Source organism: Streptomyces canus (assembly GCF_001514145.1).
Taxonomy (GTDB): domain Bacteria; phylum Actinomycetota; class Actinomycetes; order Streptomycetales; family Streptomycetaceae; genus Streptomyces; species Streptomyces canus.
Map to the genome: position 1 here is coordinate 342,514 of NZ_KQ948659.1, position 56,324 is coordinate 398,837.

The 56,324-nt window shown below is 70.1% G+C and carries 52 protein-coding genes and 1 tRNA gene (2 of these 53 only partly in view); 29 read left to right on the top strand and 24 right to left on the bottom strand.

The window, feature by feature from the left end; translation table 11 throughout:
* Positions 1 to 284, bottom strand: partial view of an acyl-CoA dehydrogenase family protein gene (locus AQJ46_RS15175; protein ID WP_059206080.1) — the 5' end (the start) only. It extends 856 nt beyond the left edge of the window; only the first 284 of its 1,140 coding nucleotides appear in the window; it begins with the start codon at positions 282 to 284; its stop codon lies beyond the left edge, outside the window.
* A gap of 48 nt (positions 285 to 332) precedes the next feature.
* Here AQJ46_RS15175 and AQJ46_RS15180 point away from each other — a divergent pair, with 48 nt between their 5' ends.
* Genes AQJ46_RS15180 through AQJ46_RS15190 form a run of 3 tightly spaced genes read left to right on the top strand, consistent with a single transcriptional unit; the run spans position 333 to position 2,947 of the window.
* Positions 333 to 1,127, top strand: coding sequence for an SDR family oxidoreductase (locus AQJ46_RS15180; RefSeq protein WP_059206081.1), 795 nt, complete (start codon positions 333 to 335; stop codon positions 1,125 to 1,127).
* Positions 1,128 to 1,142: 15 nt separating this feature from the next.
* A complete protein-coding gene (locus AQJ46_RS15185; protein WP_057618451.1) occupies positions 1,143 to 1,766 on the top strand; it encodes a TetR/AcrR family transcriptional regulator in 624 nt (207 codons plus the stop codon).
* Between the two features lie 23 nt (positions 1,767 to 1,789).
* Positions 1,790 to 2,947: an acetyl-CoA C-acetyltransferase gene (locus tag AQJ46_RS15190; protein WP_057618450.1), complete on the top strand. Its 1,158-nt coding sequence runs from the start codon at positions 1,790 to 1,792 to the stop codon at positions 2,945 to 2,947.
* Here the strand turns inward: AQJ46_RS15190 and AQJ46_RS15195 are convergent.
* The 4 genes from AQJ46_RS15195 to AQJ46_RS15210 are packed head-to-tail and all read right to left on the bottom strand — an operon-like array spanning position 2,931 to position 6,248.
* On the bottom strand, positions 2,931 to 3,980 hold the full coding sequence (locus tag AQJ46_RS15195) for an NAD(P)H-dependent flavin oxidoreductase (protein WP_059206082.1): 1,050 nt from the start codon (positions 3,978 to 3,980) through the stop codon (positions 2,931 to 2,933). The two genes, AQJ46_RS15190 and AQJ46_RS15195, sit on opposite strands and share 17 nt — an antisense overlap.
* On the bottom strand, positions 3,980 to 4,696 hold the full coding sequence (locus AQJ46_RS15200) for a CoA-transferase subunit beta (RefSeq protein ID WP_059206083.1): 717 nt from the start codon (positions 4,694 to 4,696) through the stop codon (positions 3,980 to 3,982). The genes AQJ46_RS15195 and AQJ46_RS15200 overlap by 1 nt, the downstream gene beginning before the upstream one ends.
* The gene (locus tag AQJ46_RS15205; protein ID WP_059206084.1) at positions 4,693 to 5,508 is read right to left on the bottom strand and encodes a CoA transferase subunit A; all 816 of its coding nucleotides are present in this window, start codon (positions 5,506 to 5,508) and stop codon (positions 4,693 to 4,695) included. The genes AQJ46_RS15200 and AQJ46_RS15205 overlap by 4 nt, the downstream gene beginning before the upstream one ends.
* Entirely contained in the window at positions 5,505 to 6,248 is a 744-nt protein-coding gene (locus AQJ46_RS15210) for an enoyl-CoA hydratase family protein (protein WP_059206085.1), read from the bottom strand. The genes AQJ46_RS15205 and AQJ46_RS15210 overlap by 4 nt, the downstream gene beginning before the upstream one ends.
* A 54-nt stretch (positions 6,249 to 6,302) precedes the next feature.
* Between AQJ46_RS15210 and AQJ46_RS15215 the strand changes: the two genes are divergently transcribed.
* Positions 6,303 to 7,043: an SDR family oxidoreductase gene (locus AQJ46_RS15215; protein WP_059206086.1), complete on the top strand. Its 741-nt coding sequence runs from the start codon at positions 6,303 to 6,305 to the stop codon at positions 7,041 to 7,043.
* Between the two features lie 22 nt (positions 7,044 to 7,065).
* Positions 7,066 to 7,971 carry an SDR family oxidoreductase gene (locus AQJ46_RS15220; RefSeq protein ID WP_059206087.1) on the top strand — a complete coding sequence of 302 codons (906 nt, stop codon included), beginning with the start codon at positions 7,066 to 7,068 and terminating at the stop codon, positions 7,969 to 7,971.
* A 16-nt stretch (positions 7,972 to 7,987) separates the two neighbouring features.
* Here AQJ46_RS15220 and AQJ46_RS15225 read toward each other — a convergent pair whose 3' ends face one another.
* Together AQJ46_RS15225 and AQJ46_RS15230 are read right to left on the bottom strand one after the other, a co-directional pair.
* Positions 7,988 to 8,869, bottom strand: a complete 882-nt coding sequence (locus AQJ46_RS15225; protein ID WP_057618443.1) for a hypothetical protein — start codon at positions 8,867 to 8,869, stop codon at positions 7,988 to 7,990.
* A gap of 37 nt (positions 8,870 to 8,906) precedes the next feature.
* Positions 8,907 to 10,676, bottom strand: coding sequence for a glycoside hydrolase family 35 protein (locus tag AQJ46_RS15230; RefSeq protein WP_059206088.1), 1,770 nt, complete (start codon positions 10,674 to 10,676; stop codon positions 8,907 to 8,909).
* Between the two features lie 84 nt (positions 10,677 to 10,760).
* On the opposite strand from AQJ46_RS15230, the gene AQJ46_RS15235 reads away from it, so the two are divergent.
* The gene (locus AQJ46_RS15235; RefSeq protein ID WP_059206089.1) at positions 10,761 to 11,633 is read left to right on the top strand and encodes a helix-turn-helix domain-containing protein; all 873 of its coding nucleotides are present in this window, start codon (positions 10,761 to 10,763) and stop codon (positions 11,631 to 11,633) included.
* Between the two features lie 107 nt (positions 11,634 to 11,740).
* On the opposite strand, the gene AQJ46_RS15240 is transcribed toward AQJ46_RS15235, so the two are convergent.
* Together AQJ46_RS15240 and AQJ46_RS15245 are read right to left on the bottom strand one after the other, a co-directional pair.
* Positions 11,741 to 12,538, bottom strand: coding sequence for a CAP domain-containing protein (locus tag AQJ46_RS15240; protein WP_159064028.1), 798 nt, complete (start codon positions 12,536 to 12,538; stop codon positions 11,741 to 11,743).
* A 424-nt stretch (positions 12,539 to 12,962) separates the two neighbouring features.
* Positions 12,963 to 13,550: a TetR/AcrR family transcriptional regulator gene (locus AQJ46_RS15245; RefSeq protein ID WP_059206091.1), complete on the bottom strand. Its 588-nt coding sequence runs from the start codon at positions 13,548 to 13,550 to the stop codon at positions 12,963 to 12,965.
* A 132-nt stretch (positions 13,551 to 13,682) separates the two neighbouring features.
* Between AQJ46_RS15245 and AQJ46_RS15250 the strand changes: the two genes are divergently transcribed.
* The 8 genes from AQJ46_RS15250 to AQJ46_RS15285 all read left to right on the top strand — a co-directional run bounded on the left by AQJ46_RS15250 (position 13,683) and on the right by AQJ46_RS15285 (position 23,062).
* On the top strand, positions 13,683 to 14,114 hold the full coding sequence (locus tag AQJ46_RS15250; protein ID WP_059206092.1) for a nuclear transport factor 2 family protein: 432 nt from the start codon (positions 13,683 to 13,685) through the stop codon (positions 14,112 to 14,114).
* Entirely contained in the window at positions 14,111 to 14,953 is an 843-nt protein-coding gene (locus AQJ46_RS15255) for an NAD(P)H-binding protein (RefSeq protein WP_059206093.1), read from the top strand. Before AQJ46_RS15250 ends, AQJ46_RS15255 begins: the two co-directional genes overlap by 4 nt.
* A 378-nt stretch (positions 14,954 to 15,331) precedes the next feature.
* Complete coding sequence (locus AQJ46_RS15260) at positions 15,332 to 15,682, top strand: chorismate mutase (protein WP_059206094.1); 351 nt, start codon at positions 15,332 to 15,334, stop codon at positions 15,680 to 15,682.
* A gap of 138 nt (positions 15,683 to 15,820) precedes the next feature.
* Positions 15,821 to 16,372: a response regulator gene (locus AQJ46_RS15265; protein ID WP_059206095.1), complete on the top strand. Its 552-nt coding sequence runs from the start codon at positions 15,821 to 15,823 to the stop codon at positions 16,370 to 16,372.
* A 56-nt stretch (positions 16,373 to 16,428) separates the two neighbouring features.
* Positions 16,429 to 18,924, top strand: coding sequence for an aminopeptidase N (pepN, locus tag AQJ46_RS15270; protein ID WP_059206096.1), 2,496 nt, complete (start codon positions 16,429 to 16,431; stop codon positions 18,922 to 18,924).
* A 117-nt stretch (positions 18,925 to 19,041) separates the two neighbouring features.
* A complete protein-coding gene (locus tag AQJ46_RS15275) occupies positions 19,042 to 20,445 on the top strand; it encodes a pyridoxal phosphate-dependent decarboxylase family protein (protein ID WP_059206097.1) in 1,404 nt (467 codons plus the stop codon).
* Entirely contained in the window at positions 20,442 to 21,863 is a 1,422-nt protein-coding gene (locus AQJ46_RS15280) for a lysine N(6)-hydroxylase/L-ornithine N(5)-oxygenase family protein (protein WP_059206098.1), read from the top strand. Before AQJ46_RS15275 ends, AQJ46_RS15280 begins: the two co-directional genes overlap by 4 nt.
* Before the next feature lie 50 nt (positions 21,864 to 21,913).
* Positions 21,914 to 23,062: a GDSL-type esterase/lipase family protein gene (locus AQJ46_RS15285; protein ID WP_059206099.1), complete on the top strand. Its 1,149-nt coding sequence runs from the start codon at positions 21,914 to 21,916 to the stop codon at positions 23,060 to 23,062.
* On the opposite strand, the gene AQJ46_RS15290 is transcribed toward AQJ46_RS15285, so the two are convergent.
* Positions 23,059 to 24,858: a bifunctional metallophosphatase/5'-nucleotidase gene (locus AQJ46_RS15290; RefSeq protein WP_059206100.1), complete on the bottom strand. Its 1,800-nt coding sequence runs from the start codon at positions 24,856 to 24,858 to the stop codon at positions 23,059 to 23,061. The genes AQJ46_RS15285 and AQJ46_RS15290 overlap by 4 nt on opposite strands.
* Before the next feature lie 127 nt (positions 24,859 to 24,985).
* Here AQJ46_RS15290 and AQJ46_RS15295 point away from each other — a divergent pair, with 127 nt between their 5' ends.
* Positions 24,986 to 25,681, top strand: a complete 696-nt coding sequence (locus AQJ46_RS15295) for an SIMPL domain-containing protein (RefSeq protein WP_059206101.1) — start codon at positions 24,986 to 24,988, stop codon at positions 25,679 to 25,681.
* A 145-nt stretch (positions 25,682 to 25,826) separates the two neighbouring features.
* On the top strand, positions 25,827 to 27,263 hold the full coding sequence (pyk, locus tag AQJ46_RS15300; RefSeq protein WP_059206102.1) for a pyruvate kinase: 1,437 nt from the start codon (positions 25,827 to 25,829) through the stop codon (positions 27,261 to 27,263).
* 6 nt (positions 27,264 to 27,269) lie between these two features.
* Here pyk and AQJ46_RS15305 read toward each other — a convergent pair whose 3' ends face one another.
* Both AQJ46_RS15305 and AQJ46_RS15310 read right to left on the bottom strand, forming a co-directional pair.
* Complete coding sequence (locus tag AQJ46_RS15305; protein ID WP_059206103.1) at positions 27,270 to 28,016, bottom strand: helix-turn-helix domain-containing protein; 747 nt, start codon at positions 28,014 to 28,016, stop codon at positions 27,270 to 27,272.
* 105 nt (positions 28,017 to 28,121) lie between these two features.
* Positions 28,122 to 28,196: transfer RNA gene (locus AQJ46_RS15310), tRNA-Leu, on the bottom strand.
* A gap of 101 nt (positions 28,197 to 28,297) precedes the next feature.
* Between AQJ46_RS15310 and AQJ46_RS15315 the strand changes: the two genes are divergently transcribed.
* A complete protein-coding gene (locus AQJ46_RS15315; RefSeq protein ID WP_031041938.1) occupies positions 28,298 to 28,954 on the top strand; it encodes an ANTAR domain-containing response regulator in 657 nt (218 codons plus the stop codon).
* 73 nt (positions 28,955 to 29,027) lie between these two features.
* On the opposite strand, the gene AQJ46_RS15320 is transcribed toward AQJ46_RS15315, so the two are convergent.
* From AQJ46_RS15320 to AQJ46_RS15350, 8 genes are all read right to left on the bottom strand, one after another.
* A complete protein-coding gene (locus AQJ46_RS15320; RefSeq protein ID WP_057618431.1) occupies positions 29,028 to 29,744 on the bottom strand; it encodes an ABC transporter ATP-binding protein in 717 nt (238 codons plus the stop codon).
* Complete coding sequence (locus tag AQJ46_RS15325) at positions 29,741 to 30,598, bottom strand: ABC transporter ATP-binding protein (protein WP_059206104.1); 858 nt, start codon at positions 30,596 to 30,598, stop codon at positions 29,741 to 29,743. Before AQJ46_RS15325 ends, AQJ46_RS15320 begins: the two co-directional genes overlap by 4 nt.
* A 5-nt stretch (positions 30,599 to 30,603) precedes the next feature.
* Positions 30,604 to 32,373 (bottom strand): branched-chain amino acid ABC transporter permease, encoded by a 1,770-nt coding sequence (locus AQJ46_RS15330; RefSeq protein WP_059206352.1) that lies wholly within the window; start codon positions 32,371 to 32,373, stop codon positions 30,604 to 30,606.
* A gap of 5 nt (positions 32,374 to 32,378) precedes the next feature.
* On the bottom strand, positions 32,379 to 33,308 hold the full coding sequence (locus tag AQJ46_RS15335; RefSeq protein WP_057618429.1) for a branched-chain amino acid ABC transporter permease: 930 nt from the start codon (positions 33,306 to 33,308) through the stop codon (positions 32,379 to 32,381).
* A gap of 133 nt (positions 33,309 to 33,441) precedes the next feature.
* Positions 33,442 to 34,668, bottom strand: coding sequence for a branched-chain amino acid ABC transporter substrate-binding protein (locus AQJ46_RS15340; protein WP_059206105.1), 1,227 nt, complete (start codon positions 34,666 to 34,668; stop codon positions 33,442 to 33,444).
* Between the two features lie 107 nt (positions 34,669 to 34,775).
* Positions 34,776 to 35,582 (bottom strand): hypothetical protein, encoded by an 807-nt coding sequence (locus AQJ46_RS52170; RefSeq protein WP_079072284.1) that lies wholly within the window; start codon positions 35,580 to 35,582, stop codon positions 34,776 to 34,778.
* A 48-nt stretch (positions 35,583 to 35,630) separates the two neighbouring features.
* Positions 35,631 to 36,092 (bottom strand): PaaI family thioesterase, encoded by a 462-nt coding sequence (locus tag AQJ46_RS15345; protein ID WP_057618427.1) that lies wholly within the window; start codon positions 36,090 to 36,092, stop codon positions 35,631 to 35,633.
* Between the two features lie 66 nt (positions 36,093 to 36,158).
* The gene (locus tag AQJ46_RS15350) at positions 36,159 to 38,438 is read right to left on the bottom strand and encodes an FdhF/YdeP family oxidoreductase (RefSeq protein ID WP_059206106.1); all 2,280 of its coding nucleotides are present in this window, start codon (positions 38,436 to 38,438) and stop codon (positions 36,159 to 36,161) included.
* Between the two features lie 168 nt (positions 38,439 to 38,606).
* Here AQJ46_RS15350 and polA point away from each other — a divergent pair, with 168 nt between their 5' ends.
* A complete protein-coding gene (gene polA / locus AQJ46_RS15355; protein WP_059206107.1) occupies positions 38,607 to 41,336 on the top strand; it encodes a DNA polymerase I in 2,730 nt (909 codons plus the stop codon).
* Between the two features lie 726 nt (positions 41,337 to 42,062).
* Positions 42,063 to 42,476: a hypothetical protein gene (locus AQJ46_RS15360; protein WP_059206108.1), complete on the top strand. Its 414-nt coding sequence runs from the start codon at positions 42,063 to 42,065 to the stop codon at positions 42,474 to 42,476.
* Here the strand turns inward: AQJ46_RS15360 and AQJ46_RS15365 are convergent.
* Complete coding sequence (locus AQJ46_RS15365; RefSeq protein WP_059206109.1) at positions 42,409 to 43,254, bottom strand: DUF4184 family protein; 846 nt, start codon at positions 43,252 to 43,254, stop codon at positions 42,409 to 42,411. The two genes, AQJ46_RS15360 and AQJ46_RS15365, sit on opposite strands and share 68 nt — an antisense overlap.
* Before the next feature lie 308 nt (positions 43,255 to 43,562).
* On the opposite strand from AQJ46_RS15365, the gene AQJ46_RS15370 reads away from it, so the two are divergent.
* The 3 genes from AQJ46_RS15370 (at position 43,563) to AQJ46_RS15375 (ending at position 46,582) form a co-directional block, all read left to right on the top strand.
* A complete protein-coding gene (locus AQJ46_RS15370) occupies positions 43,563 to 45,299 on the top strand; it encodes a lytic transglycosylase domain-containing protein (RefSeq protein WP_059206110.1) in 1,737 nt (578 codons plus the stop codon).
* Between the two features lie 146 nt (positions 45,300 to 45,445).
* Entirely contained in the window at positions 45,446 to 45,580 is a 135-nt protein-coding gene (locus tag AQJ46_RS54205; protein WP_106409822.1) for an SPW_0924 family protein, read from the top strand.
* A gap of 15 nt (positions 45,581 to 45,595) precedes the next feature.
* Positions 45,596 to 46,582: a DUF3068 domain-containing protein gene (locus tag AQJ46_RS15375; RefSeq protein ID WP_059206111.1), complete on the top strand. Its 987-nt coding sequence runs from the start codon at positions 45,596 to 45,598 to the stop codon at positions 46,580 to 46,582.
* Here the strand turns inward: AQJ46_RS15375 and hrpB are convergent.
* Both hrpB and AQJ46_RS15385 read right to left on the bottom strand, forming a co-directional pair.
* Positions 46,572 to 49,046, bottom strand: coding sequence for an ATP-dependent helicase HrpB (gene hrpB, locus AQJ46_RS15380; RefSeq protein ID WP_059206112.1), 2,475 nt, complete (start codon positions 49,044 to 49,046; stop codon positions 46,572 to 46,574). The genes AQJ46_RS15375 and hrpB overlap by 11 nt on opposite strands.
* A 31-nt stretch (positions 49,047 to 49,077) precedes the next feature.
* Positions 49,078 to 50,061: a class I SAM-dependent methyltransferase gene (locus AQJ46_RS15385; RefSeq protein ID WP_225887334.1), complete on the bottom strand. Its 984-nt coding sequence runs from the start codon at positions 50,059 to 50,061 to the stop codon at positions 49,078 to 49,080.
* Positions 50,062 to 50,284: 223 nt separating this feature from the next.
* Between AQJ46_RS15385 and rpsA the strand changes: the two genes are divergently transcribed.
* The 4 genes from rpsA to AQJ46_RS15405 all read left to right on the top strand — a co-directional run bounded on the left by rpsA (position 50,285) and on the right by AQJ46_RS15405 (position 54,119).
* A complete protein-coding gene (gene rpsA / locus AQJ46_RS15390) occupies positions 50,285 to 51,796 on the top strand; it encodes a 30S ribosomal protein S1 (RefSeq protein WP_059206113.1) in 1,512 nt (503 codons plus the stop codon).
* A 264-nt stretch (positions 51,797 to 52,060) separates the two neighbouring features.
* A complete protein-coding gene (locus AQJ46_RS15395) occupies positions 52,061 to 52,999 on the top strand; it encodes a PAC2 family protein (protein ID WP_057618419.1) in 939 nt (312 codons plus the stop codon).
* A 71-nt stretch (positions 53,000 to 53,070) separates the two neighbouring features.
* Positions 53,071 to 53,688, top strand: a complete 618-nt coding sequence (coaE, locus tag AQJ46_RS15400; RefSeq protein WP_059206114.1) for a dephospho-CoA kinase — start codon at positions 53,071 to 53,073, stop codon at positions 53,686 to 53,688.
* Positions 53,689 to 53,738: 50 nt separating this feature from the next.
* Positions 53,739 to 54,119, top strand: a complete 381-nt coding sequence (locus AQJ46_RS15405) for a tetratricopeptide repeat protein (protein ID WP_059206115.1) — start codon at positions 53,739 to 53,741, stop codon at positions 54,117 to 54,119.
* 13 nt (positions 54,120 to 54,132) lie between these two features.
* Here AQJ46_RS15405 and AQJ46_RS15410 read toward each other — a convergent pair whose 3' ends face one another.
* Positions 54,133 to 54,399, bottom strand: coding sequence for a DUF6343 family protein (locus AQJ46_RS15410; RefSeq protein ID WP_208616937.1), 267 nt, complete (start codon positions 54,397 to 54,399; stop codon positions 54,133 to 54,135).
* Positions 54,400 to 54,475: 76 nt separating this feature from the next.
* Here AQJ46_RS15410 and AQJ46_RS15415 point away from each other — a divergent pair, with 76 nt between their 5' ends.
* The 3 genes from AQJ46_RS15415 to AQJ46_RS15425 form a co-directional block, all read left to right on the top strand.
* Positions 54,476 to 55,375 (top strand): acyltransferase domain-containing protein, encoded by a 900-nt coding sequence (locus AQJ46_RS15415; protein WP_059206117.1) that lies wholly within the window; start codon positions 54,476 to 54,478, stop codon positions 55,373 to 55,375.
* A gap of 127 nt (positions 55,376 to 55,502) precedes the next feature.
* Entirely contained in the window at positions 55,503 to 56,219 is a 717-nt protein-coding gene (locus tag AQJ46_RS15420) for a class I SAM-dependent methyltransferase (RefSeq protein WP_107117273.1), read from the top strand.
* 90 nt (positions 56,220 to 56,309) lie between these two features.
* Positions 56,310 to 56,324, top strand: the beginning of a protein-coding gene (locus AQJ46_RS15425; protein WP_059206119.1) for a DoxX family protein. 453 nt of this gene lie beyond the right edge of the window; 15 of the gene's 468 nt are visible here — the first part of the coding sequence; it begins with the start codon at positions 56,310 to 56,312; the stop codon falls past the right edge of the window.

Genomic DNA, 56,324 nt, shown 5'->3' on the forward strand with positions numbered 1-56,324 from the left:
AGGCTGATGCCGTTCTGGTTGACGCGTCCGGGCGCCCCGGCCGCGTAGTACTCCTCCTCGAAGACCAGCCAGCGGACGATCCCCGCGTCCCTGCCGCCGTACGCCCGCGGCCAGTTGACCACCGACCAGCGGTCCGCGGCGAGTTCCGCCTCCCACGCGCGATGGGCCGCGAAGCCCTCCTCGGTCTCCAGGGAGGGGAGCGGGGAGGCGGGCACATGCGCGTGCAGCCATGAGCGGGCCTCGGCGCGGAAGGCCTCGTCTTCCTGCGTGAACGCCAGATCCATGGACACCCGTCCTTCCCTAACAAGTGTTTGGTAGGTTAGCGTGGCGCCATGACAGGCGTCGAGAGTCCGGTGTACGAACCGGGGCACGGGCTGCTGAAGGGGCGCACCGCCGTCATCACCGCCGCCGCCGGCGCGGGCATCGGCGGGGCGACCGCACGCCGCTTCCTGGAGGAGGGCGCGCGCGTCCTGATCAGCGACGCGCACGCACGACGGCTCAAGGAGTACGGCGCCGAGCTCGCCGGGGAGTTCGGGCCCGAGCGGGTCGCCGCGCTGCCCTGTGACGTGACGGACGAGGCACAGGTCCAGGCGCTGTTCGACGCGGCCCTGCGGGAGCACGGCCGACTCGACGTCGTCGTCAACAACGCCGGCCTCGGCGGCACCTCGGCCCTCGTCGACATGACCGACGAACAGTGGACCCGCGTCCTGGACGTCACCCTGAACGGCACCTTCCGGTGCATGCGGGCGGCCCTGCGGCTGATGCGCGACGCGAGGGACTCCGGCGGCGTGATCGTCAACAACGCCTCCGTCGTCGGCTGGCGCGCCCAGGCCGGACAGGCGCACTACGCCGCCGCGAAGGCCGGCGTGATGGCGCTGACCCGTTGCGCGGCGCTGGAGGCCGCCGAGTACGGCGTACGCGTCAACGCCGTGGCACCGAGCCTCGCCATGCACCCGCACCTGGTGAAGGTCACCTCGGCCGAACTGCTGGAGGAACTGACCGCGCGCGAGGCCTTCGGGCGCTACGCCGAGCCCTGGGAGGTGGCCAACGTGATCGTGTTCCTGGCGTCCGGCTACTCCTCGTACATGACCGGCGAGGTCGTCGCCGTCAGCAGCCAGCACGCATAGGACGACAATGACTCCGTGCCGACCAAGCCGACCAAGAAGAAGCCCCAGGTGAGCGCCGCAGCGCCCGCGCGCCGCCGTGAACTCCTCGACACCGCCGCCGAGGTCTTCGCCGAACAGGGCTACAACGCCACGACCGTACGCAAGATCGCGGACCACGCGGGCATGCTCGCGGGCAGCCTCTACTACCACTTCGACTCCAAGGAATCGATGCTGGAGGAGATCCTGCGGACCTTCCTCGACGAGCTCTGGGGCGGCTACGACGCCGTCCTGGGCGCCGAACTCGACCCGCGCGAGACGCTGGAGGCCCTGGTCACCGAGTCGTTCCGGGAGATCGACCGGCACCGCGCCGCCGTCGCGATCTACCAGAAGGAGAGCAAGCAGCTGGTGGCGCAGGAGCGGTTCGCGTTCCTCGCCGAGTCGCAGCGCAGGTTCGAGAAGGCCTGGCTGTCCACGCTGGAGCGCGGGGTCGCGGCCGAGGTGTTCCGGGCCGACCTCGACGTACGGCTGACCTACCGGTTCGTGCGCGACACCGTGTGGGTCGCCGCGTCCTGGTACCGGCCCGGCGGACAGCACAGCCCGGAGGAGATCGCCCGGCAGTACCTGTCGATGGTGCTGGACGGGATCGCCGTACGCGAATAGCCCTTTCATCCGAGGGAGTTGACATGGCCGAGGCCTACATCGTCGAAGCGGTCCGCACGCCCGTGGGGCGGCGCGGGGGAGGACTGAGCGGGGTCCACCCGGCCGATCTGGGAGCGCGGGTACTGGTCGCGCTGATGGAGCGGGCGGGGGTCGATCCGGCCGCCGTGGAGGATGTCGTCTTCGGCTGCCTGGACGCGGTCGGGCCGCAGGCCGGGGACATCGCACGGACCTCGTGGCTCGCTGCCGGGCTGCCCGAGGAGGTGCCCGGGGTGACCGTGGACCGGCAGTGCGGGTCCTCGCAGCAGGCCGTGCACTTCGCCGCGCAGGGCGTGCTGTCCGGGACGCAGGACCTCGTCGTCGCCGGCGGGGTGCAGAACATGTCGATGATCCCGATCGCCTTCGCGACCCGGCAGGCCGCCGAGCCGCTCGGGCTGACCCAGGGGCCCTTCGCGGGCAGTGAGGGGTGGCGGGCGCGGTACGGGGACCGTGCGGTGAACCAGTTCGTCGGCGCCGAGATGATCGCCGGGAAGTGGGGGATCAGCCGCGAGGACCAGGAGGAGTTCGCGCTCCGGTCCCACCGGCGGGCCCTGCGGGCCATCGACGAGGGGCGGTTCGAGCGCGAGACGGTGGCCTACGGCGAGGTCGCGGTCGACGAGGGCCCGCGCCGGGACACCTCGTTGGAGAAGATGGCCGGCCTGAAGCCGGTGATCGAGGGCGGCACCATCACCGCGGCCTGCTCCTCGCAGGTCTCCGACGGGGCGGCGGCCATGCTGCTGGCCTCGGAGCGGGCGGTGCGCGAACACGGCCTCACGCCACGCGCGCGCGTGCACCACCTCTCCGTACGCGGCGAGGACCCCATCCGGATGCTCACCGCCCCCATACCGGCCACCGCCCACGCCCTGAAGAAGACCGGCCTCACCATCGACGACATCGACCTCGTCGAGATCAACGAGGCCTTCGCCCCGGTGGTCCTGGCCTGGCTGAAGGAGACGGGCGCGGACCCGCAGAAGGTCAACGTCAACGGCGGCGCGATCGCCCTCGGGCATCCGCTGGGAGCGACGGGAGTGAAGCTGATGACGACCCTGCTGCACGAACTGGAGCGCACGGGCGGGCGGTTCGGCCTCCAAACCATGTGCGAGGGCGGGGGACAGGCGAACGTGACGATCATCGAGAGGCTGTGAGGCCGGTCAGGACCTCTTCCGCCTCCTTCATGATCCGTTCCACCAGCTCCGCGCACGAGGGCAGGTCGTCGATCACTCCGGCGACCTGCCCGGAGGCCATGACGCCGAGATCCGAACGGCCGTCCACCATCGCCGACCTGAGCAGCATGGGGGTGTTGGCGGCGAGCAGGACCTGGCTCCAGGTGAGGTCCTTGCCGTGGCGCATCGCGAGGCCGTCGTGGAGCAGCTGCCGCCAGGTCAGGCCGGACAGCCGGCGGAATGCGGCGGCGTGCCGGGTCGCGCGCAGCAGGGTGCGTGCACGGCTCGTGGTCTCCAGGGACTCCACCAGGTCCGTGCGGAGCATGCGGTGGGGGAGGCCGTCGACCGCCCGGGTCACGGTCACGTCCTTGACCGTGGCCGCCAGATAGCGGGCCTTCACCGCGTCCGGCACCGTCGAGTCCGAGGTGAGCAGGAAACGGGTGCCCATCGCGACGCCCGCCGCCCCGTACGCCAGCGCCGCGACCAGCCCCCGCCCGTCGAAGAAGCCCCCCGCCGCCACGACGGGGATGTCCACCGCGTCCACCACCTGCGGCAGCAGGACCGTCGTCGCCACCTCCCCGGTGTGCCCGCCGCCCTCGCCGCCCTGCACGATCACCGCGTCCGCGCCCCAGGCCGCGACCTTCTCGGCGTGCCGCCGCGCCCCGACGGACGGGACGACGACGACACCCGCCTCCTTGAGCGCGCCGATCAGCTCGGCGGAGGGCGCGAGGGCGAAGGACGCCACCCGCACCCCTTCCTCGATGATCACGCGCACCCGGTCACCGGCATCCGCCGCGTCGGCTCGCAGATTGACCCCGAAGGGGGCGTCCGTACGGGACTTCACCTCCCGTACGGCATCCCGGAGCCGGTCGACCGTCATGGTCGCGGAGGCCAGGATGCCGAGCGCGCCCGCGTTCGCCGTGGCGGAGACCAGGCGCGGGCCCGCCACCCACCCCATCCCGGTCTGCACGATCGGACGGCGGACACCCACCAGCCGGGTGAGCGCGGTCTCCATCAGTCGCCGACCTCCCTGGACCGGGCGTTCTGCGGATCGATCACCTCACGGATCAACCGCAGCTCCCGGTCGGTCGGTTGGCGCGTGCACGGCACCTCGTCCGGCACCACCAGATCGAACCCGGTGGCCTCCCGCACCTGCGCCACGGTGACCCCCGGATGCACCGACGCCAGCCGCATCGAGTGGTCCGGCGTCGCGAAGTCGAAGACACCCAGGTCGGAGACGACCCGGGGGATACGGTGATAGGGGGCGCCGTCCGCATGGTCGTACCCCACCCCGCACACCATGTCGACCTTCTCCACGAAGACCCGCCGGGAGTGCCTCGGCACCCAGTAACTGGTCGGGTTGTTGAGGGTGTTGACCGGTGCTCCCCGGACCCCGAGCAACTGGCGCTTGGGCCGCGCCCAGTCGCCGATGCACGAGATGTTCTGGTTGCCGTACCGGTCGATCTGGCTCGCGCCCATCATCACGTGCCGGCGGCCGCCGGTGACCAGGGCGAGGTGCCGGCGGTAGGGCAGCCAGCCCTCGACGGTGCCGTCGACGCCCACGAGCAGGGCCTCGCCGTCGGTCATGAGGAGGTCGGGGGAGAACGTCCGCCGGGCGAGCCGGGCGCCGACGGCCGGGATCAGACCCATGGGGCTGGCCAGCACCTCGCCGTCGCCCCGCCAGGCCTCGGCGCAGGCGATCACGCAGTACTCGGCACGGGTGACGGTCATGAGCCGGCCCCTTCGGAGGGTGCGAGGTAGCGCTCGGCGAACTCCGGCCAGGGGGTGGTCGCGTACTCCCGTTGGGCGGCCTCGTCCCGGGCGTAGTCGGGCGCGCAGGACGTGAAGTGGGCGCCGTTCGGGGCTTCGACGACCCCCGTCACCGTGTGCCGTCCGATCAGCAGCGACTGCGGAGCCGCCTCCTTCGTCAGCTCGGCGGTGTCGACGACCCGTTCGCACGAGAGGTAGGCCGTGTCCGCCGCCTCGCAGAAGAGGTCGTCGAAGTAGGGGTCGGGGCCCAGGTACTGCCCGTTGCCCTGCCGGTCGGCACGGTTGACGTGGACCAGGGCCGCGTCCAGGCGCAGGGCGGGCACCGCGACGAACGTCTCCCCGTCGTCGTACGGCGACGTCACCGTCCTGAGGCCCGGGTTGACCCGCATGACGTCCGAGCCGAGCCCGGCCCGCACCGGCAGGAACGGCAGCCGGTTCGCGGCCGCGTGCAGCCCCCACATGAACATCGCCTCGTCGATCTCCATGAGCTCGAAGGCGCCGGCCTCGCGCGCCGCGCGGTAGTGCGGTTCCAGGGGGATCGAGTCGAGCGTGACGAAAGCGGCGACCAGTTTCCGTATCCGTCCGGCGGCGGCGAGCATGCCGACGTCGGGGCCGCCGTACGCCACGATCGTCAGGTCGGTGACCTCGGAGCGCAGCAACGCGCGGACCAGGGCCATGGGTTTGCGGCGGGAGCCCCAGCCGCCGATGCCGAGGGTCATGCCGCTGCGCAGCCGGGAGACGACCTCGTCGGCCGTCATGGTCTTGTCGCTCACTCGCCCTCCCTGCCGAACCTGTCACGGACCCGGTCGGCGACCCCGCTGGCGCTCGCCTCGTAGGTGAAACCCTGCTCGAAGCGGTAGCTGCGGCGGACGTCGACGGGGTCGATGCCGTTGATGGCGGCCTTGGCCAGGCGCAGCAGCTCGCCGTCCTTGGCGGCGATCTCGCGGGCCGACTCCAGGGCGGTGGTGGCGAGTTCGCCCCTCGGTACGACCTTCCACACCGCACCGTGCCGGTGCAGTTCGGCGGCGGTGACCGTGCGGGAGGTGAAGTACAGGGCGCGCATGAGGTGCTGGGGGACCAGGCGGGCCAGGTGCGTGGCCGCGCCGAGCGCCCCGCGGTCCAGTTCGGGCAGGCCGAAGGTGGCGTCCTCGCTCGCCACGATCACATCCGCGTTGCCCACCAGTCCGACGCCCCCGCCCAGGCAGAATCCCTGCACGGCCGCCACCACGGGCACCTCGCAGTCGTACACCGCCGAAAAAGCCTCGAAACACCCGCGGTTGGCACCGACGAGGGCGGCCGAGCCGCGCGTCTGGATCTCCTTGATGTCCACGCCCGCGTTGAATCCGCGCCCCTCGGCCGCCAGGACGACACACCTGACCGCCGGGTCACGGCCCGCCGCGCGCACGGCGTCGGCCAGGGCGAACCAGCCGTCCGCCGGCAGCGCGTTCACCGGCGGGAAGTCGACCCCGACCAGGACGATCCCCTTTTCCGGGGACGAGGTGGAGACACCCATGGCCGCATCAGCTACCTTTCCACCAAACGTTTGTTAGGTGAAGGGTAGCGGTGAATGGAGCTGAACGGGAGGGTCGTGGTCGTCACCGGCGGGACGCGTGGAGTCGGCGCCGGGATCGCCCGCTCCTTCGTGGAGGCGGGCGCCGAGGTCGTCGTCTGTGCGCGCAGACCGCCCGAAGTCCCGCTGCCGAAGACACGGTTCGCGAGCTTGGACGTCCGGGACGCGGACGCCGTACGGCGGTTCTTCGCCGAACTCCCTCGCCTGGACGTACTCGTCAACAACGCCGGAGGGGCGCCCTATCGGCTGCTCGCCGACGCCGGCCCCGAACGGCATCTCCGCGTCCTGGAGTTGAACCTCCTCGCCCCGCTGGCGGTGTCGCTCGCCGCGCACGAACGCCTCAAACAGACCCGCGGCTCGATCGTCATGATCGGGAGCGTCAGCGGCGGCCGGCCCTCGCCGGGCGCGGCCGCGTACGGGGCGGCCAAGGCGGGCCTGGAGAACCTCGCCCGCTCGATGGCCGTGGAGTGGGCGCCGGACGTGCGCGTCAACACCCTGGTCGTCGGCATGGTCCGCACCGAGCGGTCGCATCTGCACTACGGCGACGAGGACGGCATCGCCGCCGTCTCCCGCACGGTCCCGCTCGGGCGCCTGGCCGAGCCGTCGGACGTCGGGGCGGCGGCCGTGTTCCTCGCCTCGGACGCCGCCGCGTACATCAGCGGGGCCTCGCTGCTGGTGCACGGCGGCGGGGAACGGCCGGCGTTCCTCGACGCCGCGACGGTCAACAAGGAGACGTGAACCATCAACAAGGAGACGTGAGATGACCGGAATCTGCGACGGCCGGGTCGTCGTCGTCACCGGCGCGGGCCGCGGACTCGGCCGCGCCCACGCCCTCGCCTTCGCCGCCCAGGGAGCACGGCTCGTCGTCAACGACCTCGGCGTCGGCCTCGACGGCACCCCGGGCCCCGACAGCCCCGCCTCCCTCGTGGCCGACGAGATCCGCGCGGTGGGCGGCGAGGCGGTCGCCCACGGCGGCGACATCGCCACGGCCGACGGTGCCGCGTCCCTCGTCCGGACCGCCCTGGAGACGTACGGCCGCCTCGACACCCTCGTCAACAACGCCGGCTTCCTGCGCGACCGCATGCTGGTGAACCTCGACGAGGAGGACTGGGACACGGTGACGCGGGTCCACCTGAAAGGCCACTTCCTGCCGCTGAAGCACGCGGCGGCACACTGGCGGTCGGAGGCGAAGGCGGGACGTACGCCGACCGCCCGCATCATCAACACCAGTAGCGGAGCAGGCCTGTTGGGCTCGGTCGGACAGGGCAACTACAGCGCCGCGAAGGCCGGAATCGTCGCCCTCACCCTGGTCGCGGCGGCCGAGCTCGCCCGCTACGGCGTCCAGGTCAACTCGATCGCCCCCGCGGCCCGGACGAGGATGACGGAGCAGACCTTCGCCGACACGATGGCCGCCCCGACCGACGGCTTCGACGTGATGGCCCCGGAGAACGTGTCACCGCTGGTGGTCTGGCTGGGCTCCGAGGCGAGCGCGGGAGTGACGGGCCGGGTCTTCGAGGCGGTGGGCGGCCGCATCACGGTGATGGAGGGCTGGCGGCCCGGCCCGACCGCTGACAAGGGGGCGACGTGGACTCCGGCCGAGGCGGGGGAGGCGACCCTGAAGCTGCTCGGCGAGGCGGAGGCGCCGGGCCCGGTGTACGGGGCCTGACCGGGTCCGCCCACCCCTACGTGTCACACTCCAGAACCGTCCGGCACAGAGCACACCGCGCCCGCACCCGCCCCCTCACCGGCACCCGAATCCGCTGATGACAGGTAGGGCAGGGAAACGACACCCGCAGGCGCCCGGGGCCGTCCGGGGTGAAGGTGTAGGGGACTCCCGGCTGCGGGCCGGGCGCGTGGCGACGGTCTCGCGCGTACCGGCGCCGGCCCGCCCAGCCCGCCGCCGTGAGGGGCGGTTGCTCCGAGTCCTGGCGGGCCTGCGCCATGCCCTTCACATACGCCGTGTACGCCTGCGCACTGGTGAACCACACCGAGGGATCCTCCCCGAACACCAGCGACCGCTTCGCCAGCACGTACCCGAACTCCTCCGGCGTGAGATACCCCAGCTTCTGCGACGACGCCGCGTCCTCCCGGTACGCGTCCAGCAGGAGCCACCCCGCCCCCAGATACGTCGCCGCCGTGTCCGTGAGGATCTCGTTCTCGCGCACCCCCGGGAACGAGAGATCCAGCCGGTGCAGATACACGTGCATGACCTCGTGGGCCAGCGCCGCGCCGATGTCCCGCCGATGCGTGCGGAAACGGTCGTTCAGCTCGACGAAGTACTCAGGGCCCGCGGTGAGTTCGACGTTCGCCGCATGGGTCATCTCCCGGAAACTGACCACGAACCGGGCGTCCGGCAGCCGGTAGTGCCGCACCAGCTCCCGGGCCACCCGCTGCACACCGAGATGGAGATCGTCGGTGTCGCAGAACGCCACGTCCACCGGCGCCACACTCGTCGCGAACGTCTGGACGGTGTCGTAGGACAGCCGCTTGTAGAGCGCGTTGATCGACGCCCGCACCGTCTCCAGATGCGGGTAGCCGTGCTGGACCGGTCCGTCGTTCGTCACGCCCGTACCCCCAAGACGCCCAGAACCCGACTCCACTCTACGAGGTCGTGAGCGGATTCTCGTGGGTCGGACCGGGCGCGCGGAGCCGGAGCACGGTCCCGTTCGCCGGTGCCTCCTCCAGCTCCAGCACCCACACCTCGTTGCCGCCCTCCCGCAGTACAGGACCGGGCACGTACAGCGTCCGCTGCGGGCCTGCCGACCAGTACCGGCCGAGGTTGAAGCCGTTGACCCACACGAAGCCCCGGGTCCAGCCCGGCAGCTCCAGCACCGCGTCCCCAGCCCCTCGCACGGACACCTCACCCCGGTACAGGCCCGGCGCGCCTCCTCCGGGGACCTCCCGGAAGCCGATCCCGGTCACGGAGTCCAGCGCGTCCAGCCGCAGCCCCCGCGCCCGCACCCCGTGCAGGAACTGCCGCTCGTGCAGCAGCCCCCCGGTGATCCCCTTGCCCTCCCCGCTCCGGGGCCCGTAGTTGACCCGCCCCAGCGACTCCACCCACAGCTCCACGCGCGCGTACCCCGCGACCGGCTCCTTGAGCTGGACGTCCTCCTCGGTGAGCACCCCCGCCCGCTCCCCGTCGACGTACACCACGGCCAGATCCCGCAGCCCCCGCGCGGTCAGCGGATACGGTTGCCGCGGCCCCGGCACGGTCACCTCGTACCGTACGAGCCCACGATCGACGTCCAGCTCCTCGAAGGCCGGCGGGACGGGGCCCTCGTGAGGCGGTCCGCCGCGCTCCTCCAGTACGGCGGACAGGGCGGCCCATTCGGACAGGTTCACGTCACCACCCGCCTCCAGCACCCCGGGCGCGGGCGGCAGGTCGGCCACCGGACCGTACTGTGCCAGCACCTCACGGAAGCGCCAGAACTTCTCCGTCGGCCTGCCGTACTCGTCGATCGGCGCGTCGTAGTCGTACGACGTCACGTCCGGCTCCAGCGGACCGTCGTGCAGCGCGCCCCCGCCCCGGTTGGCGCCCGCCCAGCCGGCGAAGTTCGTGCCCCCGTGCGCCATGTAGAGGTTCACCGAGGCGCCGCACTCCAGAATCTCCCGCAGCGCCGCGGCCGCGTCCCCGGCGTCCCGTACGACGTGCTCGCCGCCCCAGTGCTCGAACCAGCCGCACCAGAACTCCATGCACATCAGCGGGCCGTCCGGGCGGTACCGGCGCAGCGTCTCGAAGGCCGTCCGCGCGTCGGAGCCGAAGTTGACCGTGGCCAGGACACCGGGAATCGAGCCGCCGGTGAGCATGTGGTCCTCGGGGCCGTCCGAGGTGAACAGCGGCACCGTGACGCCCTGCGCGCGCAGCAGCTCGGTCAGCCGCAGCAGATACACGGCGTCCGAGCCGTAGCTGCCGTACTCGTTCTCCGCCTGGACCATGATCACCGGGCCGCCGCGGTCGATCTGCCGCTCCACGACCTGGGGCAGCAGCCGCCGGAACCAGCGCTCCACCTGCCCCAGGTACCCCTCGTCGCTCGTGCGCGCGTGACCCTTCAGCCAGTGCGGCAGACCGCCGTTCTCCCACTCCGCGCAGATGTAGGGACCCGGGCGGACGATCGCCCACAGCCCCGCCTCCCCGGCCGCGTCCAGGAAACGGCCCAGCGCCTCCACGTCCCGGACGTCACCCGGGTGCGGCTCGTGCAGGTTCCACGGCACGTACGTCTCCACGCAGTTGAGACCCATCGCCCGCAGCATCGCCAGCCGGTGCCCCCACTGGGCTTCGTGCACACGGAAGTAGTGCAGCGCGCCGGACAGCAGCCGCACCGGCCGTCCGTCCAGCAGGAAATCGGTTTCACCCACCGTGAACTCGCTCATAGGCTCCACCCTCACCACTGGCGGCGGCCAGGTCCATGGACAAAGATCGTCGCTGCTTGGACCGAAGCGCAGGCAAGGAGCGCGATGTACCACACGTGGATGCGGTTCCTCACGCCCAGCCCCGTCCATCAGCGCCTGGGCCTGGTCTGCCTCGGGGTCGGACTCCAGTACGGCCCGCTGCCCACCGTCGGTCCCCGCACCCTCGACAGCCACGTCGCCGTCGTCATCAGCACCGGCACCGGGTGGTACGAGACGCCCGACGGCCGGCGCAGGACCGTCACCGCGCCCGCGCTGCTGTGGCTCACACCCGGAGTCCCGCACCACTACGCGCCCGACCCGGGGGCCGGCTGGGACGAGGGCTTCGTCGGCTTCACCGGGCCCGCCACCGCCACGTACACCGAACTGGGTTACATCGAGCCCGACCGCCCTGTCGTGGCCCTGTCCGACGCCACCGGACCGCGTGCGGTGATCGCCCGCATCGCACGGGCCGCCCGCCGCGACAATCCCCTCCTGGAGGTGGAGACCGGCGCCGCCGTCCACGAACTCCTCGTCGCCCTGCGCCGCGCCCGCGCCGACCTCGCCCCCGACGGCGACCCGGTCCTCAAGGCCCTCGCCCGCGACGCCTTCAAACCGATGTCGGTCGCCGACCACGCCGCCCGGCACGGCATGACCCTCGCCGAACTGCGCACCGCCGTCCGCCGGGGCGCCGGCTGCAGCCCCAAGGACTACCTCCTCGGCATCCGCCTGGGCCGCGCCAAGGAACTCCTCGCCGCCACCGAACTCCCCGTCGCCTCGATCGCCCGCCGCGTCGGCTACGACGACCCCGCCTACTTCTCCCGCCTGTTCACCCGCCGCGTCGGCATGGCCCCGGTCCGCTTCCGCGCCCAGGAGAGCCGAACCGTCCCGGGCGGCTGGAGCAACCAGGTGCCGGATCCGGACGATCCGCCGCGGATCTGACGGCGTTGGGTCGGTCGTGAGGGATGGGGAGATGTCCGACGCTGCGTGGACGGTGATCGAGGGCTCGCTGCCGGCCTGATCCGCCGGACAGGCCCTGGCGTTCGCGGCTACGAGGTCGCGCCGAAGTCCTGGGTCCAGTAGTAGCCCGGCTGGGCCAGGCCGATGCCGATCTCCTTGAAGGCGCAGTTGAGGATGTTCGCCTTGTGGCCGGGGCTGTTCATCCAGCCGTCCATGACGCTCTCGGGTGAGCTGTAGCCGTAGGCGACGTTCTCGCCCGCCGTCCTGAACGCGTAGCCCACGCGGGCGAGCCGGTCGCCCATGGAGGAGCCGTCGGAACCGGTGTGGGACATGTTCTGGTGGTCGGCCATGTCTTGGCTGTGGTCCTGGGCGGCCTTGGTGAGCTTGGCGTTCTCGGTCAGCGGCGAGCAACCGGCCTTCGCGCGCTCGGCGTTGACGAGAGTGAGCACCTGGTGCGTGGGCCCCGGGTCCGCGCTGTCGGCGGCGGTGGTGGGTGGGCTGCTGAAGCCCGTGGCCTTGGGGAAGCTCGACGGCGTCGCGGACGAGTCGGCGACCGGTGTGGCGGTCGGGGTGCCGGACGCCTTGGGAGACGTGCTCGGGGAGGGGCTGGCGGAGGCGCTCGGGGTGCCGGTCGGGGTGGCCTTGGCGGAGGTCGGCGACGCCAGTGCGGTCGCGGATGCGAAAGCCGACGACGACGGCTTCGGGGTGGCTACCGGATCCGACTTCTCACCCCAGCCCCACCAGCTGAACGAGACGATGTCCCAGACGCCCGGCCCATTGCCGCTCGCCTGGGCTGCCACAGGGACGGCCACGGCGCCCACCGTCACCACGGCGGCTACGACACCGGCTGTCTTGCGGCGCTTCGGTTTCTGGCGATGTCGGGCCATGGGTGACCTCATTCAGATAGTCCGGTGTTCGATGGCAAACGTCAGTGCAAAGGGGTTCCCCTCCTGCGGCCCGTCGACGAGCCCGGTCATTATGTGGACCGCCGAGCGCGCCGGGCAACGAACGCCCCTGTGGCGGCAGGGCTCACGCTCCGTGACACCCCGATCCGCGAATCCGGATCTCTTCACATCTCCTTGCGCACCCGCACACACGTGTGACCAGGCGGAGTGCGGCTTTTCGCAACCGCGATCACGGCGCCGAGCGATCGGCCGAATTTCCCGGTCCAGGTGACAGCATCCCGATTCGGCCCGGAGAGCCGCGCTTACCACTTATCGACAACGGGCCAATCGCCGCCATCGCCAACAATTCGGGCGTGACGCACATCACTGCAACCTGACAGCGCCCGGCGGCGACCAGAAGGCAGCTCTACACAACAGGACCGTTCAGGACTCTCGCGGTGAAGGTGGCCAGGTGGGCGCGGAGCGTTTCCCGGGGTACGCCCTCGTGCCCGGCGAGGTGTTCGACGAGGTCGGCGCGGGTGGCGGCGAGGAGGGCGTGGGCGGTGAAGGCGGGATCCGGGAGGCCGGGGATCTGGCGCAGCGTGGATTCCAGCAGGGCGTGCCAGTGCCCGTAGTGCTCCGCCCGGTACGGGCTGTCGCTCCCCGTGTCCTCCAGGGCCAGGACGAGATGGCGGTTGTCGAGCTTGAAGCACAGGAGGGTGTCGAGCAGGGCGAACACCCGCTCCGGCGCGGGAGTGCCGGGCCCGAGCGGCGGCGGGCCCGATTCCACCGCGTCCCGCACCGGTTCGAGCCGTGCCTCGTACAGCGCGCGGATCAGCCCCGTGCGGTCGCCGAAGGCCCGGAAGAGCGACGCCTTGCCGACCCCGGCCGCGGTCGCGACGTCGGCCATCGTGACGGCTTCCCCGCTCCCGTCGTCGGCGAAGAGCGTGTCGGCGGCCGCGAGGAGGGCCGCCCGGTTCCGGACGGCGTCCTTGCGTGGTGTGCGCTCGGTCATGGGGCGCGGCTCCCTCTGCCCGGAAAGCGGACCTCGGGTCCGTATCTTACGAAGCGGACCCCGGGTCCGTATCGTTCCGGGCAGCTGAAACGGACCTCGGGTCCGTATCGTACGACGGGACGGAGATCCCCCATGCCCGCGAACGCCACCTCACCGGCGGACCTGTACCGCCACAGCCTGCGTCTGCTGCTGGACAAGGACATCGCCGCCTGGGTCGACCTGTGGGCCGAGGGCGGCACCATGGAGTTCCCCTTCGCCCCGCCGGGCCGACCCCGGCGACTGGAGGGCAGGCAGGCCGTCGCCGCGTACATGCGCCCCTACCCCGACCACATCGACCTGCACGACTTCCCCGAGGTACGGATCCACGAGACCACCGACCCGGAGACGATCGTGGTGGAGATGCGCGGTGTGGGCCGCGTGGTCGCGACGGACGGCCCCTTCGAGATGGCCTACATCGCCGTGGTGACCGTACGGGACGGGCTCATCGTCTCCTACCGGGACTACTGGGACCCGCTGGCCGCCCTCGCGCTCGACGGCCCGGGCTTCGGGGAGAGCGACCGATGACCGGCACCACCCTGGTCACAGGCGCCACCGGCACCACCGGCAGCCGTGTCACCGCACAGCTCACCACCGTCGGTCACCGGGTCAGGGCCGCGAGCCGCCGCGGCACCCCCGTCCCGCAGGCGGAGCCGGTCCGCTTCGACTGGTACGACCCCGCCACCCACGCAGACGCCCTCGCCGGAGTCGACCGCGTCTACCTCGTACCGCCCGTGGGCGACCCGGACCCGGCGGCGGTCATGCTCCCCTTCCTCCGGCGGGCCCGCGCGACCGGCGTCGGCCGCGCGGTGCTGCTCAGTTCGTCGGCCGTCCCCGAGGGCGGCCCGGCCGTGGGGGTGGTCCACCAGGCGCTGCCGGACCTCTTCGACGCATGGGCGGTCCTACGGCCGTCCTGGTTCATGCAGAACTTCACGGGCACGCACATGCATGCGCTCGGCATCCGCGACACCGGCACCATCCATACGGCGGCAGGGAAGGGCCGGGTCGGCTTCGTCGACGCCGAGGACATCGCCGCCGTCGCCGTGCGCGCCCTGACCGACGTACGCTCCCCCGACTCCGACCTGGTCCTCACCGGGCCGCAGGCACTCAGCCACGACGACATCGCCACGATGGTCGGCGAGGCCACGGGCCACCCGGTCGTCCACCGCCACCTGACCCACGAGCAGCAGTGCGACCGCCTCGCGCCGCTGGTGGGCCGGGAGTTCGCCGAGCTGCTGGCCGACATGGACCGCGCCATCGCCGAGGGCGCCGAGGACCGCACGACCGACGTGGTCCGGCACGTCACCGGGCGACCACCGCACGACTTCCGCACGGTGGTCGCGCGGGAGTTGACGGACCTGGGCTGAAGTCCGGTCAGAACACGCCCTTGTGCCCCTGCCACCCGGTCGCGATCTTCGAACGGGCCCCGAACGACCCCTTGTTACCGGTGTTGCGTCACACAGCGCCCGAGGTGGGACTGCGCGTGCTCCAGGTGCCGGGCGCGTGGGTTCGGTGGGGGCCGTACAGGCTCAGCCGGTGACGGAGCGGGCTCTGCCGAGCGCGGCCGTGATCGCCTGGCTCCCCATCCCTCACGACCGACCCAGCGATCAGATGATCGGAAAGGCACTGCCCAGGGCCGATCCCGCGGTCCCCGTTCCAGCCAATCAGCCCGCGAGCCGACCCTGCCCCCGATCCGGCCGATCCGACGAGGAACCTGCCGCCCCGCCCCCGTAGGGTTGTCGCTCATGACCACCAGCAACACCGGATCCGGTGACGTCGACCCCGCCGTCCGCGAGGAGCTCGCCCGGCTGCGGGACAGCATCGACAACATCGACGCGGCCGTCGTCCACATGCTCGCCGAGCGCTTCAAGGCCACCCAGCAGGTCGGCCACCTCAAGGCCCGCCACCAGCTGCCGCCCGCCGACCCGGCCCGCGAGGCCCGCCAGATCGAGCGGCTGCGCACCCTCGCCGAGAACGCCAAACTCGACCCGGCCTTCGCTGAGAAGTTCCTGAATTTCATCATCGCCGAGGTGATCAGACACCACGAGCGCATCGCCGAGGACACCGTGAACGGCTCCACCCCGCTGGCCAATTGACCTCGACCGACGCCCCGGGGAGGTGACACGGCGCCCCGCACGCGGCATGCTGCGCTGTGCACTCCTTGTCAGCCCGCGAGCACTCCGCGTCAGGAAGCGGGCGTAGGCTGGCTGTCCGCGAGGGAGGGACGTCGAGCCATGCCTTCGGATGCCAAGATCCTCATCGTCGACGACCACGAGGACACCCTCTACGCCCTGGAGAGTGCCCTCGCCCCGCTGGGCTACCGGCTCGGCCGCGCCACCAGCGGGGACGAGGCACTCAAGCAGGTCCTCCGGGGCCAGGTCGGCCTCCTGCTCCTCGACGTGCGGATGCCCGGCGTCAGCGGCCTCGACGTGGTCCGCTACATGCGACGCCTGGAGCAGACCCAGCACATCCCCGTCATCCTGCTCACCGGCTTCGGCGCCGACCACGAACTGACCTCCACCGCCTTCGGCCTCGGCGTCGCCGACCTCGTGATGAAACCCATCGACCCCTGGGCCCTGCGCACCAAGGTCCGCTACCTCTTCGACGCCCACCGGCGCCACCTCGCCCTCGAACACGAGGTGCGGGAGCTACGCGCTCTCGTCAAGGGCCACGGCGAGAACGAGGAGAGCGCCGCCCGCAGACCCCTGCCCCACCCGGACGCCCGCGTACCGGTACAGCGCGGACAAGGGGCGCACACCGGGGAGCTCGAACAGGACCGGACATAAGGCGTGTACCGATCCGCCTCTGTGAGTTGCCCGTGCCATCAGGCAGCATGTCCTGCATGTCCGTACTGACGCGCGACGAAGCGCAGACCCGTGCCAAGCTCCTCGACGTTCACCGTTACACCATCGCGCTCGACCTCACCACCGGCGACGAGACCTTCGAGTCCCGGACCGTCGTCCGGTTCACGGCGCGCGCCGCAGCGGACACCTTTGTCGAGCTCAAGCCGGCCGAACTGCGGGAGGCCACCCTCGACGGCCGCCCCCTCGACCCGGAAACCCTCGAGGACGACCGGCTGCCCCTCAAGGGCCTGACCGCCGGCGAGCACGAACTGCGCATCGACGCCGTCATGCGGTACTCCCGCACCGGCGAGGGCATGCACCGCTTCACCGACCCCACCGACGGCGAGACCTACGTCTACACCCAGCTGTTCATGGACGACGTCCAGCGCGTCTTCGCCGCCTTCGACCAACCCGACCTCAAGGCCGTCTTCGACCTGTCCGTGAAGGCCCCCGAGGACTGGACCGTCCTCGCCAACGGCATCACCACCGACCTCGGCGAGGGCCTCTGGCAGGCCGCCCCCACGCCCCTGATCTCCACCTACCTCGTCGCCGTCGCCGCCGGCCCCTGGCACTCCGTGCGCACCGAACACCGCGGCCTGCCCTTCGGCATCCACTGCCGCCGTTCCCTCGCGCCCCACCTCGACCCCGACGCCGACGAACTCTTCGAGATCACCCGGCAGTGCTACGACCGCTACCACGAGAAGTTCGAGGAGCCCTACCCCTTCGACTCCTACGACCAGGCGTTCGTCCCCGAGTTCAACGCCGGCGCGATGGAGAACCCCGGCCTCGTCACCTTCCGCGACGAATTCGTCTACCGCTCCGCCGTCACCGACACCGAACGCCAGACCCGCGCCATGGTCATCGCCCACGAAATGGCCCACATGTGGTTCGGCGACCTCGTCACCCTGCGCTGGTGGGACGACATCTGGCTGAACGAGTCCTTCGCCGAGTACATGGGCTACCAGACCCTCACCGAAGCCACCCGCTTCACCGACACCTGGGTCGACTTCGGCGTCATGCGCAAGGGCTGGGGCTACGACGCCGACCAGCGCCCCTCCACCCACCCCGTGGCCCCCGAGGCAGTCGACGACACCGCCTCGGCCCTCCTCAACTTCGACGGCATCTCCTACGCCAAGGGCGCCTCCGCACTCCGGCAACTGGTGACCTGGCTCGGCGAGAAGGACTTCCTCGCCGGCATCAACACCCACTTCGCCCGCCACAAGTTCGCCAACGCCACCCTCGCCGACTTCATCGACTCCCTCGCCTCCGCCACCGAACGCGACGTCCACGCCTGGGCCGACGCCTGGCTGCGCACCACCGGCGTCGACACCCTCAGGCCGACCGTCACCCGCGCCGAGGAAGGCACGTACACCCTCCAGGTCGAGCACAAGGGCAGCCGCCCGCACCGCATCGCCGTCGGCCTCTACGACCAGGACGTCGCCGACGAGGGCCGCCACCTCGTCCTGCGCGAACGCCTCGACCTCGACGTCCCCCAGACCGACTCCCAGGGACCGCTGCCCATCGGCAAGCGCCCCACCCTCCTGCTGCTCAACGACGGCGACCTCACCTACGCCAAGGTCCGCTTCGACAACGAGTCCTTCAAAGCGGTCACTGAGAGCCTCTCCGGCCTGCCCTCGCCGCTGACCCGCGCGGTCGTCTGGAACGCCCTCAGGGACGCCGTCCGCGACGGCGAACTCCCGCCCACCGCCTACCTGGACGCGGCCCGCGCCCACCTCCCGCACGAGACCGACCTGGCCCTCGTCCAGGGTGTCCTCGCCTTCGCCTCCACCTACGTCGCCGACCGCTACGCCACCCCCGAACAGCGCCCCGCCGCCCTCGCCACCCTCTCCTCCCTGTGCCGCGACCTCATCCGCCGCACCGAGGACGGCGACAACCCCGGCCTGCGCCTGATCGCCGTCCGCCACTGCATCAACGTCACCTCCCAGCCCGACACCATCGCCGCCTGGCTCGCCGACGGCACCGTCCCCGGCGGCCCCGAACTCGACCCCGAACTGCGCTGGCGCGTCCTCGCCCGCCTCGCCGTCCTCGGCGCCACCGACGAGACCGCGATCGCCGCCGAACTGGAACGCGACCCCTCGGCCACCGGTCAGGAAGGCGCCGCCCGCTGCCGCGCCGCCCTCCCCACAGAAGAGGCCAAAGCACAGGCATGGGAGGCGATGTTCACCCGCGACGACCTCTCCAACTACCTGTTCACCGCCACCGCCCAGGGCTTCTGGCAGCCCGAACAGACCGAACTCGTACGGCAGTACGTGCCCCGTTACTACGAGGACGCCGTCGCCCTCGCCGCCCGCCGGGGCCCCGCGATCGCCGACGCCGCCGGCCGCTGGGCGTTCCCCGACCACGCCATCGACGAGGACAACCAGACCCTCGGCCAGGCCTGCCTGCGCGACGCCGACCCCATCCCCGCCCTGCGCCGCAAGCTGATCGACCAACTCGACGACCTGGGACGGGCGTTGCGCGTGCGGCAGATGTAGAGCGGGTTTTCCCCGTACGGGAGTACCCCCTTTCGGGTCAGGATCGTTGAACTCTCCGGGCGCGCGCACGCGGGCCGCGTCCAAGCTGGAAGCCCCCAGCGCCCCCGGAGGTCGACGATGAACACGCCGCCCCTGGCCTCGGGCCCCGAAGGCCCGTCCTCGCTGCGCCCGCTGCTCCGCACGGTCCTGGAGGCGCTGGGGGAGGGAGCGCGTGCGCGCGGGGGCCCACTCCCGGCGGGCGGGCCGGGGGCGGTCGCGTCACGGGTGCGCGATGCGGTGGGAGACGTACTGCCCGACGAGGGCGATCCGGATGCTCTACGGCACCTGGTACGAGCCCTGGCGGAAGGCTCCGCGGACCCGGCGGACCCCTTCTGCGCGGCCCACCTCCACTGCCCACCCCTGGCGGTGGCCGCAGCGGCAGACCTGGCCGTGAGCGTTTTGAATCCGTCGATGGACTCGTGGGACCAGGCCCCGGCAGCGTCAGAGCTCGAGGCCCAGCTGACACGAGCACTGGCAAACGAGGTCTACCGGGAGGTACCCAGGGGCGCGGGGAACTGCGCGACAAGCCCCCACCGGCCGGCAGCCGACAACGATGCCCTGGTAACAACCGGCGGCACCGAATCCAACCAACTCGCTCTGCTACTGGCCCGCGAGATCCAAGGCCCAGGCGTCCGACTCGTATGCGGATCCAACGCCCACCACTCGCTCCCACGCGCGGCCTGGCTGCTAGGAATGCCCCACCCCGTCACCATCCCCACCCTCGACCCCGCAACTCTGGAGACCGCCCTCACCACTCTCCAGGGCCCCCTCCTCGTCGCTGCCACCGCAGGCACCACAGACACCGGACAAATCGACCCGCTGCCCGAGATCGCACACCTGTGCGCAAGACACCGCGCCCGCCTGCACATCGACGCGGCATACGGCGGCGGTCTCCTCTTCAGCACCCGGCACCGAGACAAGCTCACCGGCATCGACACCGCCGACACCGTCACCCTCGACCTGCACAAACTCGGCTGGCAGCCGGTGGCCGCAGGACTCCTCGCCGTCCGCAACGGCAACGACCTCACCGCCCTCCACCAGCGCGCCGACTACCTCAACGCCGACGACGACACCGAGGCCGGCCTCCCCGACCTCCTCGGCCGCTCCCTGCGCACCACCCGCCGCCCCGACATCCTCAAGATCGCCGTCACCCTGAAAACCCTGGGACGCACAGGACTCGGCGCCCTGGTCGACCAAGTCTGCGAGCAAGCACGGGAGTTCGCGCAGCTCGTCCACGACCACCCCGGCTTCGAACTCCACGAACCCCCCACCATCAGCACGGTCCTGTTCCGACCCGCGAGCGCCACCGACGACGCCGTAGCCGCCGTACGCCGAAAACTCCTCACCGACGGCCGTGCCGTCCTCGGCCGAGCCCGCGCAGCGAACCGGCTCTGGCTCAAGGTCACCCTCCTCAACCCCACCACCCGGCCGGCCGACCTCGCCGGACTCCTGCAACTCGTGGAAGGAACCACCCCCCGATGAACCCCCACCCCCCACACCACGAGCCCGACGCACCCCGCGACCTCGTCGGCATCGGCATCGGACCCTTCAACCTCTCCCTCGCCGCCCTCGCCCAGCCCCTCACCGCACTCGACGCCGTCTTCTACGAACAGCGCCCCGCCTTCGGCTGGCACCCCGGACTGCTCATCGACGGCGCCACCATCCAAGTCCCCTTCCTCGCCGATCTGGTGACCCTCGCCGACCCCACCAGCCACTGGAGCTTCCTCAACTACCTCAAGACCCGCGAGCGCCTCTTCCCCTTCTACTTCGCCGAGCGCTTCCACATCCAGCGCGCCGAATACGACGCCTACTGCCGCTGGGTCGCCGAGAACCTCCCCGGCCTCCACTTCCACCACCAGGTCGACGCCGTCCGCTTCAACCCCGAACGCGACGTCTTCGAAGTCGACTTCACCCAGCTCGACACCGACGGCGAAGCCGAAGCACTGGGCCGGACGTACACGAAGAACATCGTCCTCGGCATCGGCACCGAACCCCACGTACCCGAACCCCTCAAACCCCTCGTCGAGACCCCCGGCGTGCCCGTCGTCCACGCCACCGACTACCTCGCCCACCGCCAGACCCTCCTCGCCGCCGACCACATCACCGTCGTCGGCTCGGGACAGTCCGGCGCCGAGGTCTTCCTCGACCTGCTCCGCAACCGCCCCACCGGTCACGAGGGCCTCCACTGGCTCGGCCGCACCGAGGCCTTCGCACCGATGGAGTACTCCAAACTCGGCCTCGAACACTTCACCCCCGACTACACCCGCTACTTCCACGCCCTCTCGGAAAGCGTCCGCGACCGGCTCGGCACCACCCAGTGGCAGCTCCACCGCGGCATCGACGCCGACACCATCGCCGCCATCCACGACGAGCTCTACCGCCGCACCCTGCACGGCGGCTGGCCCGACACCGTCCTCACCCCCGGCGTCCACGTCCGCACCGCGGGCAGAATCGCCACGACGAAGATCGAACTCCACCTGGAGCACATCCAGCAGGGCACCCGCTCCCGCCTCACCACCGACGCCGTCGTCCTCGCCACCGGCCACCGCGAACGCCCCCTCGACCGCATCCTCGCCGGACTCGACCCCTACCTGCGCCGCGACAGCCGCGAACGCCCCCGCGTCGACGAACACTTCCGCCTCGACCTCGACCCCTCGGTCACCGGCGCCGACTGCCACGTCTACGTCCAGAACGCCGAACGCCACACCCACGGTGTCGGCACCCCCGACCTAGGACTCGCCGCCTGGCGCAGCGCCACCATCCTCAACACCGTCACCGGCAAGGACGCCTACCCCCTCCCCACCCGCACGGCCTTCACCACCTTCGGCCTCGAACACCGGCCCCAGATCCCACCCGCCCGGCAGGCCCCCACCCTCACCCCCCTGCTCGAGGGACGGTAAAAAACCGGCGGCGGCGGAAGAACCCGGACGCCGGCCCGGTTGGCTCCGACATGACGACCACCTGGACCGCCGCCCACCGTGCCGCCGCCATCAACCCCCGCGAAAACCTCGCCCTCTTCGAGTCCCGCGGCTTCACCGACCAGACCGTCCGCCAGTCCCTGCGCCTGGCCGGCGGCGGCGAGGCCGTCCGCATCCACCTGACCAACCGCTACGGCACCACACCCCTGGACATCGGCGGCGCCCACCTCGCCCTGCGCACCAAAGGCAGCGGCATCGACCCCGGCAGCGACACCCCGCTCCGCTTCTCCGGCGCCCCCACCGTCACCATCCCCGCCGGCGAGGAGACGATCAGCGACCCCGTCGAACTCCCCGTGAGCGCGGGCGAGGAACTCACCCTCAGCCTCTACCTGCCGGGCGACACCGGACCGACCACCTTCACCGCCATGCCCTACGACACCGGACACGCCGTCCCCGGCAACCAACTGTCCGCCGCCGTACTGGAAGACCCCGAGGAGTTCGCCACCGGCCACCTCCTCGCCGGCGCAGACGTCCTCGCCCCGGCCGGCACCCGCATCGCCGTCGCCTTCGGAGACTCCTGGATCGAAGGCGCCGCCACCACCCCCGGCACCGACAACAGCTTCCCCGGACAGCTCAACCGCCGCCTGAAACACGGCTGGACCGTCAACGCCGGCATCTCCGGCAACCGGCTCCTCACCGACGAGATCGGCGAACACCTCCTCGCCCGCATCGACCACGACGTCCTCGCCGCCCCCGGCGTCAGCCACGTCATCATCCACATCGGGCTCAACGACCTCGGCCTGCCCGGCCACTTCGCCCACCCGGAACCCGCCGAAGGCCCCACCGCGGCCGAGTTCAAGGCCGGCCTCACCACCCTCGCCGACCGCCTCCACACCGCCGGACTCACCGCCATCGGCTCCACGATCGGCCCCTACAAGGGCACCGTCCACGACGGCTACGACACCCCGCGCGGCCAGGCCGTACGCGCCGAGGTCAACGCCTGGCTGCTCCGCGGCGACCACCCCTTCGACGGCATCCTGGACGTGGCCGCCGCCGTCGCGGACCCGGACCAACCCGACCGGATCCGCGACGAGTTCAACGCCGGCGACGGCCTCCACGTCAACGACGCCGGCGCCAAAGCCATCGCCGACGCCGTGGACCTCACCCTGCTGGACCTCTAGAACACAGGCGTTCCGTCGCGCGTGAGCCTCCAGTCCACCGACGCGAAGTCCTTCGGGTCCAGCACGCCCTTCGCGGTCACCCACTCCGCGATCCGCGTGCGAATCTCCGTCGACTCCGACCACACCTCGGTGGCGGAGGCCACGTGCGGGAACGCGCCGCCACCGTTCGCCCGGTAGTTGTTCACCGCGAACACGAACTTCTGGGCATCGTCCAGCGCGGCACCGTTGTAGGTCAGGTTCTTGATCCGCGAACCCGCCGCCTGCGCGATGTCGATGTCGTACGACAGCCCCGACACGTAGTCGTAGTTGTAGTCCGGACGGTTGTTCGCGTTCGTCAGCTTCTCCACGTCGACCACCGCACCCGCCGCCGTCTGCACGAAGTACTCCGCCGAGTACTCCAGGTACGCCCTGAGCTGCGCACCCGTCAGCAGCTTCGCCACCAGCGTGTTGTCGTACACGTACAGGCTGGACAGATCCCGGATCGTCACCTTGCCCGCCGGGATCTCCGAGGTCCGCGAGAACGGCGACGCCTGCGCGATCACGGGCAGCGAGGCGTATTCCGTGCCCGTCAGCGCCGCCCTGACCACGTCCTCCTGGACCTTCGTGATCAGGTCGATGATCGGAGCGTCCTTGTACCGCGCCTCCACTGTCGTCAGCGTCTGCGTCGCCGTACCGACGACCTGGTTGACGTACTTCACGACCACGTCATGGTCGGCCTTCAACAGCTTGGTGATCTTCGGGTCGTCCGCGACCGAGTTCGAGTTGAGCACCTTCGACGACACCGACTCGACCGCCCAACGGCCCTTCGCGAAAACCAGCTCGATGTCGAACAGCGACAACCGCTCCGCATACGCCAACGGCTCCGACAACACGACCGTCTTCCCGGTCTTCGTGTTGGTGACCTTCAGCTCCGGAATCTCCACATGCGCATGCCCGACCAGAATCGCGTCGATCCCCGGCACCTGCTGCGCCACCAACGCCGCCGAGTTCTCCACGTACGGCAACTGGTCACCATACGACGACGTCCCCGACGAACCCGAATGCGCCGACACCACCACCACGTCCGCACCCATCGACCGCAGCTTCGGCACCCACTTCGCCGCCTGCTCCTCAAGCCCCGGGAACGTCAACTTGCCCTGCACATAGGCCTTGTCCCAGATCGCGATGCCCGGATTGGTCAGACCCAGCACCGCGACCTTCACCGGCGGCGCGCCCTTCACATGAAACTTCTTGATGAAGTACGGCGGAAAAGCGGGCCTCTGCGTCTTCGCGTCCAGCGCGTTCGCACCCAGCAGCGGGAAGTCGCACTGCTCCTCGAACTTCCGCAGCGTCTCGATGCCGTAGTTGAACTCGTGATTGCCCAGCGCCACGGCGTCGTACCCGATGGCGTTCATGGCCGCGGCCATCGGGTGGACAGGACCACCCTTGGCCGTGATCGGGTCGACCTTCGCGTAGTAGTACGTCAGCGGCGTCCCCTGGATCGTGTCGCCCGCGTCGAGCAACAGCGTGTTGCAGCGGCCCTTCTCCGCACGCACCTGGTTCACCAGCGTCGAGATCCGGGACAGCCCCTGCGCGTTGCCCGCCGAGTCCTTGTACTCCGCGTCCTTGAAGTAGTCCCAGTTGAAGACATGACCGTGCAGATCGGTCGTGCCCATCACCGTCAGGGAGTACCGCACCTCGTGACCCTTCTTCGCCTCCGCGGCCTGGGCCGCCGGAGCGCCCACGGCACCCGCCAGCGCGACACCCGCACCGGTCACGGCGGACTTCTCCAGGAACTTCCTGCGGTTCAAGGGCATGTCTTGATCTCCTCGGGGAACGGTCAACAACGCGCGTAGATTCTGACCCGGTCATGCCCAACGGCAACAGGCCTCGCAGGTTTCGATCTGATGACCCCACCCGTGAAAACTGACAGAGTGGGGCGTTATGGCCACCGACTCCGTCCCCTACGGCACCCCCGACGCCCCCCGCATCGCCGTCCGCGGCGAGGCCCACCTCGAAGTCGACCCCGAGATAGCCCGCATCGGCGTCACCGTCGCTGCCCGCGGCAAGGACCGCCGCACCGCCCTCGACGACCTCACCCGCCGCAACACGAGCGTCCTGGACCTGCTGAAGTCCTACGGCGACGCAGTCGAACGCCTCGAAACCGGCTCCTTCTCGGTCACCCCGGAACTCAAGGAACACGGCCGCGGCGAACGCGTCCACGCCTACCACGGCCGCGTCCACATCACGGCGGAGCTGACCGACTTCACCGCACTGGGTGAACTCACCACCAGGTTGGCCGACCTGGAGTTGACGAGCGTCGACGGCCCTTGGTGGGCCCTGCGCCGGGACTCACCCGCCCACCGGGAAGCCCGGCAGCAGGCGGTACGAGAAGCGGTCCAACGGGCGCGGGAGTACGCGGAAGCGCTGGGCACATCGCTGGCGGCCCTCGTCGAACTCGCCGACATCGGCGCCGAGGACCCCGAGCCGCGGTTCGTCGGCAAAGCGAGCCGCGCACGCTCCATGGCCTACGAGGCCGCGGCGGACACCTCAGCCGCCCCCCTCGACCTCGAACCCCAACGCCAACACGTCCATGCCCAGGTCAACGCACGCTTCACCATGGCACCACCGAGGCTGTGAGCGGCCGCTGCGATGTGCAAACGAAATGCTCATCAGAGCGGGATGGTGCACACTTCAACGCTTGTCAACAGCCCTTCACTCAAAGGTTGTTGAGTGGACATGCCTCCCCAATTCCCTACCCGCCGGTAAGGTCTAGGGTCGAAACATGCGCCGAGCAAAGATCGTCTGCACCCTGGGCCCCGCCACCCACTCGTACGACCAGATCAAAGCCCTGGTCGACGCCGGAATGGACGTAGCCCGCTTCAACCTCAGCCACGGCAGCTACGCCGAACACGAGGAGCGCTACCACCACGTCCGTAAGGCCGCCGACGAGACCGGCCGCAGCGTTGGCCTCCTCGCCGACCTTCAAGGCCCGAAGATCCGCCTCGGCCACTTCATCGAAGGACCGGTACTTCTTGAACGCGGCGACACCTTCACCATCACGGTGGAGGAGGGCGCGGAAGGGGACCAGCGGTCCTGCGGGACGACGTACGGCGGACTCGCCGAGGATGTTGCCGTGGGTGAGCGCATCCTCGTCGACGACGGCAAGGTCTGCCTCGAGGTCACGTCGGTGGAGGGCCCCCGGGTCCACACGAGGGTGGTCGAGGGCGGCATGGTGTCGGACCACAAAGGCCTGAACCTCCCGGGCGTCGCAGTCTCGGTCCCGGCGCTTTCGAAGAAGGACGAGGAGGACCTCCGCTGGGCCCTGCGCATGGGCTTCGACGTGATCGCGCTGTCCTTTGTGAGGAGTGGCCGCGACATCGTGGGCGTCCACCGGATCATGGACGAGTCGGGGCGCCGGCTGCCGGTGATCGCCAAGGTGGAGAAGCCGCAGGCCGTCGAGGCGATCGACGACATCGTCGCGGCCTTCGACGGCATCATGGTGGCCCGGGGTGACCTGGGCGTGGAGATGCCGCTGGAGCAGGTGCCGATCGTGCAGAAGCGGGCGATCAAACTGGCCAAGCGGAACGCCAAGCCGGTGATCGTGGCAACGCAGATGCTGGACTCGATGATCGAGAATTCGCGCCCGACGAGGGCGGAGGCCTCTGACGTGGCGAACGCGGTGATCGACGGCACGGATGCGGTGATGCTGTCGGGGGAGACGAGCGTCGGCAAGTACGCGGTCGAGACGGTCCGGACGATGGCGAAGATCGTGGAGGCGGCGGAGGAGGACATCCTTGCGAAGGGGCTGCCGCCGCTGACAGAAAGCAACAAGCCGCGGACGCAGGGCGGGGCGGTCGCCCGGGCTGCGGCGGAGATGGGCGACTTCCTGGGCGCGAAGTTCCTGGTCGCGTTCACGCAGAGTGGCGACACGGTGAAGCGGTTGTCCCGGTACCGCTCCCCGATCCCGCTGCTGGCCTTCACCCCGGAGCCGGCGACTCGGTCTCAGCTGAGTCTGACGTGGGGCGTGGAGACGTTCCTCGGCCCGCATGTCGACTCCACGGACGCGATGGTGGACCAGGTGGACGAACTGCTGCTGCGGTACGGCCGCTGCGAGAAGGGCGACGTGGTCGTGATCACGGCCGGCTCCCCGCCCGGGGTGTCCGGCTCGACGAACCTGGTCCGGGTGCACCACGTCGGCGAGGACGACAGTCCCAAGTAGTCGTGGTCAGTGTTTGGGGCCTACGTGGGTGTCCATGAGGGCGACTGAGGCTTTGCGGGCGATCGAGACGTTGCGAGTGTTCGCCAACTTCCAGTCGACACCCACCTGGTCAAGGGAGTCGGTGAAGAGCCGGATGATGTCCCCCGACAAGTTGGTGAAGAAGTACCGCGGGTACTCATAGCGCTTGTGCTCACCGGCGACGAGGCGAGTCGTCCAATTGGTGATGCGGCACCCGTCGGAATGGATGAGGCCACGGATGAACTCCCAGGGGTGCGTGTCGACGATCTCCTGCTGCCAGGGTTCGAGGGCGATGACGCGCTCGTGCTTCTTTCCGGGGCCATGCTGGGGGAAGAGATTTGGCCAGTGGCGCGAGTAGCTGGTCACCATCCTGTAACCCTCTCTTTGGACGGCGTAGACCCCAATCCCCGGGCGAACTTGGGTGATGGCTTCACGGCACTCCTGGATGAGGCCGGGCCAGGCGTCGGCGCAAGCGATGCGGAGGTAGTAGCCGGCGCTGCGCCGGTGTGCACTGATGCAGCCGTCGCCCAGGTAGAGGCCCAGCAGGTACGCATAGGCCTGGTCATCGGCAGGCGGTCCTGGGTCCGGTGGTGCCATGCGAGGCAAGGGCTCAACGCGTTCTTGCCAGGACCGGATTGCAGCGCGGGAGATGCCCGTTTGGCGACTGACCGAATTCAGGCTGCGCCCCTGCGCAACCAGCGCGAGAGCTCGCTTGCGTGTGCTGACGTCGTACATGCGGCCACTCTGTGCGAGTGATCGCGAAGGCGCGCAGCAAAAAGCGGATGTTCACGAGAACGTGGACATCCGCTTCTAATGGTGACCTTCGAATCAAAGGAAAAGTGCCCCGGGTCGGACTCGAACCGACACTGTATGGGTTTTGAATCCATTGCCTGCTGCCAATTGGGCTACCGGGGCCCAGTGAATCGAAGGTTTACCCCGACCCGCTGCCCGTCCACCATACCGCAGCTAGGTACGCTCTTGTCAGCAGTACCCCCGCCCCTGAACGAGGAGCCCCCGTGACCGCCCCCGAGTCGCCCCAGCCCGTAGACGCGCCCGACGACGACAAGTCGCACGTGCCTCCGCTGACGACCCGTGTCGTCATTGCCGAGGACGAGGCCCTGATCCGGCTCGACCTCAAAGAGATGCTGGAGGAAGAGGGCTACAGCGTCGTAGGAGAGGCCGGTGACGGTGAGCAGGCCGTCGAGCTCGCCCGTGAGCACAAGCCGGACCTCGTCATCCTCGATGTGAAGATGCCCAAGCTGGACGGGATCTCCGCGGCCGAGAAGATCGCCGAGGAGCGGATCGCCCCGGTGCTGATGCTCACCGCGTTCTCGCAGCGGGACCTGGTGGAGCGGGCGAGGGACGCCGGTGCCATGGCGTATCTCGTGAAGCCCTTCAGTAAGAGTGATGTCGTGCCGGCGATCGAGATGGCTGTCTCGCGGTTCACGGAGCTCAGGGAGCTGGAGAACGAGGTCGCGGACCTGACCCTGCGCCTGGAGACCCGCAAGCTGGTCGATCGGGCGAAGTCGATTCTTCAGACGTCGTACGGGCTGACGGAGCCCGCCGCGTTCCGGTGGATCCAGAAGACCTCGATGGACCGGCGCATGTCGATGCAGCAGGTCGCGGAGGCCGTGATTCAGGACGCGGACGAGAAGAAGGCCAACAAGGGCTGAGTTCGACGGCCGGACAAGACAAGGGCCCGCGTCCCCAGCAGGGGGCGCGGGCCCTTGTCGTACGGGCAGAGAGTCAGTCTTCGCCGAGGTATGCCTTGCGGACCGATTCGTCGTGGAGGAGGTCTTGTCCGGTGCCGGACAAGACGATGTTGCCGACTTCCATGACGTGTCCCTGGTCGGCGAGCGAGAGTGCCGCCTGGGCGTTCTGCTCGACGAGGAGGATCGTCGTGCCCTGGGACTTCAGCTCGACGATGGTCGACATGATCTTCTGCATCATGATCGGGGAGAGGCCCATGGAGGGCTCGTCGAGCATCAGCAGCTTGGGCTGGGACATGAGCGCGCGGCCCATGGCCAGCATCTGCTGTTCGCCGCCGGAGAGGGTGCCTGCCGCCTGGTTGCGGCGTTCGCCGAGGATCGGGAAGAGCTCGTAGGTGCGCTGTACGTCCTTCTCGATGCCCTCCTTGTCCTTGCGGAGGAACGCTCCGAGTTGGAGGTTCTCGAAGATCGTCAGGCGGGGGAAGATGTGCCGGCCTTCGGGGGAGTGGGCGAGTCCGAAGGAGACGATCTTGTGGGCGGGGATGCCGCTGAGGGGCTTGCCGTCGAAGAGGATCTTGCCGGCTGTGGGCTTCAGCAGTCCCGAGAGCGTGCGCAGTGTGGTGGTCTTGCCGGCGCCGTTGGTGCCGATGAGGGTGACGACCTGGCCGGCTTCGACGCTGAAGGAGATGCCTTTGACGGCTTCGATCTTGCCGTAGGAGACCCGGAGGTCCTCGACTTCGAGGAGTGCGGTCACTGGGCTTCTCCCTTGGTGCCGGTGGTGCTCTGCGCTTCGGCCGCGTCGACCTCGGCGGCTTCCGCCGCGCCGGGGTCGCCGTCGAAGGGTTCGCCGAGGTAGGCGGCGATGACGCGTTCGTCGGCCTGGACGACGTCGGAGGTGCCTTCGACGAGTTTTTCGCCCTGGACGAGGACGGCGACGCGGTCGGAGAGGTTGAAGACGAAGCGCATGTCGTGCTCGATGAGGAGGACGGCGATGCCCTTGTCGCGGATGGCGAAGACCAACTCTTCGGTGGCGCGCGTCTCTTGGGGGTTCATGCCGGCGGTGGGCTCGTCGAGGAGGAGCAGGCCGGGCTCGGAGGCGAGGGCGCGTGCGATCTCAAGCTTGCGCTGTTCGCCGTAGGGGAGGTTGCGGGCGAGGTGGTCGCGCTTGGCTTCCAGGCCGATGAACTCAAGGAGTTCTATGGCCCGTTCCTCGCTGGCCTTCTCCGCCTTCTTGAAGCCGGGGCCGCGCAGCAGTGCCGACCAGAGGCCTTCCTTGGTTCGCGTGTGGCGGCCGACGAGGACGTTCTCGAGGACCGTCATGTTGGCGAACAGGCGGATGTTCTGGAAGGTGCGGGCGATGCCGGCCTGGGTCACCAGGTGGGGCTTGGGCGGCAGGACGGTGCCCTTGTAGGAGACCGTGCCTTCCGTGGGGACGTACAGGCCGGTGAGGCAGTTGAAGAAGGTGGTCTTGCCGGCGCCGTTGGGGCCGATGAGGCCGACGATCTCGCCGGAGTTGACGGTGAAGTCGACCGAGCGGACGGCGGTGAGGCCGCCGAAGCGCATGGTGACGTTGCGGGCTTCGAGTACAGGTGTCGGCTGTGTTGTCATCGTGCTTATGCCCCCGCCTTGGTGACGGCGGCCGGTTGGCCGGACAGTGTCGTTTGTTCTGGTATGTCGAGTTGGCCGGTCTCGTGGAATTCGAGTTGGTTGCGGCGGTTGGCGATGATGCCTTCGGGGCGGAAGCGCATCAGCAGGATGAGGGCGATGCCGAAGGCGAGGAGCGACTTGTCCTGGAGGAAGACGAGCTTCTCCGGGAGCAGGTAGAGCAGGGCGGCGCCGAGGATGGGTCCGGCGACGGTGCCCATGCCGCCGAGGACGACCGCGGCGAGCAGGAAGGCGGAGTTCGGGGGCGTGGAGCCGGCGAACTGGTACGGCGTCGGGACGACGCTGTAGGTGACGTGGGCGCTGACGGTGCCGGCGAGGCCGGCGAGGGTGGCGCCGAGGGCGAAGGCGATGAGTTTGACGCGGAAGCCGTTGATGCCCATGGCGGTGGCGGCGGTTTCGTCTTCGCGGATGGCGATCCAGGAGCGGCCGATGCGGGAGTCGGCGGCGCGGGTGTAGACCAGGACCACGATGGCCATGATCAGCACCATGAGGAGGTAGTAGTTGGCGAAGCGGCCGAGGGTGAAGCCGCCGACGTCGTGGGCTTCACCGAGGTTGAACCCGAGGAGTTTGAGGTCCGGGATGGCCGGGATGCCGTTGGGTCCGTTGGTGAGGTCCGGGCCGGAGTCGCCGTCCATGTTGTTGACGGCGATGCGGAAGATCTCTCCGAAGCCGAGGGTGACGATGGCGAGGTAGTCGCCGCGCAGTCGCAGGGTGGGGGCGCCGATGAGGACGCCGAACACGAGTGATGCGGCGGCGCCGGTGAGGGCGGCGGCCCAGAAGGGGAAGTGGACGCCGGAGAAGCGGGAGAACTCGGAGCCGGAGACGAGGGCGGCGGTGTAGGCGCCGACGCCGAGGAAGGCGACGTATCCGAGGTCGAGGAGGCCCGCGAGGCCGACGACGATGTTGAGGCCCAGGGCGACCGTCCCGAAGATCAGGATGTTGACGCCGATGTTGGCGTAGTGGTCGTTGGTCTGGGTGAAGGGGAACGCGATCGCGGCGGCGAAGCCCATGGCGAGCGTGAAGCTGCGGTTGCGGGCGACGATCCGGGAGAAGCGGTCGTTGAGGCCTGCGGTGTGCAGGGCCCAGACGGCGAAGACGACGACGATGAGGTAGCCGACGAAGAGTTCGCCGTACTCGGTGTCGATGCCGTAGGTGAAGACGGCGAGTCCGACGATCGTGACGATGGTGATGATCGCGCGCTCGAGCCAGGGGCTGAGGGGCTGGGCGGGGGGGATGCCGTCGGGCTTGGCGAGGTACGCCTTGACGTTCTCCTTGGCGCTCGCGGTGCGAGGCTCGGGGAGGGCGAAGGCGCCGATGACCGGCAGGAGGGAGGCGATGGCCGCGACCCAGCCGCCCGGTTCGAGGTTGGCGAGTCCGCCGAGTTCGGCGGCGATCGAGACGATCGTGTACCAGGTGACGCCGAAGCCGCCGAGGGCGGTGAGCACCAGGGGTGCGTTGTTGCGGGCGGGTATGAGGCCGCGCAGGGGTCGGATGTCGTACGCCGCGAGGGCGAACAGGGTGGTGAGGATGCCGGCGATGAAGGTCAGCCACTGGAGGCCGCCGGGGTAGCCGCTGATGGTGAGGTCGCCGGGGAACTCGCTGGTCCAGGTCCAGGCGAGGAAGGCGGAGGCGGCGGTGGCGATGCCTCCGGCGAGGAGGAGCGCGCGGGCCGCGGCGAGGGGCAGCGGGATCAGGCCGCGAGTGGTGGTGTCGGTCATCGTGATCACGCCCTGTCCGCTACGCGTTCGCCGAGCAGGCCTTGTGGCCTGACGAGGAGGACGATGATGAGCAGGCAGAAGGCCCAGACGTCCTTCCAGGAGCCGCCGCCGAAGAGGTGCATGCCGGGGATGTCGTCGATGTAGGCGGAGGCGAGGGTTTCGGCGACGCCGAGGACCAGGCCGCCGAGCATGGCTCCGTAGATGTTGCCGATGCCGCCGAGGACGGCTGCGGTGAAGGCCTTGAGGCCCATCAGGAAGCCCATGCGGTAGTCGATGCTGCCGTACTTGAGGCCGTAGGCGACGGCGGCGACGGCGGCGAAGAACCCGCCGATGGCGAAGGCGATCACGATGATGCGGTTGGTGTCGATGCCCATGAGCTGTGCGGTGTCCGGGTCCTGGGCGGTGGCCTGCATGGCGCGGCCGGTGCGGGACTTGCGGACAAAGAACGCGAGGGCGGACATGCAGACGATGGCGGCGACCACGAGGAAGATGTCGGCGTCCTTGATGGTGACGGAGCCTATGTCGTGGGTGCCGTCGAGGCCGGGGAAGGCGACGGCGCGGTCGGCGCGGGGGTAGAAGTTGCGGACGACTTCCTGGAGGGCCAGGGAGAGACCGATCGCGGTGATGAGCGGTGCGAGCCGTGGGGCTCCGCGCAGGGGCCGGTAGGCGAACCGTTCCGCTCCGACGGCGATGAGGATGGCGACTATTCCGCCGCCTATCAGCATCAGGGGGACGGCGAGGGCCATAGAGGTGCCGTCGGGCAAGAGGTAGAAGTAGACCGTGAAGGCGCCGAAGGCGCCGGTCATGAAGATCTCGCCGTGCGCGAAGTTGATGAGCTGGACGATGCCGTACACCATCGTGTAGCCGATGGCGATCAGCCCGTACATCGAGCCCAGAAGCAGCCCGTTGGCCAGCTGCTGCGGCAGGGTGTTCACCGCGTGGCCTCCATTGTCGCTGGTGGTCGTGTGCACATATCGCGTGCTGGGGTGGGGTGTGGCAAGGGCCGCGCGGTCGGGGTCCCCTCCCGCGCGGCCCGTCGTGGTGTTGCTGTGCGCTGCTGGGCCTGGACTAGCCGAGGTCGGCGGTGCCGGTCTTCACAGCCTTCCACGCACCCTTGGTGACCTGGTAGACGGTCAGCTGCTTGTTGGTGGTGTCGCCGTACTGGTCGAAGGCGACCTTGCCGGAGATGCCCTCGAAGTCGGACTTCTGGACGCCGTCGACGACGGAGGAACGCAGGGCGTTGATGTCGCTGGGCACCTTGCCGTCGTTGGCGTCGACGGCGGCCTTCACGGCCTTGATGATGGCGGTGGTGGCGTCGTAGGAGTACGCGCCGTAGGCGCCGTAGTCACCCTTGTAGCCCTTGGACTTGTACGTCTCGATGAACGTCTTGGCGGCGGGCAGGGTGTCGGCGGGGACGCCGACGGCGGTGGCGAGGTCGCCCTCGGAGGCGGTGCCCGCGGTCTCGATGTAGGTGGAGGCGAACATGCCGTCACCGCCGAAGAGCGGGATCTTGACTCCGCCGCCCTTGAGCTGCTTGGTGATCAGGGAGGACTCGTCGTACTGGCCGCCGTAGTAGAGCAGGTCGGCGCCGGAGTTCTTGACCTTGGTGACGAGGGAACCGAAGTCCTTGTCGCCGGTGTTGACGTGGTCGGTGCCGACGACGGTGCCGCCGAGCTTCTTGAACTGCTCGTTGAAGATCTTCGCGAGGCCGGCGCCGTAGGTCTGCTTGTCGTCGACGACGAAGACCTTCTTCTTCTTGAGGCCGTTGTACGCGTAGTCGGCGGCGAAGCTGCCCTGGAGCTCGTCGGTGGTGGCGGTGCGGAAGTACGTCTTGTACGGCCGCTTCTTGTCCGTCTGCCAGTTCTTGCCCTGGGTCAGCTCGGGGTTGGTGTTCGAGGGGGAGATCTGGACCATGTTGGCCGAGGCGAACACCTGCTGCATGGTCTGGGCGACGCCGGAGTTCAGCGGGCCGACGGCGCCGACGGCCGTCTTGTCGCCGGTGATGGTGGTGGCGTTCGACTGACCGGTGGCGGGCTGCGCCTTGTCGTCGTAGGCCTTCAGTTTGAAGGTGACGCCGGGGACGAGCTTGTTCTTGTTGGCGTCGTCGACGGCGATCTGGGCGCCGTACTGGATGCCGAGACCCGTGGTGGAGTTCTCACCGGAGAGGGGGGCGTCCACGCCGATGGTCAGGGTGGTGCCACCTCCGCCTTCGCTGTCGCCGCCCTTGTCGTCTCGGGAGCCGCAGGCGGTGAGCGTCAGAGCTCCAGTCGCGAAGACGGAGGTCAGTATCACCATGGAACGTCGCACAATCAGTCCTTTCCGCAGGCACACGCGCCCTCGTGGGTGCGGCCTTGTGCCGCGCTGGTACCGAACTCCCGATGGAGCGGTGACTGGCCGTGACTCTAAGCCCGGTTTGCAGGCAGGGGCATCGCTGTGCGCTGGCTTGTGACTTTCTTGTTATGACGGGGTGGATGGTGCGCTTCCGTGGAGGGGACTCTCAGCCGGTTTGGCAGAATTTCCCCTCGGTCCGCATTTTGAGAACCTGCACTTCCGCTTGGCCGTCCGGCTGGTGACGCCGTTGTCGTGGCGCAGGCGCCGCGGAGAAGCGCGAAAAGGTCGTGCGCGTAGGCCCGGCCGAAGATGAAGCTGTGGTGTTGTATTGCGCGCGTGTTACGGAGCGTTACGTCAAGAAATGGTAGGTCGGCATTCAGCGGCAGACCCGAACAGTCGGAAACCGATATCTCCACGGTGACCCGGCGGGTCGTGCCGGCGTGCACGGTGAAGGCGTCGGGCAGGGCGTGGGCGGTGAGGCCGGTGAAGGCGGCGCCGGTGACCTGGAGGGTGACGGGGGGTCCGCTGTGGACGTCGACGGCGAAGCGGAAGCGGCCGCTGGTGGGGTGGGCGCCGGAGGTCTCGGGGAGTCCGGCGGGTCCGAGGTAGCGCCAGGCGGTGACGTTGGCGGGCCAGGGGACGGGGGTGTCCGGGACTTCGGTGCGGTGCTCGTCGGCCAGGACGCGGGGGAGGAGGAGGCCGGCCGCGAGCAGGGTGAACGCGGCTGTCCCCAAGACTGTTCGGCGAGCCCTGGGTGACAGCTTCTCCCACCGCGATGCCCAACGGTCCGTCAGGCGTGCCTCGTCGGCGCCGATGATGTCGTGATTCTGCCCCGTCTCCGGTGAGTTGACGGGCTCGACGGGGCCGATACCGGTCATGGGAGAACGGTAGGGGTGCCGGGGGCTCGTGCCCAGTCGGTGTGCGCCCTAGCGGCCGGGGGCGTCCCGCAGCAGGCAGGTGAGGCGGGCGGTGCAGACGCGTCGCCCTTCCTCGTCGCTGATCACGATCTCGTACGTCGCGGTGGAGCGCCCCCGGTGCACCGGTGTGGCCACGCCGGTGACCAGCCCGGAGCGGGCGCCCCGGTGGTGTGTGCAGTTCAGGTCCACTCCGACCGCGAGCTTCGAGCTCCCGGCGTGCAGCATGGAGCCGACGGACCCCAGGGTTTCGGCGAGTACGGCCGAGGCACCTCCGTGCAGCAGTCCGTAGGGCTGGGTGTTGCCCTCGACGGGCATGGTGCCGACGACCCGTTCCGCCGAGGCCTCGACGATCTGCACGCCCATGCGGGTGCCCAGGTGGCCGGCCGAGAACATGGCGACGAGGTCGACGCCGAGCGCCGCGTACTCGTCGATGACCTCTTGGGGAAACGTGGCGTGCTGCTGCTCACCCATGGGGCGGGCTCCGTTCGTCCTGGTCGCTACGACTGCCTGCTACGACTGCCTGCGCTGAGCAAACGCTCAGTCGGTCGCCGATTGTTCCAGACGTACGACGACGGACTTGCTGGCCGGGGTGTTGCTGGTGTCGGCGGTGGCGTCCAGCGGCACCAGGACGTTGGTCTCGGGGTAGTAGGCGGCCGCGCAGCCCCGGGCGGTCGGGTAGTGCACGACCCGGAACCCGGGTGCGCGCCGCTCCACACCGTCCTTCCACTCGCTGACGAGGTCGACGTACGAGCCGTCGGCGAGCCGGAGCCTGTCGGCGTCCTCGGGGTTGACCAGGACGACCCGGCGGCCGTTCCTGATGCCCCGGTAGCGGTCGTCGAGGCCGTAGATCGTGGTGTTGTACTGGTCGTGCGAGCGCAGCGTCTGCAGCAGCAGCCGTCCCTCGGGCAGTTCGGGGTACTCGACGGGCGCGGCGGTGAAGTTGGCCTTGCCGGTGGCGGTGGGGAAGCGGCGCTCGTCGCGCGGGGCGTGCGGGAGGGTGAAGCCGCCGGGCCGGGACACGCGCGCGTTGAAGTCCTCGAAGCCGGGGATCACGCGGGCGATGCGGTCGCGGATGGTGGCGTAGTCCTTCTCGAACTCCTCCCACGGCACCCGGCTGTTCTCGCCGAGCACCCGGCGTGCCAGCCGGCACACGATGGCGGGTTCGGACAGCAGTTGTCCGCTCGCGGGCTCCAGGCGGCCGCGGGAAGCGTGCACCATGCCCATGGAGTCCTCGACGGTCACGAACTGCTCGCCGCTGCCCTGGAGGTCGCGCTCGGTGCGGCCGAGCGTGGGCAGGATCAGGGCGCGCGCGCCCGTGACCGCGTGCGAGCGGTTGAGCTTGGTCGACACGTGCACGGTCAGCCGGGCGCGCCGCATGGCGGCCTCGGTGACGTCGGTGTCGGGGGAGGCGGAGACGAAGTTGCCGCCCATGGCGAAGAAGACCTTGGCCTCGCCGTCGCGCAGGGCGCGGATGGCACGGACGACGTCGAAGCCGTGCTCACGCGGCGGGGCGAAGCCGAACTCCTTCTCCAGGGCGTCCAGGAAGGCGGGCGCGGGGCGCTCGAAGATGCCCATCGTGCGGTCGCCCTGGACGTTGGAGTGGCCGCGGACCGGGCAGACGCCGGCGCCCGGCCGGCCGATGTTGCCGCGCAGCAGGAGGAAGTTGACGACCTCGCGGATGGTCGGCACGGAGTGCTTGTGCTGGGTGAGGCCCATGGCCCAGCAGACGATGGTCCGCTCGGAGGCGAGGATCATGGAGAGGGCTTCCTCGATCTCCTTGCGGGACAGGCCGGTCGCGGTGAGCGTCTCGTCCCAGTCGGCGGCGCGGGCCGCCTCGGCGAACTCCTCGTAGCCGTGGGTGTGTTCGCGGACGAAGGCCTCGTCGACGGCCCCTTGCGTGTCCAGGATCAGTTTGTTGAGGAGGCGGAAGAGGGCCTGGTCGCCGCCGATGCGGATCTGCAGGAACAGGTCGGTGAGCGCGGCGCCCTTGAGCATGCCCTGGGGGGTCTGCGGGTTCTTGAAGCGCTCCAGGCCGGCCTCGGGCAGCGGGTTGACGCTGATGATCTTCGCGCCGTTCGCCTTGGCCTTCTCCAGGGCGGACAGCATGCGGGGGTGGTTGGTCCCCGGGTTCTGGCCGGCGACGATGATCAGGTCGGCCTGGTAGAGATCGTCGAGCAGGACGCTGCCCTTGCCGATGCCGATGGTCTCGCTGAGCGCCGAACCGGACGACTCGTGGCACATGTTGGAGCAGTCCGGCAGGTTGTTCGTGCCGAGCTCGCGGGCGAAGAGCTGGTAGAGGAACGCGGCCTCGTTGCTGGTGCGGCCCGAGGTGTAGAAGACGGACTCGTCGGGGGAGTCGAGGGCGGCGATCTCCTCGGCGATGATGTCGAAGGCGCGCTCCCACGTCACCGGTTCGTAGTGGGTGCCGCCGTCGGGGACGTACATGGGGTGGGTGAGCCGCCCCTGCTGGCCCAGCCAGTAGCCGCTCCTGGTCGCGAGGTCGGCGACGGGGTGCGCGGCGAAGAACTCCGGGGTGATCCGGCGCAGGGTGGCTTCCTCGGCGACCGCCTTCGCGCCGTTCTCGCAGAACTCCGCCGCGTGCCGGTGGTCGGGCTCGGGCCAGGCGCAGCCCGGGCAGTCGAAGCCGTCCTTCTGGTTGACGCGCAGCAGAGTCAGCGCGGTGCGCTTCACGCCCATCTGCTGCTGGGCGATCCGCAGGGTGTGGCCGATGGCCGGGAGGCCGGCCGCCGCGTGCTTCGGTTCGGTGACCTGCGGAGCGTCCTGAACCGGATCACCCTTGGGCGGCTTCGTGGCCATCGGACTCTCTCCTTCGCACACACATGTGAGGTACGTCTCCGATCCTCGCACGCGCCGGTGACAACGGCGTTTGCCGGGCCTGGGGGAAGCGGCGGCGGAGCTTGCCCCTTGTGTGCCGTCGGCGGCGGGCGGGTCTGACTGTCAGTGGGGCGTGGCAGGATCGGGGGCGTGGCAGAGACAGCAGCGAAGAAGACCGACAACAGCCCCGGCGGCAGCCGCCCGCGTCTGATGCTCATGGATGGGCACTCGCTGGCCTATCGCGCGTTCTTCGCGCTGCCCGCGGAGAACTTCACCACCGCGACCGGCCAGCCGACGAACGCGATCTACGGCTTCGCGTCGATGCTGGCCAACACCCTGCGCGACGAGGCCCCCACCCACTTCGCGGTGGCCTTCGACGTGTCCCGCAAGACCTGGCGCTCCGAGGAGTTCACGGAGTACAAGGCCAACCGCTCCAAGACCCCCGACGAGTTCAAGGGCCAGGTCGAGCTGATCGGCGAGGTCCTCGACGCGATGCACGTCTCGCGCTTCGCGATCGACGGCTTCGAGGCCGACGACGTCATCGCCACGCTCGCCACACAGGCCGAGGCCGAGGGCTTCGACGTGCTGATCGTCACCGGCGACCGCGACTCCTTCCAGCTGGTCAGCGACCACACCACCGTGCTCTACCCGACGAAGGGCGTCTCGGAGCTGACCCGGTTCACCCCGGAGAAGGTCTTCGAGAAGTACGGCTTGACGCCCGCCCAGTACCCCGACTTCGCGGCCCTGCGCGGCGACCCGTCCGACAACCTCCCCGGCATCCCCGGCGTCGGCGAGAAGACCGCCGCGAAGTGGATCAACCAGTTCGGTTCGTTCGCGGAGCTGGTCGAGCGGGTCGAGGAGGTCAAGGGCAAGGCCGGACAGAACCTCCGCGACCATCTGGAGGCCGTCAAGCTCAACCGCCGCCTCACCGAGATGGTGCGCACGGTGGAGCTCCCGAAGGCGGTCACCGACCTGGAGCGCGCTCCGTACGACCGCAAGACCCTCGCGATGATCCTGGACACCCTGGAGATCAGGAACCCCTCCCTGCGGGAGCGGCTCCTGGCCGTCGACCCGGGTGCCGAGGAGGCCGAGGGCACCCCGGTCGTCGCGCCCGGCGTGGAAGTGGACGGCACGGTGCTCGGCACCGGCGAGCTGGCCGGCTGGCTCGCCGAGCACGGCGCACAGCAGCCCCTCGGTCTGGCCACCGTCGACACCTGGGCCCTCGGTACCGGCTCGGTCGCCGAGGTCGCGCTCGCCGCGTCCGGCGGTGCGGCCGCCTGGTTCGACCCGTCCCAGCTGGACGAGGCCGACGAGAGGGCCTGGGTCGCCTGGCTCGCCGACGCCGACCGGCCCAAGGTCCTGCACAACGCCAAGGGCGCCATGCGGGTCTTCGCCGAGCACGACTGGAGCGTCGCCGGTGTCGGCATGGACACCGCGCTCGCCGCGTACCTGGTCAAGCCGGGGCGCCGGTCCTTCGACCTGGACGCGCTGTCGCTGGAGTACCTGGGCCGGGAGCTGGCCCCCGCGGCGACGGCCGACGGACAGCTCGCCTTCGGCGCGGACGACGGTGCCGAGGCCGAGGCGCTGATGGTCCAGGCCCGGGCCGTGCTCGATCTGGGCTCGGCCTTCGAAAACCGCCTGGCGGAGGTCGGGGCCGCGGATCTGCTGCGGGACATGGAGCTGCCCACCTCCGCGTTGCTGGCTCGCATGGAGCGGCACGGCATCGCGGCCGACCGGGCCCACCTCGAGGCCATGGAACAGATGTTCGCGGGCGCGGTCCAGCAGGCCGTGAAGGAGGCGCACGCGGCGGCCGGGCACGAGTTCAACCTCGGCTCGCCCAAGCAGCTGCAGGAAGTCCTCTTCGGTGAGTTGGGCCTGCCGAAGACGAAGAAGACGAAGACCGGATACACGACGGACGCCGACGCGCTGGCCTGGCTCGCGGCCCAGACGGACAACGAACTGCCGGTGATCATGCTCCGGCATCGTGAGCAGGCCAAACTCCGGGTGACCGTCGAGGGGCTGATCAAGACGATCGCCGCGGACGGACGTATCCATACGACGTTCAACCAGACGGTCGCGGCCACGGGCCGACTGTCGTCGACGGATCCGAACCTCCAGAACATTCCGGTCCGCACCGACGAGGGGCGGGCCATCCGGCGGGGCTTTGTGGTGGGGGACGGCTTCGAGTCCCTCATGACCGCGGACTACAGCCAGATCGAGCTGCGGGTGATGGCCCACCTCTCCGAGGACGAGGGGCTCATCGAGGCGTTCACCTCGGGTGAGGACCTGCACACCACCGCCGCCTCGCAGGTGTTCGCCGTGGAGCCCGGTGGGGTCGACGCGGAGATGCGGCGGAAGATCAAGGCGATGTCGTACGGGCTGGCGTACGGGTTGTCCGCGTTCGGGCTCTCGCAGCAGCTGAACATCGAGGCGGGGGAGGCGCGGGCGCTCATGGACGCGTACTTCGAGCGGTTCGGTGGGGTCCGGGACTATCTGCGGCGAGCGGTCGACGAGGCCCGGGCGACGGGGTACACGGCGACGCTCTTCGGGCGCCGGCGGTATCTGCCCGACCTCAACAGCGACAACCGGCAGCGGCGTGAGGCGGCCGAGCGGATGGCTCTCAACGCGCCGATCCAGGGGACCGCGGCGGACATCGTCAAGATCGCGATGCTCAAGGTGGACGGTGCGCTGCGGGACGCCGGCCTCGCCTCCCGCATGCTGCTCCAGGTCCACGACGAAATCGTGCTGGAGATCGCGCCCGGGGAGCGGGAGGCCGCGGAGGAGATCGTCCGCCGGGAGATGTCCGACGCCGTGCATCTGAATGTGCCGCTGGGGGTCTCGGTGGGGGATGGGACGGACTGGGAGTCCGCTGCGCATTAGCCTCCGGCGGTTGGGCGGGGATGCAGGTGCCTGCGGCGGGCCTGTGCGGGTGCGGGTTCGGTGGGGGCGGGCGTTGTGCGCAGTTCCCCGCGCCCCTGATGCCTGCGGCGGCCCGTTGCGGCCCCGGTGGGGCGGGTGTAGCGCGTGGGGTTCGGTAGGTGGGTCGGGGCCGGGGTGGGGGGTGTCCGTCCTCGGTCCGGCGGTAGCTGCTTCCTGATCAGTGCTCGGTATCGGACGCCGGCCGCTGCGGGCGGACACCCCCCACCCCGTCCCCTGCGCGCCGTACGCGGCTACCGGCCCGCCGGGGCGCGCGAGGTGGCGAACGGTCCGTCGTGGCGTGGGATGCGGTGATCGGTCCGTCGTGGTGCGCGAGACGGGGATGGGTCCGTCGTGGCGCGGTGCGGCGAGCGGGTGGTCGTGGCGCGCGAGACGGGGATGGGTCCGTCGTGGCGCGGTGCGGCGAGCGGTCCGTCGTGGTGCGCGGGGTGGAGATCGGTCCGTCGTGGTGGGTGACGTGGTGATCGGTCCGTCGTGGCGCGGGTGACTGCAACTCCCCAGGGGCGCGGGGAACTGCGCGACCAGCCCCCACCGGCCTGCACACGCGCAAGGACCCGGCGTGGCACCCCCCGTAGGCGCCCGGTCCAGCCCAGCCCAGCTGCCCGCGGGTGTCACTCGCGTGGACGCCACAACAGCGCCCCCGACCGCACCCCCGGCCAGGATGCGCTCATGGGTATACGCATGCTCCACCGCCGGACGGCCCCCGCACGGGCGTACGCCGACCCGGTCCCGTTCTTCGCGCAGCGTCCCGTTCCGGCCCACGCGGCCGCCGCAAGTACCGCCCGCATTCCCTTCGACCTGGCGGCACTCCTGCGCCATGCCGCCACAGAGCTACGGCACCGCGTCACCCGCCGCGACCGGGACGCCGTAGACGCCGTAGAACTAGAGGAGCCGTCCGGCCCTCGGCTGTGGGCCGAGCTGGCGCTCAGTTATCTGGCCCTTGCCCTCACCCTGCTGCCCCGGTCCCGTCCGATGCCCACCATGACGGTGTTCATGGCGACGACGGCGGACACCGTCAGCGAGCGAGCGGGAGGCCGGCCTCTTCCTCGGCACCGGACACCGGGGCCGGGCGCCACAGCCTGACCCCCGCGGCGTACAGCAGTATCCCGAGCACCAGACCGGCGCCCGCGCCGAAGCAGAGGGTCGGGATCAGTTCCCAGGGCTTCGCGCTGGAGCCCCAGTACGCCCACCACCGCGAGGCCCGCTGCAACGCGCCCGCCGTCATGCACCCGCCGATCACGGCCACGGCCCACCACCTGTCCCGCACCGACAGGACAGGGACGCCCCGCGGCTCGGTCGCCACGGGTGCCCGGCGCAGCGCGTACCGGCAGAACACGGCGATCACCACCGCGGCCAGCGCCGAACCGCCGTACTGCAGGTACCAGTACAGAGGCGACCCGGCCACCTCGCGGCCCAGGACGGGGAACAGTCGCATCCCCCATCGGTCGAGATGTGTGAACGCGTCCCACACGACATGGGTCAGGGCTCCGAGGACGGCGGAGGCGTACCAGCGCACGGCCAGTGCCGCCGTCACGCGGGCGCGTGGCGCTCCGCAGCGCAGCAGCGTCGCCATCCCGCCCTGTCGCCCTCGTGGCAGCAGGGCCACCAGTGGTTCTCGCAACAGCAGCCACAGACCCACCAGTGCCCAGGCGACGAGCACATCGATCGTGAAGACGCCCGGGAAGGAGTGCGTGACGGTGCCGAACTCCATCGCCCCGGACACGACACTTGCCGCGTAATAGGTCATGTCAGGAGAGAAGGATCCGGCCACGAGTACGGCCGGAACCAGTCGGCCACGCCCGGTTCCGTCGGTGCGTACCGCGGGCAGTACCGCCGCCGCATGGCTCAGGGTGAACGGCAACGGTGCTCCTTGCGGCGGTCCTTGGCCGGGCGGCGGCCCGGGTGATCGGTTCCGTCCAGTATGAGCGACGCGAGCCCGCACCGATCGAACATGGCCAACCGGTGAATATCGGGCACGAACCGGTGTCCGCGAAAAGGAAGTTGTCGTAGGGTCACACGGGTCACCGCGCTGGGGAGCTCGGTCGAACGTGCGAATCAGGAATTGCCGCGCGTCACAGGGGCAACCTCCAGGGTGGCTCGACTGTCACAACTGGACGAGGGCGACAGACGGACAAGGGCGCTCGGGCGTCCACAGGAGGGGTTCACTTTATGGCGGCGCAATTCGGCAGGAGGCTGTGCAAGGGAGCGGTGACCACCGCCGTGGCCGCGGCCGCGGTCGCGGCACTGTCCGCTTCCCAGGCTCCGGGGGTGACGGCCGACGACAACGGCAGATCCACCGCCGCCGACGCCCAGCCCTCTCCCGACGCGACCGCCGGTGACAGCGGCGCCACCGGCAAGTCGCCGTACTACACGGACCTTCCGCCGCTGAACACCCCGAGCCCCGCGCCGACCGACGGCACCTCCACCGTCACTCCGGTCGAGTCCGAGGCGGGCATACCCGCGACCGTCCTCGCCGCCTACAAGAAGGCCGCGGCCGAACTCCAGGAGTCCAAGCCGGGCTGCAACCTGCCCTGGCAGCTCCTCGCCGCCATCGGTCAGGTCGAGTCGGGCCAGGCCAGCGGCGGCCGCGTCGACGCCGACGGCACCACGACCTCCAAGATCCTCGGCCCGCAGCTCGACGGCAACGGCTTCGAGCTCATCCGAGACACCGACAACGGTGCCTACGACGGCGACACCGCCTACGACTCGGCCGTCGGGCCCATGCAGTTCATCCCGTCCACCTGGGCGTGGGCCGGCCGCGACGGCAACGGCGACGGGGTGAAGGACCCGAACAACATCTACGACGCCGCTCTCGCCACCGGTCACTACCTGTGCCGCTACGGCTGGGACCTGTCGGACAGCGGTGACCTGGACAGCGCGATCCTCAGCTACAACCCCTCGCGGCACTACGTGAACACGGTCCTCTCGTGGCTGGAGTACTACCGCAAGGGCACCCACGAGATCCCCGACGGCACCGGCACGATCCCGGACAACCGCAGCGACGGCAGCAGCGGCAGCGGGGGTTCGTACTCCTCGCCGTCGTCGCCCTCGCCGTCGCACCCGTCGCACCCGTCGAAGCCGAGCACGCCCGGCTCGCCGAGCCCGACCCCGCCGTCGACCACCCCGCCCCCGTCGGGGACTCCCACCCCTCCGGCCCCGACGACTCCGGTCACCCCCACCCAGTCCGTGGACCACCTGGAGGACTCGGGCACCGCGAAGCTCACCGCCATGGCCGGCGACGCGTTCACCGAACAGATCAGCACCAAGGCCGAGAACGCCGCCGGCAAGGGCGTCGCCAAGGTCCGGATCCGCTTCACGATCGTCGGAGACACCGACGCCGTCTTCACCGGCGGCGAGAAGGTCGCCACCGCTCTGACCAACACCTCCGGCGTGGCCACCGCGCCCGCGCTCCAGGCGGGCGAGACCACCGGCGCCTTCACGGTCCGCGCCACCCTCATCGGCCGCACGGTCACCGGCCCGGACTACACGGCCACCGTCACCCAGCGCGTCGCCGACACCCTCGTGCGCACCAGTGACACCGCGCTGACCTGCACACCGGGCGGCGAGTTCGTCGACGCGGTCCAGGTCAAGGCCACCTACAAGGACGCCGTCGCCGACAAGGTCGGCGCCACCGCCACCCTGATCAAGTCGGCCGACGACGCGACCGAGAACGACAAGGGCCCCTACTTCAAGGACGCCGACGGCAAGACCGTCCGCACCCTGACGGGCCTCACCACGGACGCCGACGGCCTCCTGAAGCTGCCTCAGCTCTACTCCGACGACTCCACCGGCACCTTCGTGCTCCGCATCACCACAGCGGGCGGCGCGACGCTCGACGTGACGCTGACCGTGGCGGCCGCTGAGACCTCCGCGAGCCCGTCGCCCAGCCCCAGCGCGAGTTCGTAGCCACCGCAGCCACCTCGAAGGGCGTCCTTTCCGCCACGGCGGACCGGGCGCCCTTCGTCCGTGCGCGAGCTGTTCTCATCTCGCCCGCCCGTTGCTACGGTGCCGGACCTGACGATGTATCAGTTCCTGTGCGCCGGGAGGTGGATATGCGCGCCCTGATCGCCGCCGCGACCGGTCTGGCCCTCGCGTTCGCGCTGGTCCTCACCATCACCGCGCTCGGCACGCCGACCGGCGGGACGTCCCCGAAACCGCTGCTGACCACAGTGCCCGCACACCCGTGACCCCGGGAGGCCGAGATGCGCCGCAAGACCAGCCTGGTCCTGCTCGCCCTCGCCGTGTTCTTCGCGGCGCTGTCCCCGCTGCTGCGCTGGTACGCCTTCCCGCGCCTGGCCAAGATCCCCGCGAACCAGTACCAGGACATGGTCCTGGAGGCCAAGGACGCGACCCTCATCGACTACAACGACGGAATGAAGTCGAAGAAGGTCCCCAAGGTCACCATCGTGCAGACCCTCAAGGGCAACGTGGAGGCCTCGGAGAAGATCGAGAAGACGGCCGGGAAGGATGTCGTCGTCTGGGACGGCCTGTCCTACGTCGTCGGGCCCGACGGCAAGATGGTCTCCAAGATCCCCGAGCGCTACATCTTCGACGCCCACACCCAGGAACCCGTCCATGCCACCGGCGAGATGGTCGACGGCGACCCGGTCAAGCGTGAGGGCATCGAGTTCAAGTTCCCGTTCCTGACGGAGAAACGGGACTACGAGTACTTCGACGCCCAGGCCCGCACCTCGGCCCCCATCCACTACAAGGGCACCCAGACCTTCCGCGGCGTCGACGTCTACTACTTCGAGCAGACCATCCCCTGGACCAAGGTGCCCTTCCCGAAGACCATGCCGGTCCAGGGCATCACTCCCGCGTCCCTCGCCAAGACCGGCACCACCCGCTGGTACACCACGGTCCGCAAGTTCTGGGTGGAACCCCTCACCGGCGCACCCGTCTACGGCGAGGAACTCCACACGGAGGAACTGCGCGGCGGCACGCTGCTCGGCGGCCGCGACAAGGTGACCGTCTTCGCCGGCGACGTGAAGATGCGCGAGGACTACATCAGGCACACGGTCGACCTGGTCAAGTCGAACCGCACTCTCGTCCTGCTCATGACCTCGTACCTGCCGTGGGGCTTCCTGATCCTGGGCCTCCTGCTGCTGGCGCTGTCACTGTGGCTGGAAGCCCGCGGCCGCCGCCCGGCCGCCACGAAGGTCGAGGAACCCGAACCGGTCACGGCCTGAGCCGTGCCTTGGTGTGCCGCGTCGGCTCGGCGCCCGCAGGGTCCTCGGGCCACGGATGCTTCGGATACCGCCCGCGCAACTCCGCCCGGACGCCCTTGTAGCCGTCCTTCCAGAAGGACGCGAGATCGGCGGTGACGGCCGCGGGGCGCCCCGCGGGGGAGAGGAGATGGACGAGGAGGGGCACCCCGGCGATGCGGGGCGACTCCTGGAGCCCGAACATCTCCTGCAACTTCACCGCGAGGACGGGCTGTTCGGGGCTGCCGTAGTCGATCCGGATCCTGGACCCACTCGGTACGGCGATCCGCTCGGGCGCCAGCTCCTCCAGCCGCGTGGCCTCACCGGAGGCCCAGGGGAGGAGCCTTTGCAGTGCCTGTCCGGCGTCGATGCGCGCCAGGTCGGCCCGTCGCCGGGCACGGCTCAGCTCGGGCTCCAGCCACTCGTCCACGCGCGCGTGGAGCGCGTCATCGGACACCTCGGGCCACGGAGCGCCGAGGTGGTGGTGCAGGAACGCGAGCCGTTGCCGCAGTACCCCGGCGTCGGGCGTCCACCGCAGCAGCCGTAGACCTTCCTGGCGGAGCCCTTCGAGAAGTGCCTCGCGTACGAGGACGGCGTCGGCGTTTTTCAACGGCCGTGCCGTGAGCTCGATCGCCCCGAGCCGTTCCACCCGCCGTGCCACGACGTCCCCGTCGGCCCAGTGCACCTCCTGGCGCTCGGAGTACAGGGACGCGGCCGCCGAACGGGCCGTGTCCTCGTCGATCACGGCGGCGAGCTGTACGCGCGCGTGCCCCTTGCCGACGGGCCGGTCCGCCACGGCGACGGCGATCCAGGGCGAGCCTCGCAGCGGGGAGCCGTCGGAGAGTTCGGCGCGGGTGCCGGAGGCCATCAGATAGGAGCCCGAGTCGGCTCTGGCGACCCGTTCGGGGAAGGCGAGCGCGGCGACGAGACCGTCGTTCCCGGCAGCCGGCTCGGTGAACTCCGCCGAGGCGGACCGCAGCCGCCGCACCTCCGTCCGCCACCGTCCCGCATAGGCGTCACCGCCCCGCCGCGCGGTCCGGACGGCGGCCGCCAGGTCGTCGCCGTACTCCCGCGGCGGCTCCTCCGACAGCAGCGCCACCGTCTCGGCGCCGGCACCCGAGGTGTCCAACAGTGCCCGCCCCAGCCGGGGATGCAGGCCCAGACGGGCCAGGCGCACACCCCGCGCGGTCGCCCGGCCGTCGGCGTCCACGGCCCCCACGGCCGTCAGCACGCCCCTCGCGGCCGCCATCGCCCCGCCCGGCGGTGGGTCCAGAAGAGCAAGCCCGGACGCGTCCGGGTCGCCCCAGCAGGCCACCTGCAACGCGAACGCCGTCAGGTCGGCCACCTTGATCTCCGGCGACGGGTAGCGCGGCAGACGGGCGTCCTCGGCCTCCGCCCAGCACCGGTACACCGCACCCGGCGCCTCACGTCCGGCGCGGCCCGCCCGCTGGCGTCCGGCCGCCTGCGAGGCCCGTACCGTGGCGAGCGCGCTCAGCCCGCGCGCGTGGTCGACGCGCGGTTCCCGGGCGAGCCCCGAGTCGACGACCACCCGCACTCCGGGCACGGTCAGGGACGACTCGGCCACGGAGGTCGCCAGAACCACCCGCCGCCGGTCCCCACCCGTCAGCACCGCGTCCTGCACGGCCGCCGGAGCCCGGCCGTGCACCTGGAGCACCTCCACGTCACCGAGACCGCCCAACTGGCCGGCCACGCGCGCGATCTCGCCCACGCCCGGCAGGAAGCACAGCACGTCCCCCGGCCGCTCGGACAGCGCCCGCCGTACGACCGACGCCACGTGCGCGAGGAGTGCGGGATCGACGCGCATGCCGTGCGGCGGCCGTACCGGACGGGCCGGTGGCGCCCACACGACCTCCACCGGATGCGGGACACCCTCCGCCTCGACCACGGGCGCGTCCCCCAGCAACCGCGCCCACCCCTGCGCGTCGGTCGTCGCGGACGCGGCCACCAGCCGCAGCTCCGGCCGCAGGGCCTGCCGCACGTCCCACAGGAAGGCCGCTGTCGTGTCCGCGTCCAGGTGCCGCTCGTGGCACTCGTCGATCACCACCACGTCGATGCCTGCCAGCTCCTGGTCGCGCTGGAGCCGCTGGAGCAGTACGCCTGTCGTGACGACCTCCACGCGCGCGTGCCGTCCGACCACGCGCTCGCCACGCACGCTGTAGCCGACGCTCCCGCCGACCTTCTCGCCCAGCAGCCACGCCATCCGCCGGGCCGCCGCGCGGGCGGCGATCCGGCGGGGCTCGGCGACGACGACCTTCCGCGCGGGTGTGTCCGGGTCCAGCAGGCCGGCGAGGGCCAGCGGCACGAGGGTCGTCTTGCCCGTGCCGGGCGGAGCGACGAGGACGGCCGTTCCGTGGCCTTCCAGGGCGTCGCGCAGCGCGGGCAGGGCGCCGCGTACGGGAAGGGGGTCCAGGGCGTCGTAACGGATCACGCCCCCAGTGTCGTACGACCGCCGCAACGCCTCAGTCGCGCTCGCACACGAAGATCGCGGACCCGGGGATCAGATTCCCGCGCAGGGGAGACCAGCCGCCCCACTCCGAGGTGTTCCAGACCGGCCACTCCGGCTCGACCAGGTCGACCAGGCGGAAGCCGCCGGCGACCACGTCACGCACCCGGTCGCCGATCGTGCGGTGATGCTCGACGTACACCGCGCGGCCCTGATCGTCCTGTTCCACGTAAGGCGTGCGGTCGAAGTAGGAGGCCGAGACGGAGAGACCCTCGGGGCCGGGCTCGTCCGGGAAGGCCCAGCGGATGGGGTGGGTGACCGAGAAGACGAAGCGGCCGCCCGGGCGCAGGACGCGCCGCACCTCCTTGAGGACCAGTACCGGATCGGCGACGAACGGCAGAGCGCCGTACGCCGAGCACGCCAGGTCGAAGGAGGCGTCCGCGAAGGGCAGCGCGCCCGCGTCGGCGCACACCAGGGGGAAGGACGTACCGATGCGCAGGGCGTGCTGGAGCTGGCGGTGGGAGATGTCGAGGGCGACCGGGCGGGCGCCCTGCGCGGCCAGCCAGCGCGCGCACTGGGCGGCGCCGGCGCCGATCTCCAGGACGTCCTTGCCCTTGAGGTCCTCGGGCGGGCCCAGCAGCTCGGCCTCCACCTCGTCGAGACCCTCGGGGCCCCACACGAAGCGGTCGTCGCCGAGGAACGTGCCGTGCTCGACCTGGTACTCGTCCGCGTTGCGGTCCCACCAGCCCCGGTTGGCCCGGGAGCTCTCGGTGACGTCCGCGTCACGCCGGGTGGCCTGCGACTCCGCGTCCGGACCCGTCTCCTGCTGGTGTGATGCGGGCTCTTGGATGATCGGCTCCCTCGTATTAGTCTGCGGGCTCTTCCGTCGGACCGTCGTGACGACGTCACGAATGGGACGTCGGCGGGTCCGCGTGGCCTCGTGAGACTGGTTTTCTGCCGGGTATGCGGCGATCCGCCCCGGGTGTGCGCCTTCGCGCATTGACCCTGTCCGGCTGCCCCCGTATGCTACAAGTTGCGCTGCGGGCCTGCGCTCCTCAGACGTAGCAGGCTGCGCTCGCATCTGTTGTATGTCCCCTCGGTTGTCGAGGCGCCACCATTGATTGTGTGGCGCTTCCTTGGCTGTCCGGCTTCTTCAGAGCGAAACAGGCTCCCGGCGTAAGCAGTACCTACGACTCACTGTCCGTACCGGAGCCCTTTCCCACATGACGAGCAGCACCGAGACCACCTCTACCACTCCGCAGGTAGCGGTCAACGACATCGGTAACGAGGAAGCCTTCCTCGCCGCGATCGACGAGACGATCAAGTACTTCAACGACGGCGACATCGTCGACGGCGTCATCGTGAAGGTCGACCGGGACGAGGTCCTGCTCGACATCGGTTACAAGACCGAAGGCGTTATCCCGAGCCGCGAGCTCTCCATCAAGCACGACGTCGACCCCAACGAGGTCGTCGCCGTGGGCGATGAGATCGAGGCCCTTGTTCTCCAGAAGGAGGACAAGGAAGGCCGCCTGATCCTCTCGAAGAAGCGCGCCCAGTACGAGCGTGCCTGGGGCACCATCGAGAAGATCAAGGAAGAAGACGGCATCGTCACCGGTACCGTCATCGAGGTCGTCAAGGGTGGTCTCATCCTCGACATCGGCCTCCGTGGCTTCCTGCCGGCCTCCCTCGTCGAGATGCGCCGCGTTCGCGACCTCCAGCCTTACGTGGGCAAGGAGCTCGAGGCCAAGATCATCGAGCTGGACAAGAACCGCAACAACGTGGTCCTGTCCCGCCGTGCCTGGCTCGAGCAGACCCAGTCCGAGGTCCGCCAGACCTTCCTCACGACCCTCCAGAAGGGTCAGGTCCGCTCCGGTGTGGTCTCCTCGATCGTCAACTTCGGTGCCTTCGTGGACCTGGGTGGCGTCGACGGACTGGTCCACGTCTCCGAGCTCTCCTGGAAGCACATCGACCACCCGTCCGAGGTTGTCGAGGTCGGCCAGGAAGTCACCGTCGAGGTTCTCGACGTCGACATGGACCGCGAGCGTGTCTCCCTGTCGCTGAAGGCGACCCAGGAAGACCCGTGGCAGCAGTTCGCCCGGACCCACCAGATCGGCCAGGTCGTGCCCGGCAAGGTCACGAAGCTGGTTCCGTTCGGTGCGTTCGTCCGCGTGGACGAGGGCATCGAGGGTCTGGTCCACATCTCCGAGCTGGCCGAGCGCCACGTGGAGATCCCGGAGCAGGTCGTCCAGGTCAACGACGAGATCTTCGTCAAGGTCATCGACATCGACCTCGAGCGTCGTCGCATCAGCCTCTCGCTGAAGCAGGCCAACGAGGCCTTCGGTGGTGACCCGGCCTCGGTCGAGTTCGACCCGACGCTCTACGGCATGGCCGCGTCCTACGACGACCAGGGCAACTACATCTACCCCGAGGGCTTCGACCCCGAGACCAACGACTGGCTCGAGGGCTTCGAATCCCAGCGTGAGGTGTGGGAGACCCAGTACGCCGAGGCGCAGACCCGCTTCGAGCAGCACCAGCAGCAGGTCATCAAGTCCCGTGAGGCCGACGAGGCTGCTGCCGCCGAGGGCGGGGACGCCGCGGGTGCGGCTCCGGCCGCCGGTGGTGGCGGTGGCGGTGGCGGTTCGTACTCCTCCGAGGGTGCGGACACCTCCGGCGCGCTGGCTTCGGACGAGGCGCTTGCCGCGCTGCGCGAGAAGCTGGCCGGTGGGCAGAGCTGAACGCCCGCTGAGCAGTAGCTCTTGACTGAGGGGCCGTACCTTTCGGGGTGCGGCCCCTCAGTGTTTGTCCGACGGCCGGTGGGGGCTTGTCGCGCCCACGCGGCGGAGCCGCATATCGACACTGCCCCGCGCCCCTGACGGGGCGCGTTGTTCCTTCCCCTGTCATGAAAAGGGCGTAAGAGATGGCCTGATCAAGCGCCAGGGTGGGAATGCCGCTGTTCCAGGGCGCGTTGAAGCGTATGAACACGAGGAGGAGCGGTCACAGTGCTTGATCCGCAGGGTTTGTACGCATGGGAGCCCAAGGGCCTCGCCGTCGTAGACATGGCGCTCGCCCAGGAGTCGGCCGGCTTGGTCATGCTCTACCACTTCGACGGATACATCGACGCGGGCGAGACCGGCGACCAGATCGTCGACCGGTTGCTCGACTCGCTGCCCCACCAGGTCGTGGCCCGTTTCGACCACGACCGGCTCGTCGACTACCGCGCCCGCCGTCCGCTGCTCACCTTCAAGCGCGACCGCTGGACGGAGTACGAGGAGCCCACGATCGACGTGCGGCTCGTCCAGGACGCCACCGGAGCGCCCTTCCTGCTGCTGTCGGGCCCGGAGCCGGACGTGGAGTGGGAACGCTTCGCCGCGGCCGTCCAGCAGATCGTGGAGCGGCTCGGCGTCCGGCTGTCCGTGAACTTCCACGGCATCCCGATGGGCGTCCCGCACACCCGCCCCGTCGGCCTCACCCCGCACGGCAACCGCCACGACCTCGTCCCCGGCCACCGCAGCCCCTTCGACGAGGCGCAGGTGCCCGGTAGCGCCGAGGCCCTGGTCGAGTACCGGCTCATGGAGGCCGGCCACGACGTCCTGGGCGTCGCGGCGCACGTTCCGCACTACATCGCGCGCTCGACCTACCCGGACGCGGCCCTGACCGTCCTGGAGGCCATCACGGCCGCCACCGGCATGGTCCTGCCCGGCATCGCCCACGCCCTGCGCACCGACGCCCACCGCACCCAGACCGAGATCGAGCGCCAGATCCAGGAGGGCGACGAGGACCTCGTGGCCCTCGTCCAGGGCCTCGAGCACCAGTACGACGCGGCGGCGGGCGCGGAGACCAGGGGCAACATGCTGGCCGAGCCGGTGGACATCCCGTCGGCGGACGAGATCGGCCTGGAGTTCGAGCGCTTCCTGGCGGAACGGGAAGGCGACACCTGAGGCACGCGCCCCAGGTCTCCTTCCGTACCACCCCGCACCGCCCCTCAAGCGGAGCGTCTAGGCTTCCGGTCATGCTGAAGGTGGGCCTGACCGGCGGTATCGGCGCCGGCAAGAGTGAGGTGTCGAGGCTCCTCGTGGAGCACGGCGCCGTCCTGATCGACGCGGACCGCATCGCGCGCGAGGTCGTCGCGCCGGGCACGCCCGGCCTCGCCGCGGTCGTGGCGGCCTTCGGGGAGGACGTACTCGCCGAGGACGGCGGCCTCGACCGCCCCAAGCTGGGCTCCATCGTCTTCGCCGACCCGGACCGGCTCGCCGTACTGAACTCGATCGTGCATCCGCTGGTGGGCGCCCGCTCCCGTGAGCTCGAAGACGCCGCGGCCGAGGACGCCGTCGTGATCCACGACGTCCCGCTCCTCGCGGAGAACGCCCTCGCGCCGCTCTACGACCTCGTGATCGTCGTCGACGCGAGCCCCGAGACCCAGCTCGACCGGCTCGTCAGGCTGCGCGGCATGACCGAGCAGGACGCACGCGCGCGTATGGCCGCCCAGGCGACCCGCGACAAGCGCCTGGAGATCGCGGACGTCGTGATCGACAACGACGTACCCCTGGAAGAGCTGCGGCGACGCGTCCAGGAGGTATGGGGCGATCTCGTACGCCGGGCGCGCGCGTCCCGGACGTCTCAGGAATAGCGTCCCCCTGTCCGGGCGTTGAACGCTTCCAGTGAGGGAAGGACTTTGCCGTGCCCGAGACCAGCGGATCGACCGGACGTACTCCGGAGACCCATGTCATCGACTACCGCGCAGCGGAGCAGTTGCTCTCCGCGCGGGACCCGCGGGGCGCGGTGAAGCTGCTCGACTCCGTCATCGCCGCCCACCCGGAGAACACCGCGGCCCGGCTGCTGCGCGCGCGGGCCTTCTTCGCCGCCGCGCAACTGCGGCCCGCCGAGCTGGAGTTCACCATCGTCCTGGAGCGCGAGCCGGACAACGCCTTCGCCCACTTCGCACTCGCCCGCACCTATGAGCGACAGGGCCGGCCCGACCAGGCCAGGCGTCACTTCCGGCTGGCGGCCGCGCTGGACCCGAAGCCGGAGTTCCTGAAGGCGGCGCGGTTCGAGACCTGAGCGGGTCGGCCCACTACCTGGGTCGGCTCTCCGGCGGGCGGTACGGCGGGATGTCGGGGCCAGGCTGATAGTGCGGGCCCTGCCGGATGTGCCGGAGGATCATCGCCATGTCGGCGGTGGACACCACCCATAGCACTCCGCAGGCGATCGCCCATCCGGGCCGGCCCGCCAGCGCGAACGCGACCGTACCGAGGGCCGCCCAGACCAGCCCCCACACGCTCAGCCAGAACCGCATCCGCAGTGCACTGCGCGCGGTCGTCGGCTCACTGCCCGTACGCATCGGGATCACCACTCCTCCCTTGCAACGTACTCTTCGGAACGGACGTTGACCAAAGGGCGAAAGAGGGGGTCACCGCGTGCTTCCGGACGCCGACGAACTGGCCGAGGTGCTGGTGGAACTCGCTGTACCGCACGAGGACGTGGGCGAACTCGTACGGATGGGCCGGCGGGTCATGGACGACCCGGAGCTGCGGCGGTTCCTGGAACACTCCGTCGACCAACTCGTCCGGGACATGGGCAGGGCCGACGACCCGGTCGTCCTGCCCGAGCTCGACTGGCCGGCCGGCGCCCTCCAACGCTGCTTCCCCGTCTATGTCTTCGTGGCGGCGCTGCCCCACACGCTCGCGTACCACCGCGCGCGCGGCATCCCGGCCGAGGTGTCCCGGCGCACCCTCGCCGACCTCGGGCGGAACATGGCCGTGCACCGCAGGCGGTACGGCAGGACGGGCGTGCAGTCACCGCGCTGGCTGACCCGGCACTCCCGCGGCGAGCTGTACCAGCTGGGGCGACTCCAGTTCGAGCGGACGCGGTACGGGCCGTGGAACAGCCGGACGCTCGCGCCTGCCGGACTGGACATCGCCCCCGGCACGCCCTGTCTGAGCCTGCACATCCCCGACTTCCTCGGCCCGCTGTCACCGGAGGCCTGCGATCGCTCGCTCGCCCTGGCCGCCGAGTTCTTCGCCCGGCACTTCGCGGACGAGCCGTACGGTGCCGCGCTGTGCCATTCCTGGCTGCTCGACCCGCAACTGAAGGGATATCTGCCCGCGGACTCCAACATCGTCCTGTTCCAGGAGCGCTTCCGGCTGGCCCCCGAGGACCCGCAGCCGGAGGACGCCGAGCCGGTGCAGTTCGTGTTCGGGGATCCGGAGCTGTCGGTGGAGAGCCTGCCGCGGCGGACGGCGCTGGAGCGCGCCGTCGGTGATCATCTGCGGGCCGGCGGACACTGGTACATCGGGCACGGGTGGTTTCCCCTGTAGTTCAGGTCCTTCGTAGTTCGGGCCCTTCACATCGCGGGTGGTTCCCTTCGTAACTCGGACGGGTGAATCTGTGCGAGTCGGGAACGGCCGTGCGGACACGGGCCGTTGGACGGGTATGGGGCTGAGGATGCGAGCGGGACATCAGGGGACGGGACCCGGGGCGATCACCCCGGACGGGTGCGCGGTCGAGCTCTACTCGCGGCTGCGGATCGGGCCGGAGCCGGACATCATCGCCGGGGCGGTGCCCGCAGGGGCGCACATCCTGGAGCTGGGCTGTGGTGTGGGGCGCATGACCCATCCGCTGCTGGAGCGGGGTTTCACGATCACGGCGGTGGACGAGTCCCCCGACATGCTGGAGCGCGTGCGCGGGGCACGGACGATATGCGGCACGATCGAGGACCTCGACCTGGGCGGGACGTTCGACGTGGTGATGCTCGCGTCGTTCCTCGTGCACCACGGCGACCTGAAGGTGCGACGCGGGATGCTGCGCACCTGTGCCCGGCACGTGGCGGCGGGCGGCAGTGTGCTGATCCAGCGCGAGGGCGAGGACTACCACTCCGATCTGCCGCGCGAGCGTAGCGAGATGGGGGTCCCCCCGGCCGAAGGCTGGGGGAGGGTCGACCCCAGTGGTTACACCGTGCGGATCGTCTCCTCGGAGCCGGTGGAAGAGGGCGTCAACTCGGTGCACGTGGAGTACGAGTTCCCGGACGCGACCTGGACCCAGACGTTCCAGGCCCGCCCGCTGACGAAGGAGCAGTTCGAGGAGGCGCTGGCGGAGGCGGGGTTGAAGGTGGACCGGTATCTGACGGAGGACCGGGTATGGGTGCGGGCGGTGGCGGCCTGAGGGAAAAGGTTGTGGAGCGGCGATGAGTTCGGGTGCGGACGCGGGTCTACCTCTGCGACAGCAACACGGACCGCTTCCCAGGAGACCCCGATGTCCGAGATCACC

Coding starts and splice junctions, on each gene's coding strand:
- AQJ46_RS15180 (WP_059206081.1), top strand. CDS start 333: ATGACAGGCGTCGAGAGTCCGGTGTACGAACCGGGGCACGGGCTGCTG.
- AQJ46_RS15190 (WP_057618450.1), top strand. CDS start 1,790: ATGGCCGAGGCCTACATCGTCGAAGCGGTCCGCACGCCCGTGGGGCGG.
- AQJ46_RS15195 (WP_059206082.1), bottom strand. CDS start 3,980: ATGGAGACCGCGCTCACCCGGCTGGTGGGTGTCCGCCGTCCGATCGTG.
- AQJ46_RS15200 (WP_059206083.1), bottom strand. CDS start 4,696: ATGACCGTCACCCGTGCCGAGTACTGCGTGATCGCCTGCGCCGAGGCC.
- AQJ46_RS15210 (WP_059206085.1), bottom strand. CDS start 6,248: ATGGGTGTCTCCACCTCGTCCCCGGAAAAGGGGATCGTCCTGGTCGGG.
- AQJ46_RS15215 (WP_059206086.1), top strand. CDS start 6,303: ATGGAGCTGAACGGGAGGGTCGTGGTCGTCACCGGCGGGACGCGTGGA.
- AQJ46_RS15220 (WP_059206087.1), top strand. CDS start 7,066: ATGACCGGAATCTGCGACGGCCGGGTCGTCGTCGTCACCGGCGCGGGC.
- AQJ46_RS15230 (WP_059206088.1), bottom strand. CDS start 10,676: ATGAGCGAGTTCACGGTGGGTGAAACCGATTTCCTGCTGGACGGACGG.
- AQJ46_RS15235 (WP_059206089.1), top strand. CDS start 10,761: ATGTACCACACGTGGATGCGGTTCCTCACGCCCAGCCCCGTCCATCAG.
- AQJ46_RS15240 (WP_159064028.1), bottom strand. CDS start 12,538: ATGGCCCGACATCGCCAGAAACCGAAGCGCCGCAAGACAGCCGGTGTC.
- AQJ46_RS15245 (WP_059206091.1), bottom strand. CDS start 13,550: ATGACCGAGCGCACACCACGCAAGGACGCCGTCCGGAACCGGGCGGCC.
- AQJ46_RS15250 (WP_059206092.1), top strand. CDS start 13,683: ATGCCCGCGAACGCCACCTCACCGGCGGACCTGTACCGCCACAGCCTG.
- AQJ46_RS15255 (WP_059206093.1), top strand. CDS start 14,111: ATGACCGGCACCACCCTGGTCACAGGCGCCACCGGCACCACCGGCAGC.
- AQJ46_RS15260 (WP_059206094.1), top strand. CDS start 15,332: ATGACCACCAGCAACACCGGATCCGGTGACGTCGACCCCGCCGTCCGC.
- AQJ46_RS15265 (WP_059206095.1), top strand. CDS start 15,821: ATGCCTTCGGATGCCAAGATCCTCATCGTCGACGACCACGAGGACACC.
- pepN (WP_059206096.1), top strand. CDS start 16,429: ATGTCCGTACTGACGCGCGACGAAGCGCAGACCCGTGCCAAGCTCCTC.
- AQJ46_RS15275 (WP_059206097.1), top strand. CDS start 19,042: ATGAACACGCCGCCCCTGGCCTCGGGCCCCGAAGGCCCGTCCTCGCTG.
- AQJ46_RS15280 (WP_059206098.1), top strand. CDS start 20,442: ATGAACCCCCACCCCCCACACCACGAGCCCGACGCACCCCGCGACCTC.
- AQJ46_RS15285 (WP_059206099.1), top strand. CDS start 21,914: ATGACGACCACCTGGACCGCCGCCCACCGTGCCGCCGCCATCAACCCC.
- AQJ46_RS15290 (WP_059206100.1), bottom strand. CDS start 24,858: ATGCCCTTGAACCGCAGGAAGTTCCTGGAGAAGTCCGCCGTGACCGGT.
- AQJ46_RS15295 (WP_059206101.1), top strand. CDS start 24,986: ATGGCCACCGACTCCGTCCCCTACGGCACCCCCGACGCCCCCCGCATC.
- pyk (WP_059206102.1), top strand. CDS start 25,827: ATGCGCCGAGCAAAGATCGTCTGCACCCTGGGCCCCGCCACCCACTCG.
- AQJ46_RS15305 (WP_059206103.1), bottom strand. CDS start 28,016: ATGTACGACGTCAGCACACGCAAGCGAGCTCTCGCGCTGGTTGCGCAG.
- AQJ46_RS15325 (WP_059206104.1), bottom strand. CDS start 30,598: ATGACAACACAGCCGACACCTGTACTCGAAGCCCGCAACGTCACCATG.
- AQJ46_RS15330 (WP_059206352.1), bottom strand. CDS start 32,373: ATGACCGACACCACCACTCGCGGCCTGATCCCGCTGCCCCTCGCCGCG.
- AQJ46_RS15340 (WP_059206105.1), bottom strand. CDS start 34,668: ATGGTGATACTGACCTCCGTCTTCGCGACTGGAGCTCTGACGCTCACC.
- AQJ46_RS52170 (WP_079072284.1), bottom strand. CDS start 35,582: ATGACCGGTATCGGCCCCGTCGAGCCCGTCAACTCACCGGAGACGGGG.
- AQJ46_RS15345 (WP_057618427.1), bottom strand. CDS start 36,092: ATGGGTGAGCAGCAGCACGCCACGTTTCCCCAAGAGGTCATCGACGAG.
- AQJ46_RS15350 (WP_059206106.1), bottom strand. CDS start 38,438: ATGGCCACGAAGCCGCCCAAGGGTGATCCGGTTCAGGACGCTCCGCAG.
- AQJ46_RS15360 (WP_059206108.1), top strand. CDS start 42,063: ATGGGTATACGCATGCTCCACCGCCGGACGGCCCCCGCACGGGCGTAC.
- AQJ46_RS15370 (WP_059206110.1), top strand. CDS start 43,563: ATGGCGGCGCAATTCGGCAGGAGGCTGTGCAAGGGAGCGGTGACCACC.
- AQJ46_RS54205 (WP_106409822.1), top strand. CDS start 45,446: ATGCGCGCCCTGATCGCCGCCGCGACCGGTCTGGCCCTCGCGTTCGCG.
- AQJ46_RS15375 (WP_059206111.1), top strand. CDS start 45,596: ATGCGCCGCAAGACCAGCCTGGTCCTGCTCGCCCTCGCCGTGTTCTTC.
- AQJ46_RS15385 (WP_225887334.1), bottom strand. CDS start 50,061: ATGCGCGAAGGCGCACACCCGGGGCGGATCGCCGCATACCCGGCAGAA.
- rpsA (WP_059206113.1), top strand. CDS start 50,285: ATGACGAGCAGCACCGAGACCACCTCTACCACTCCGCAGGTAGCGGTC.
- coaE (WP_059206114.1), top strand. CDS start 53,071: ATGCTGAAGGTGGGCCTGACCGGCGGTATCGGCGCCGGCAAGAGTGAG.
- AQJ46_RS15410 (WP_208616937.1), bottom strand. CDS start 54,399: ATGCGTACGGGCAGTGAGCCGACGACCGCGCGCAGTGCACTGCGGATG.
- AQJ46_RS15420 (WP_107117273.1), top strand. CDS start 55,503: ATGCGAGCGGGACATCAGGGGACGGGACCCGGGGCGATCACCCCGGAC.